A 54,990-nucleotide genomic window follows, 5' to 3' on the forward strand; every position below is an offset into this window, starting at 1 on the left:
CAACGGCCCGCTGCCGCCGTACAGCTTCGTCGAACCCGGCCCCGCCGAGCCCGCGAGCACCACGGCAGGAGCCGACGCGGGAACGGAGTGACGTCCCCGGCGACACCGGGCTCAAGAAAGGAAGGGAGCATGGCCGCGGAGGACACGCTGGCGGAGTACCGCCGGAGACGGAACTTCCACGCGACACGGGAGCCGAGGGGTGACGACCGGTCCGCGTCCGGCTCTGAGCCCCGGTTCGTGGTGCAGATCCACGACGCCAGCACCATGCACTTCGACTTCCGGCTCGAGGTCGACGGGGTTCTCAAGTCCTGGTCGGTCCCCAAGGGGCCGTCCGGTGACCCGCACGACAAGCGGCTCGCGATGCCCACCGAGGACCACCCGTTGGAATACCGGGACTTCGAGGGTGTCATCGCCGAGGGTGAGTACGGCGCCGGTACGGTGATCATTTGGGACGAGGGCACCTTCCGCAACCGCAGCACCGACAAGCGCGGTCGTGAGATCCCGTTCGCCGAGGCGCTGGAGCGCGGCCACGCGTCGTTCCGGCTGGACGGCAGCAAGCTGCACGGCGACTGGGCGCTCACTCGGTTCCGCCGGGGCGGCGGAGGCGAACGCGAGGCGTGGCTGCTGGTCAAGTCCCGCGAAACCGACGCTGCCCAGCAGCGCACTCCCGATCCCCGCCGAGCCCGTTCGGTTCGCTCCGGGCACACCCTGAGACAGGTCGCCGCGATGGAGGGCGAGAAGGTTTGAACAGGACCCATGAGCGAGGTGCACCATGACCACGGCCGAGATCCGCACGGGCAACCGCACCGTCGAGATCAAGCGGGCCGACAAGGACATGTTCCCGGACGACGGCATCACCAAGGCCGATCTGGCCGGCTACTACCGGCACGTCAGCCGACGCATCCTGCCGCACCTGCGCGGCCGCCCCCTGATGCTCGAGCGGTACCCGGACGGGATCGGCGACGGCCGGTTCATGCAGAAGGACACCCCCGAGTACTTCCCCGACTGGGTCCACCGCTGCGAACTGCCCAAGGAGGACGGCACCGTCACCTACCCGGTCTGCGACGACCTGGCGAGCCTGCTCTACCTCGTCGACCAGGCGTGCATCACCCCGCACCGCTGGCTGTCCAAGGCCGACCGCCCCGACCACCCCGACCGCCTGGTCTTCGACCTCGACCCGCCCGCCGGGGACTTCGCACCCGTGCGGGAGGCCGCCGCCCTCCTGCACGAACTGCTCGACGAACTCGGGCTGCCCTCCGGCCTGATGACCACCGGCTCTCGCGGACTGCACGTGCTGGTCCCGCTGGACCGCCGCGCCGGGTTCGACGAGGTGCGCGCATTCGCCCGCGGCGTCGCCGACCTGCTCGCCGACCGGCACCCCGGTCAACTCACCACCGCGCCCCGCAAGCAAGCCCGCAAAGGCCGGCTCTACCTGGACGTCCAGCGCAACGCCTACGGCCAGACCAGCGTCACCCCGTACGCCGTCCGCGCGCTGCCCGGCGCCCCCGTCGCCACGCCCCTGAGCTGGGCGGAACTGGACGACCCGGACCTCGGCCCGCAACGCTGGACGCTGACCACCATCGACGCCCGCCTGAAGGACGACGATCCCTGGCAGCCGGCACTGCGTCGCGGCCATGCGCTGGGTCCGGCCCGCCGGAAGCTCGAAGGAATCTGATCAGACCCCCGACCTCGGCACCGCAGACGGCGATCACCGCCGCGGCAAGCCCCTCATGGCTGACCGGCGGTGCCTCCGGCCACTAGGTCCAGCAGTACGGGCGGCCGCCGCCACGGACGGCGGCGCGCTGCCGGACCGCTCCCGTGCCGCCGTCCAGCAACCGGTGCAGGCCCTCGGCGACCCGGTCGTGGTCGCCGAACCGGCGCAGTGCGGGAGCGACATGTACAGCCTCTCCCCGACCTGTCCGGCCGGCGCGGGTCTGCCGCTGCGCGGATCGACCGCCGGCCTACGTACGACCCGGTCACGCCGAATCCTCGCGCTCAGATCTCTCGCTTCTCGAGCCGGTGCACGGCGGGGCCCTGGAGGACCCGGCCGTCCGGCGCGAAGCGGGAACCGTGGCACGGGCATTCCCACGCCTGCTCCGCACTGTTGAAGGACACGATGCAGCCGAGGTGGGTACAGCGGGCGGAGACCGCCCGGAGCTGACCCTGTTCGTCGCGGTGGACAGCGCACTGCCGTCCGTTCACGCGTACCACAGCGCCTTTGCCCGCGGGGATGTCCTCCGGCGCCGGTTCCGTCATGGACGGCATCCGGTCGCCGATGAAGTGCTTGGCCACGTGGGCCTGATGCTTCAGGAACGAGGCTCCTTCGCGGACCACTAAGGCCAGGCGGCGAGGATCGTAGAGGCCGCCCCACTCGACCGCGCGGCCGTTGACGAGCTCGCTGAGCGGCGGCCCGCCGTGATGCCGCCGCTCAGACCCCAGCCGCCGAACCCGGTGGCCACCCAGGTGTGACGGCTGCCGGGACGGAGCGGTCCGACGAGGGGGACCGAGTCGGTGGAGTCGTTGTCCTGAGTTGCCCACCGGTGGGTGAACGTGCGCCCGGGGAAGCGGTCGCCGGCCCACGCGGACAGTCGGGTGAACCGCTCCTCGACGTCGGCGGCCCCTGGGGTGAAGTGCTCGCCGGTGACGATCAGCAGGCGTTGGCCGTCACCGTACGGTGCGGTGCGGACGGACCTCGTGTTCTGCTCGGGCGTGATGTACATGTCGCGTGGGGCCCGGTCCTCCGCGATGGGCGCGGCGACGACCAGCTCACGGCGGGGAGAGAGCCGGGTGAAGAGAAGCGCGCGGTCGAAGACGGGGTAGTGCGTGGCGATCACCACTTCGTCGGCGCGGACCGACACGCCCGCGTCCGTCGACAGGACACAGGGCTCGTCCTCGGTGAGGCCCACGACGCGTGTTCCCTCGTACACGGCGCCTCCGCGCCGGCGCAGGTCGTCCGCGAGCGCCAGCAGGTACTTGCGAGGGTGGAACTGCGCCTGGTCGGCCACCGGACGGCACCGGCGACCGCGAAGGGCGCGCGCCGCGTCCCTGGCGGGCGGGGCGGGTACGCCGTTGCCCGTAGGCGGGCCGCGTTGCCCGCGGGTGTACCGCCTTGCCCGCGGGCGGTCCGGCTCCCGCACGGGTGTACCGCGTTGCAGGCCCGTTTCCGCGACGAACTCGGCAGGCAGGCCCGCCTCGCGCGCCGCGTCCGCCTCCGTCCGCAGCTTCTCCGCGTGCCGGGGGCTCTCGGCGTACGTGAAGGCGGCGGCCTCTTCCCACTCGCACTCGATACCGAGTTCGCCGACGATGTCGGCGGCGTGCCGTATGGCTTCGGTCTGTGAGCGCGCGTACAGCCTCGCGCCCTCGGGGCCGCGGGTACGGCGGAGGTGGTCGTAGATCAGGGTGTGCAGCGCGGTCGGTTTGGCCGTCGTGCAGCCGGTGACCCCTGCGGCGATGCGGTCCGCCTCCAGGACGGCCACCTCGCGTTCCTCCCGTACCAGCTCCCAGGCCGTGCTGAGCCCGGCGATTCCACCGCCGACCACGGCGACCTCGACGGCGATGCCACCGGACGGAGGCGGGGCCGGATCGCCTGGGGGCGCGGTCTCGAGCCAGTGGGATCCCCGGATTCCTGCCTCGTCGTTCATGGCCCGCCGAGTTCTGCCGCGAAGCCGTGCGGAACTGCGTCAGGACATCTCTTCACCGGCGGGTTTCCGGCCGCCGCACTCGTGAAACCCGCACTACGTTCCCCCGGACCGCACCCGGGCTTCGCCGACGTTGCGAGGCGTCATGAGCACCACGACCAGGAAGAACTCCCGCGACCGCACCGAGAAGGCGGTCGTGCGGGCGCTGCTCGACCGGCAGGGTTCCACCTACCTGGCCCAGGCAGGGGTCAGATTGCGCAACACCCCCGGCCCGCTCTACCAGACACTCGTCCTGGCCATCCTGCTCAGCGCCCGGATCAGGGCGGACATCGCGGTGGCCGCCGCACGGGCGCTCTTCGAGGCGGGCCTGCGCAACGCGCGCTCGATGGCGCAGGCGTCGTGGCAGCAGCGCGTGGACGCGCTCGGCGAGGGCGGATACCGGCGGTACGACGAGCGGACCGCCACCATGCTGGGCGAGGGCGCGGAACTGCTGCTGGAGCGGTACGGCGGCGATCTGCGCAAGCTCCGCGAGGAAGACGACCCGAAGAAGGCGCTACAGGACATACCAGGGCTCGGGCCCACCGGCGTCGACATCTTCCTGCGTACCGTCCAGACGATCTGGCCGGAGTTCGCGCCCTATGTCGACCGCAAGGCGCAGGACGGTGCCAAACGGCTCGGTCTGCCCACCTCCCCCGAGTACCTCGCGCACCTGGTGAGCAAGCGCGAACTGGCCCGGTTCACCGACGGACTGGTCCACGCCGCTCTGGACAAACCGCTCGCCGACGACGTCCTCGCCCGGGCGAAGGCCGCATAGCGGAGCTGTTCCGCGTGCCCCCCCATGGACGCGCGTGCCCCCACAGACGAAGGACTGAGGTCATGAACGCGAAGCATGCATACCGGGCCGGTGGTCCGAACGCCGACCGCCGGGATCCGCCGTCGCCCGGGGCGACACCGGAAGGGCCGCGCCGGCCGGGACCGGAAAACGGCGGGGCGCCCGAGGACCAGGGCCGCCCGGTGGAGGGCCTGGCCGTACCGGAGGACACCGCGATGGCCCCCGGTGCCACGCCTCCCGCCGAGTCCGGCGTGTCCGGGCTCGGTGCCCCGGAGCGCGAGGCACTGAGCAAAGGATGGGCGGTCGCGCCCCTCACAGTGATCTGGATCGTCGTCGCACTCGTCGCCATCGGTCTGCTGGCGATGGCGGTCGTACTGGCGACCAGCTGACGATCAGGACGGGCGGCCGTCACCGCCCGCGGAACGGGCGCGCTCGCTCGGCGTTGAGGGTGAGTCCCAGGCCGGGCGCTCCGTTACGGCCGACAGTGAGCGCACCTCCCGCGGGGTCCAGCACGCCGTCGAAGAGGAGCCGCTCGATACGGACGTGGTCGTGGAACCACTCCAGGTGCCGCAGGTTGGGGACAGCGGCGGCGACGTGGGCGTGGGCGTGCGGTGCGCAGTGGCCGGAGATGTCCAGGCCGTGTGCCTGGGCGAGGGCGGCGACGCGCAGCCAGACGGTGACACCGCCGCATCGGGTGACGTCCGCCTGGAGGCAATCGACAGCACCGGCGGCCAGCATGCGAGCGAAGTACGGGAGCGCGTAGCCGTACTCCCCGGCCGCGAGGTCAGGGGTGATCCGAGCGCGTATCGCGGCGAGCGTGTCGAGGTGATCGGAGGAGACGGGTTCCTCGAACCACGTCACGCCCTCGTCGGCGAGCGCGGCGGCCACCCTCACCGCTTGCTTGGCGCTGTAGCCGCCGTTGGCATCCACGTACAGGTCGGCCGCTTCGCCGATGCAGGCGCGGGCCTGCGCCACCCGCCGCAGGTCGCGCCTTTCGCGCTGCCCCCAGGACTCCCCGATCTTGATCTTGACGCGGGGGATGCCCTCCTCCTCGACCCAGCCCCGTAGTTGCCGGTCCTGCTGATGGTCGTCATAGGTGGTGAAGCCTCCGCTGCCGTACACGGGCACGTCGTCGCGCGCCGCGCCGATGAGCCGGACGAGGGGGAGGCCGAGCAGACGGGCCTTGGCGTCCCACAGGGCGATGTCGACGGCGGAGATGGCCTGTGCCGCGATGCCGGGCAGACCGGCGTTGCGTACGGCGCGTCGCATGGTCTCGTTCAGGTACGGCACGTCGAGGACGCTGGTGCCGGTGACCACGTCGGCGAGCAGGTCGTCGATGACGCGCGCCGTCGCCGCGGGGGCGTAGGTGTAACCGAGCCCGCTGACGTCGCCGCAGCGGACGCCGGCGAGGACGAGGGTGGTGCTGTCCCAGGCGAGCGTCCCGTCCGCTTCGGGCCCGTCGGTCGGAACCGTGTAGACGGCGCTGTCCAGCCGCTCCACGGCCTGTTTCCCGGTCACCGATGCTCCTCGCCGTCGCACCTGTCGGCTTACCCGGTCACCGAGTACCCGGGCCTTGCGGGGCGAACAGGGCACCAAGACTGCGATGCCACCCGTGCGCCCCCTCCGGTCTCGAGGGCGACCGAAGGGGAACGGTGGGAATCGACTCTCAGGACGTCACCGGCTGTTCCCGGCCCCGGGGGTGCCAGGTCCGACTGGTCGGCGTCCAGGCCCAGGTCGGGGGTCGGGCGTCGGAATCCCCGGGCGAACCCGGGTCTACGCCCGGCTGCGGCGGGGCGAGTACCCGGTCACCCACGCCCATATCGACGCGGTCAGCAGCGTCGACCAGGAGGCGGTGTACGACGCCGCGGTCGAAGCGGTCCTCTCCGCGGCCGCCCGTTCATCCGGAAATACTTGGGTTCATCGCCTACAGTCGGGCTTGTGGTACTGCATGAGGGAACATACGGATTCGGGTCGCCGACCGGCCGTCTGCTGATCAGGACCAGCCGCGCGGGGCTCGGACGGAAGGCGGGGCACGACCTCACGCTCGAGGCCACCCGGTGGTCCGGGGAGGCGGTGGTCGTCACGAGTGATCCCGGGAAGTCGTCGGTGACTGTGACGGTCGAGACGGGATCGTTGACGGTCCGGGAGGGGACGGGAGGGATCAAGCCCCTCACCGACGCCGACAAGGTGGAGATCAAACGCCTGCTGGCGGGCGAGGGCCTGCTGCACACCGCACAGCACCCCGTCATCGCCTTCCGCTCCACGAGCGTCACGGGAACTCCCGAGTCCTTCGAGATCACAGGGGACCTCACCATCAGGGGCCGGAGCCACCCGGTGACCGTTCACGGGGGCAGCGACGGGGACGGAATGGTGTGCGGCTGGGCGACCGTCACCCAGTCCAGCTGGGCGATCAAGCCGTACAGCGCGTTCCTGGGCGCGCTGAAACTGGCCGACGACGTCCGGATCGAGTACGCGGTGACCGAACTCGAACCGCTCCCCGGTCCCGGGCAGACCCCCGAAGGGCCGTGACGGACGACGAGCGCGCTCTCAGTGTCACCGGGCCCTACATGTGCTTGCCGTGGGCGACCGAGACGATGAACAAGACCACGATGCACAGCACGACGGCCGCGAAGACGGGCCAGCCGCGTCCCCGGTCCTCGTCCTCGCCGGGCCGCACGCCCGCTCCCACGGCGGCCGGTGCGGGGGAAGAGGCCACATGGCGCCAGCCGTGGCAGGCGGCGCAGGGCCGGGACGGGAAGGGAACCCGGACGTTCCGGCTGCTCAGCCCCGTGGTGGGGAAGGTGGCCCGGACGCCCGGCGAGGTGGGCGTCAGTCCGTGGAGGTAGACGGCGGTGCGCTGCGGATCGAGGATCGCCGAGCGGTCGTCGTCGGGGTGTGCCAGCGCGGTCACGACCTGGGCCGTGGCCAGGGCGACGAGTTGGATGTCCACCCGGGCACCGCGGGCCGCCTGGGTGTCGGCGGTCCCCTGCCGGAAGGCCACCGCGCACTCGTAGCAGGGTGTACGCCTGCCGGGGAGCACCCACAGGATCTCGCCGACCTCGGCGTCACGGATCCTCGGGTCCACCCAGACCGCCGGATAGACCGCGGGCCTGCCCACGGCGAGGGCCACGTGGTTGACGTGGCGCTGGCACACGGCCGAGTCGGTCGCCGCCACCACCACGTCCGCACCACCCACCAGCGACCGCTGCTGGTCCTCGGTCAGCTCGAGAAAGTCCGCGTGATGGCCGGTGGCGTCGCACGAGGGGAAGTCGCGACGGATCTTCCCGGCCAGTGCCAGAGCCTTGGGCTGTCCCAGGGCCGGGGCACCGAGTGGGTGGCGGATCAGATTCTCCACCGCGAGCGTGTCGGGGTCCACCAGCCGGAGCGGGCTGAATCCGATCCGCGCGAGCTCCTCGGCGAGAAATCCGCCGACCGCTCCCGCGCCGACGATCAGCACGGCTCCCGTACGCCGGTGGTGGCGCGCCCAGACCCGGTCCTCGGGCGGAGCGGTCAATCGAAGGTCCAGCGAGCCACGCGGACCGGGCCCGGCCCGGTCTGCTCGTCGCGGTCGGAATTCTCCTCCGGCTTCAACTCCCCGGTGTCGGCATCGAGGAACCACTGACGCTCACTGGCGCGTTGCTGCTCCTCCGTCAGTTCGGCCTTCTGCAGGGTCTCCGGTGCTGCGCCCACGAGAATCCCTCCCGCCTGGTCTCTCTGTTTTCCTGCTTCGCCGTTTCCTACGTAGCCCTTTCCACGCTACCCGCCGGTACGGGCGGCGCATCCCGAGCGCCGGGCCTGGCACGGGAGGCGGATCAGGGCGTCCTGGTGCCCGGGTCCTCGGGCGGCCTGGCGGCGGTGCGGTTGCTGCGCGTGGGGACCCGCCTGCTGTGGATGTACGGGCGGCGCCGGCGCCCGCCGCCAAGGGCAGCGGGGGGCCGCGCCGGTCCGCCCGGGCGGTCCCTCACGGGGTGCGTGGCGGGGTGGTCCCCGTGGAGGTGGAGGTGGGAGCGGTGGGCGCGGCGCTGGTGGGAGAGGTCGGGGACTCCTCGGGCCGCAGCACGCACAGGGCCCAGATGATGAACCCGGAGAACGCGATCATCACGACCGCCCAGACCGGGTAGTACGGCAGCGACAGGAAGTTGGCGAAGATGATCAGCCCGGCGATCGTCACACCGGCCACGCGCGCCCACATCGCCGTCTGGAACAGGCCTACGCTGATGATCACGGCGAGCACCCCGAGGACGAGGTGGATCCAGCCCCAGCCGGTGAGGTCGTACTGGAAGACGTAGTTGCGCGTGGTGACGAAGACGTCGTCCTGGGCGATGCCCATGATCCCGCGGAAGATGTCGAGCACTCCGGCGATCATCAGCATGACGGCGGCGAAGGCCATCAGGCCGGTGGCCCATGCCTGCTTCGCCGGATGCGGCCGTGCGGTGTGGGTCGCGGTCATCTTCTCCCTCGTTTCGTCTCGTCCGGCGTGCTCATCGACGGCCGGGAGTGGAGCTGACAGAGCTGTCGGGGCCCTCGGGGGTGGAGGTCACGGAGGTGGCGCGGCCCTCGGGGACGCCGCCGGTCAGGATCATGTCCTTGGCCCGGGCGAACTCCTCGTCGGTGATGTCTCCGCGGGCACGCAGGTCGGACAGCCGGGCGAGTTCGTCGACCTTGGACCCGCCCCCGCTCCCGGCCGCGGTCTGCCGGATGTAGGCGTTGAAGGCCTCCTGCTGCTCCCGCGCCTGTGCGATCTCCCGGCGGCCCATGCTCTTGCCGCGGGCGATGACGTAGACGAGGACGCCGAGGAACGGCAGCACGATGCAGAACACCAGCCACCCGGCCTTGGCCCAGCCGTTCAGGCCGTCGTCGCGGAAGATGTCGAGGACGACCCGGAAGAGCAGGACGAACCACATGATCCACAGGAAGAACCACAGCATCGTCCAGAAGGCGCTCAGCAGCGGGTAGTCGTACGCGAGGTTCATCTGCGTGCTCATTTCTCTTCTTCGTTCCGGGCCTGGGCCCGGCTGCGCTGTCTGCCCTCTGTCAGCGTGCGTACGGCAAGGCCCGGGCGCCTCACCCGATGCGGGTGACCGTGGGACGACACCCGCCGCGCGGACCCCGGGGGTCGAGGGCTCAGGACGTCGCGGGGTGTGCGCGGTCGGGTGGCGCGGACTCGGCGGGACCCGTGGCGGAGGCGAGCACGGCCAGGAGGATCAGGACGGCGAGGGCCACGCACAGGACGAGTGCGACGACCGCGGCCGTGGGACGGTTCCAGAGCACCAGGGCGAGCGCGCCGGCCGCGATGACGACGCCGGTGGTCCACTTCCGGTGCGCGTCCAGCCAGCGTCCGGCCGTGCCGGTGTGCACTCCTGCGCGACCGAGCGCCTCACCCGCGGCGGTGGTGCTGCGCCGGGACAGCGTCCGCGCCACGCGAGCCACGCGACCGGGACCGTACAGGTAGGCGGCCAGCGCCGTGATCACGGCGACGACCAACAGGGTGCGCGCGCTGTCGCGGAGGAACCGCACAAGGGTGTCGTAGATGACCGCGGCGGCGTCCGGAGGCAGTGTGGCCGGCGGGACGGAACCGAGGTAGACCCGGCGGGCCACGGCCAGGGCGATGAGCAGGACGATCATCATCACACCCACGCCGATGGCCGTGACCTGCAACATCAACCGGTGCGACGGAGCCGTCCACACGGTCAGCGCGGCGAGCACGATGGTGACGACGGGCAGCCAGACGCCGACGATGTCGAGCAGCCGCATGGCGTCCTGGGCCTTGCTCAGCTTCTCGGCCTTGAACAGCGTGATCGTACGGTCGGGTGCGGGGATGACGGACGCCTTCTTGAAGCCGGCTTCCTCCAGCCTCTTCTTGACCTGGTCGACGACGACCCCGATGTCCAGCTGCACGGCGTCGCCCTGGGCCCGCACGGCGCCCGTCTGGTTTCCGGTGAGGACGTTCATCAGGGCCGTCTGCGCCCGCCGGTTGGCGGTCACCCAGACCTCTTCGAAGGCGTCGCTGGTGACGACCCGCTTGACGACGCGGTGCACCACGTCGGTGATGGCGCTGCGCAGCGGGCCGGTCAGCGCGCTGGAGCCGTCCACGACGCGCGGCGGCGCCCCGGACTTCCTGAGGGCGTCGGTCAGCGACGCCGTCACCGCGTTCACGTCGATGTTGTCCACGACTCGCTTGGTCAGCCGGTCGGTCACGGCGTTCTGCACGGCCGGTTCGTGGGCCAGTGGGGTGACGGTCTGGACGTAGCGGTCGGTGTCGCCGACCGTCTCGTGCACCCAGGCCGCGACGACGGCCAGGGGGGCGAACACCAGCGTCACCACCAGCAGGACCGTGGCGCCCGCCCGGCGCAGCCTCCGGTGCTTGACCGCGGCCGCCCGGCGGAGCCGTTCGTACTCGGCGAACTCCGCGGAGGTCAGGGAGCGCCGGGGCTCCCCGGCGCCGCCCGGGGCCGGGGGGAGGGGGGCGTCGGCGGGGGCCATGGATTCTCCTTGGTCGTCGCGTGCGGGGCGGCGCGCCACACGGCGTGAGCCGCTTCGACGGGGGCTGGTCGACGCAGCCGGCCGGCGGGACGGCGGCGCGCGGCCCCGGACCGGCACGGCCGGCGGCGTACGAGGCTCAAACCGTGACCGCGGGCCCTGTCGGGGTCCCCGTGGCGGCCCCGCGCAGCGTCGACCGCCAGGCGAAGGCGACGCCCAGCTCGACCAGGCCGAGCAGCACGAGCCACAGGCCGAGCAGCCGGGTCAGCACCAGGGCCGACTGCGTGGGAAGCGCCAGCACCACGACGCCCGCGACGATGGCGAGCGCCGCCGCGCCGAGGAGGATGCCGCGGTGGGGCAGGCTCCTGAGGGCGAGCGCCGTGTAGGCGGTGAGCATGCCGGACAGCAGCCAGACGATCCCGACGATCAGCGAGAGCGCGGCGATGGTCTGCAACGGGTGCCTCAGGCACAGCACCCCGGCGAGCACGAACAGCACCGCGACCAGCAGCCGCGGCAGGCGCTCGCCGTGCTCCTCCCGGGAGAAGGCGGCGACGAAGCGGAACGCGCCGGTCACGAGCAGGTACAGCCCGATCACGATCGCCAGGACGTGCAGGGTCTCGTTCGGCCAGGCAAGCACGATGATCCCCGGCACCAGCGTCGCCAGCGCCGAGGCCAGCAGCCAGGACCAGGAACTGCCGAGTCCCGCCAGCACGTCGGCGGGGTCGCCGCCCGGGTGGGGGCCCGTCCCGCCGGGCCTGTGCTCCGCTCCGGCACGCGGTGCCGAACCACGCGACACGGTCATGGCTCCTCCTCGCGGGGATCGGTTGAAGGTCGCTGCCGGACCGCCGACGGGACGGTGTGTGAGGACCCGTACGCCAGCGTCCCGCGGGGCGGTGGCGTACGGGTCACCCATGAGGGGTGATCCGTCTCCCGCGCTGCCGCGTTGGTCTGGATGCGGACCGCGCGCGTTTCCCGGACAGCGGAACCGAAGGGACACGGGATGAGCGACTCGGCAGCTCCTCGCACCCCGGACAACGCGGGGAGGCGCCCGCCGCGGCGGGACCGGGAGCGGCATGTGCTCCGGTCGGCGGCCGTCATGGTGCTCGCTCGCTCGGTGCTCGTCACGACCGGTCTGGTGACCGCGTACTACCTGCTGCCTCTGGACGGCCGGGTGACGGCCACGACGGCGCTCCTGCTCGGGCTGGGGCTGGTCGGTGTCGCGCTGTTCTTCGCGGGGGAGGTGTGGGCCATCGCTCGCTCCCCGTACCCCCGGCTGAAGGCGGTGGAGGCGCTGGCGATCACGCTTCCGCTCTTCCTGCTGCTGTTCGCCGGCGCCTACTACCTCCTGGACCACTCCGACCCGAGCTCCTTCACCGAGCCGCTGACCAGGACGGACGCCTTGTACTTCGCGCTGACGACGTTCACCACCGTCGGGTACGGCGACATCGCGGCGCGATCGCAGACGGGGCGGGTGCTGACCATGCTCCAGATGACCGGCGGGCAAGCTCACGGCGCCCGTTGGAGTCACTCCGGGATGCGGCGCATCTCCAGGACCCGCAGGCCCAGTGACTGGCAGCGGGCCAGCAGCCCGTACAGATGCGCCTCGTCCACCACGGGGCCGAACAGGACGGTCTGACCGGACATCACCACGTGGTCCAGCTCCGGGAATGCCTTGGTCAGCGTCTCCGACATGTGCCCGTCGACGCGGATCTCGTAGCGCATCAGCCGCTCCCACGGTGACCTGGGACGGGCGTACCACGCCCCCTGTCCGAGGGTCCGCCCGGCCGGGCCGCCGGGCCTCACCCGGCGCAGGTGATACGGCGGGCGGTGAGGGCCCGCGTCAGTGGGTGAAGACGATCTTGAACGCGAGGATCAGCAGACCGATCACCAGGTTGACCGCCGCCGTCCCGGCCACCAGGCCCCAGGAGGCGCCGGCCCGGCGCGCCGCGGCCGCCGACCAGCCCACCTGTCCGGCCACGGCCACGGCGAGCGCCAGCCACAGACTGCCCGACAGGTCCAGGCCTAACAGCGGGCTGACGGCCAGCGCGAGGGCCGGCGGCAGGGCCGCCTCGACGATCGGCCACTCGTCGCGGCACACGTGCAGGACGGTGCCGCGGTCCGGGCGGCGCTGGGCCAGGCGGGCGCCGAACAGCTGGGCGTGTACGTGCCCGAGCCAGAACACCACACCGGTGAGCAGCAGCAACAGCGCCAGTCGCATCCGCGGGAAGGATTCCGGCGTGCCGGCGCCGACCACCACGGAGGCGGCGAGCATGGACCCGTACACCCCGCCGGTGTAGTCGGTGTCGGCCCGTCGCAGGCGGTTCACAGCAGGTGCAGTTCGCGGGCCCGGTGCACCGCTTCGTTGCGCCGGTTGACGCCGAGCTTGCGGTACACGCTCTTGAGGTGGGTCTTGACCGTGTTGACCGACACGAACAGGTCCGCGGCGATCTCCTCGGTCGTCATCATCAGCGCGAGCCGCTGGAGCACGTCCCGCTCACGGCCGCTGAGCTCGTCGACGACCAGGGCCGGCGGGCGGCCCGTCTCCGGCACGGTCCCGGGCCGGAGGCCCGGGCGGGCCGGCAGCCGGGGGAAGGCGTCCGTGTCCAGCAGACGGCGCAACCACGGTCCGGTCTCGTGGAAGGGGCGCCGCAGCCGCTCGTTGCGGGCGTCCAGCAGCGCGCGGGCCGCCAGCCGGCGCGCGGTGGTGTGGTCGCCCTGCCGGCCGGTGGCCTCGGCACGCACCAGCAGGGCCCGGACCGTGACGGCGGGACCGCTGCGCTGCCCGGCGGGAAGAGCGTCGAGCAGGTCCAGGGCGGTGCCCGGGTCACCCGCGGCGAGGTGGGCGCGGGCGGCCGCCACCGTGCAGGCGGCGTCCTGGCCCACGCCGTCCTCCAGCACCTTCACGGCCATCTCGGGGCGGCCCTCGGCGAGGTGGGCGGCGGAGACGACGAGCGCGGTGTGGGCCTCGGCCCAGGGCGAGGCCACGGCGGCGGGGACGGCCGACTCGGCGGTCTCCAGGGCGGCCCGGACCTCTCCGCGGGCCAGCTGGAGGCGTGCCCGCGCGATGACCAGACCGGCGGCCGTCACGGGATCCCACGGCACCGGCTGCGGGGCCGTCGCCCGGTCCAGCAGGGCCTGGGCCTCCCCCAGTTCGTCACGGTCGACGGCCACCGCGGCCAGGACCATGTGGCCGAGTCCGGAGCCGGTCGGCTCGGCCAGGCTGAACCGCTCCGCGTCGGTGAGCGCCGCCAGGACCCTGCGTTCCGCCCGCGTGGGCCAGCCGGTCAGGTAGTCGATGAGCGCGAGCTGGCTGAGGGACTCCTCCCGGGGCAGCGCCGTGGCCCCGTCGGACCCGGCGGCCGCGGCGGACAGTACGGCCCTGGCGTCCTCGAACCGTCCCGCCCACAGGCGGGCGGCGCCCAGGTGGGTCTGCAGCAGGGCGGCGAGTTCGGGGTGCTTGTCCAGGAGGTCGGCGGGGAGGTCCTGCTGCAGCTGCCGCGCCGTGCGGGCGGCGTGTTCGGCCCGGCCCGGGGAACCGGTCAGCCGGGCGGCGAGGGTGTCCAGGAGGGCGAAACTGAGCCGGGCCGCCACCCTGTCGGATCCGGCGCGGGCCAGCTCTCGACGGGCGTGCTCCAGGTGCGGGCGGGCGTGGCCGAGGTCGCCGTCGGACAGCTCGCGCGCCGCGCGGACGAGGTCGGCCTCGGGGCCGGTGGTCTCGGGGGTCATCCGTGAGAACAGCTCGCCCAGGTCACCGGAGCGCAGGCCGGTGAAGAACTGCCCGATCGCGAGGTCGTCCACCAGGATGCGGGCGGTGAACCTCCAGTCGCCGGCCTCGGCACCGTGGGCGAGCGTCTCGGGCAGCGGCCCGGTGTGCCGCAGCCACTCGGCGGCCCTGCGGTGCAGTTCGGTCTCCAGGCTGGGGAACCGCACCCGCAGGTGCGCCGCGAGGATCTCCGCGAAGAGCGGGTGGAGGCGGTACCAGGAGTGGCCGAGGTGCTCCACGAACGCGTTCGCCCGGTGCAGCTCGGTCAGGATGGGTTCGGCGTCCCGGCGCCCGGCGAGCGCGTTGGCCAGGTCCGGGCAGAACCGGTCCAGGACGCTGACCCGCAGCAGCAGGTCCTGGGTCGGGGCCGGCTGTCTCTTGAGCACCTCGGCCAGCAGGAAGTCGGCGATCGTGCTCTGTCCGGCCTCGAACTCCTTGAGGTAGGTCTCCGGGTCGCTGCTCTGCTGCGCGGCCAGGGCGCACAGCCGCAGGCCCGCCGCCCAGCCCCGGGTGCGCTCGACGAGCGCGCGGGCCGCGTCGTCGCCCAGCCGCAGCCCGTGCAGCTCCAGCAGAACCGCCGCCTCTTCGGGGGTGAAGGCCAGTTCCGCGTCCCTGATCTCGGTCAGGGTGCCGTCCGCGCGGTAGCGGTGCAGGGGCAGCGTCGGTTCGGTGCGGGTGACGAGGACCAGGTGCATGCCCCGTCCGGCGTGGTGCAGTACGAAACCGAGCTGATCGGCGATCTCCGGGGCGGTCACCCGGTCGTACTCGTCGAGGACGACGATCACGGGCCGGTCGCGGCCGTTCAGCTGCGCGGCGAGCCGGGCGAGCAGGCCGTGGTCCACCACGCCGGCCTCGGCCGGGCAGCCGACGTCGCGGGCCTCGTGCGCCCCGCAGGCGCGCAGGGCCTCCAGCAGGTAGGCCCAGAAGACGCCGGGTGCCTGCTCGGTGGCGCCCGCGGTGAGCCAGGCCACCGACCGGTCCAGGTGGGCGGCCCAGTCGGCGACCAGCAGCGTCTTGCCCGCACCCGCGCCGCCATTGACCATGGTCAGCGGTGTGGCCAGCGCCTGGTCCAGATGCTCGAGCAGGCGCTGCCGGCGCAGGAACGTGGTCGGCGGCACCGGCACGGCGAAACGGGTGCGCAGGAACGGGTCCCCCAGAGGATCCACGCCCGCGGCCGTCGGCCCGGGACCGTTGTCGCCGCATTCGGACACCGCGCTCACCACCACCGGTCATGTCATGGGCAGCGCTTCTCCCGCTCAGGATCTCAGTGATCGCCCGTACGCGCGCGCCGCGACGGGGCACGGCGGCGCGACCGCGCACGGCAGGCCCCGGGAACGCGTGCCGTGCAACCTTGTCGCAACCTCCGTGCTGCTTGTCTGGGTCCGGCTTCTTCTTCCGGAGCGGCGAAGGACGGCGACGATGTACGAGGAGATCCCGCGTGTGGAGCTCACCCCCGCGGCGGCCGACCTGGTGCGGCGGCTGAGCGAGGCGCACGGGCCGCTGATGTTCCCCAGTCGGGCGGCTGCTGCGACGGAAGCGCGCCGATGTGCTACCCGGAGGGCGAGTTCCGTACCGGCGGCTCGGACGTGCTGCTCGCGGAGCTGGAGGTCGAGGGGGTGGACCGGCCGGTTCCGTTCTGGATGTCGCGCAGCCAGTACGAGGTGTGGAGCCACACCCGGCTCGTCGTCGACGTGGTGCCCGGACGGGGCAGCGGTTTCTCCCTGGAGGCGCCCGAGGGAGTGCGTTTCCTCATCCGCTCCCGCGTCGTCGAGGCCTGAGCCCCGTACCGGGCATCACGTTCCGGAACCCGGGGCGCGGTTCCGGGACGATGGCAGAACCACACGTTCGGAGGACACGTCCAGCGCACGAGCTGACCTCCCGCTACGCCACACTTGCGGCCGAAAGCCGCGAAGTGGGCGTGGCGGAGGAGGACGACGATGGCCATTTCCATCTCTGTGGTGCTGCTGCTCCTGGTCCTTGCGGTGATCTTCGTGCGCAACTGCGCGCTGAAGTTCTCGCACGCCCTGGTCTGCGTCCTGCTCGGCTTCTTCCTGGCGGGTACGAGCATGGCGCCCACCATCCACGAGGGTCTGATGGCCACGGCGCAGATCGTCGGCAGCCTGCGCCCCTGACGCCCGGCCCGGGGGTCAGGGCGCCTCGAGGCCGACCAGTCGGGCCAGCGCCTCGCGGTGGGCGCCCGCGGTGCCGTACGCGATCGAGTCCGCCTTGGCCCGCTTCAGGTAGAGGTGGACCGGATGCTCCCAGGTCATGCCGATGCCGCCGTGCAGTTGCAGCGCCTGCTCGGCGGCGCGGACGGCGACGGGCGCCGCGTAGGCCTGGGCGACGGCGACCGCCACGTCGGCGTCCTCCTCCCTGGCGAGCGCGTCGGCCGCGGACCGGGCGGCGGCGCGGAGTCCGGCGGCCTCCAGCCACAGCTGGGCGAGCCGGTGTTTGAGCGCCTGGAATCCGCCGACGGGCCGGTTGAACTGCGTACGCTCCTTGAGGTAGCGCACGGTCTCGGCCAGCGTCCAGTCGGCGAGGCCGAGTTGTTCGGAGGCCAGCAGCCCGGCGCCGGCGCGCAGTGCCCGGTGCACGGCGGGCCCGGCGTCGCCCAGCCGGCGGCCCCGTACGGCGTCGAAGGAGACGGTCGCGAGCGGCCGGGTCAGATCCAGCGACAGCTGCGGGGTGATGGTGACGTCGTCCGCGTCGACGGCGTGGAGAGCGCCGTCCCCCGCCGGCACGAGCAGCACATCGGCGACCGCCGCGTCCGCGATGCCGGTCAACTCCCCATGCAGCAGACCGGATTCCAGTCGTACGGTCCTGAAGGCGCCCGGCGCGGTGTGCAGCCCGACCGCAAGGGCGCCGATCGCACGACCGGACGCCAGATGGGACAGCAGCCCGGTGGCGGCATCGCCCGTGCAGGCCAGCAGTGCCTCGGTGGCGACCACGGCGCTGGTGAGGTACGGGACGGGTGCCACCGCTCGTCCCAACTCCTCAAGGACGACGGCCGCTTCGCGGTGTGTGGCGCCGTGGCCGCCGTGTTCCTCGGGCACCAGCAGACCGGCCAGGCCCATGCCGTCGGCGAGCGTCTTCCACAGCGCGAGGTCGTGCGGGGCGTCCGACTCGGCGCGCGCGATCACGTCCGCCGGGGCGCAGTGGTCGGTGAGCAGGTCCCGGACGGCGGCGCGCAGCGCCTCTTCCTCCTCCGAGTACAGCAGGTCGGATTCGGCGCTCGTCGTACTCATCGGGCGAGGTCCTTCCAGGCGACGTCCTTGTCGGTGCGCGGTTCGGCGGGCAGGCCGAGGACGTGCTCGGCGACGATGTTCAGCAGGACCTCGCTGGTCCCGCCCTCGATGCTGTTGCCCTTGGCGCGCAGGTAGCGGTAGCCGGAGTCGCGGCCGGTGAAGTCGACCAGTTCGGGACGGCGCATGCTCCAGTCGTCGTACAGCAGCCCCTCTTCTCCGCGGAGTTCGACCTCCAGGCCGCTGATCTCCTGGTTGAGGCGGGCGAAGGCGAGCTTCATGCCGGAGCCCTCGGGGCCGGGCCGGCCCGCGGCCAGCTGCTGGCGCAGCCGCTCGCCGGCCAGGCGGGCGACCTCGGCCTCCACCCACAGCTTGAGCAGCCGCTGGTGCAGGTCGTGGGTGCGCAGCTCCGGACGCTCGCGCCAGGTCCTCGCGACCGGGCCGATCATGCCGCCCTCGCGGGGCAGCCGCATACCGCCGATGGACACGCGCTCGTTCATGAGCGTGGTCCGGGCGACCCGCCAGCCGTCGCCGACCTCGCCGAGGCGGTGGGAGTCGGGGATGCGCACGCCCGTCAGGAAGACCTCGTTGAACTCGGCCTCCCCGGTGATCTGGCGCAGCGGCCGCACCTCGACCCCGGGGTCGGTCATGTCGCAGAGGAAGTAGGTGATGCCCTGGTGCTTGGGCAGGTTGGGGTCGGTGCGGGCGATGAGGATGGCCCAGTGGGCGAGGTGGGCGCTGGAGGTCCACACCTTCTGGCCGCCGACCACCCACGTGTCGCCCTCACGGACCGCCCGGGTGCCGAGGGCGGCCAGGTCGGATCCGGCGCCCGGTTCGCTGAACAGCTGGCACCAGACCTCCTCCCCGGTCCACAGCGGCCTGAGGAAGCGCCGCTTCTGCTCCTCGGTGCCGTGGCGCAGGATGGTCGGCGCGGCCATGCCGAGGCCGATGCCGATGCGGCGCGGGTCGTTGTCCGGGGCGCCCGCCGCTGCCAACTCGGCGTCCACGACGGCCTGGAGGGAGCGGGCGGCGCCGAGCCCGCCGAGGCCCCGCGGGTAGTGCACCCAGGCGAGCCCGGCGTCGAAACGGGCTCTGAGGAAGTCGAGCCTGCCGGTGGTGGCCGGCGGGTGCGCGGCCAGCAACTCGCTGGTGCGGCGGCGCAGTTCCTCGGCGCCGGTCATGCGGCGGCTCCGTTCTTCAGGGCGGGCACCACGGCGACGCGGCCGGTGGTGGCTCCGTCGGCGACCCGCTGGACGGCGGCCGCGGCCCCGACCAGTGGCACCCGCTCGCTCACCAGCGGCTTGATCGCGCCCCGGGCGGCCAGGTCGGTGAGCTGCTCGTGGCAGTGCCGGACCAGCCCGGGGTTCTTGGTGTTGTACAGGCCCCAGTGCAGGCCGACGATCGAGTAGTTCTTGACGAGCACGTGGTTCAGCGCCGGGCTGGGGATGGTGCCGCCGGCGAAACCGACGACGAGGATCCGGCCCTCGAAGGCGACGGCCTTGGCGGACTGGGCGTAGGCCGCGCCGCCGACCGGGTCGTAGACCACGTCCGCGCCCCGACCGCCGGTGGCCTCCTTCACGGCGGCGACGACGTCCTCGGTGTGCCGGTCGATCACCACGTCGCAGCCCAGCTCGCGGGCCACGGCGGCCTTTGCGGCACCGCCGGCGACTCCGATGACCCGGGCGCCGGCCGCCTTGCCGAGCTGCACGGCCGCGCTGCCGACCCCTCCGGCTGCGGCGTGGACGAGCAGGGTCTCGCCGGCCTCCAGGCGCGCCCGGCGGTGCAGGCCGAACCAGCCCGTCTGGTAGCCGATGTGCAGGGCGGCCGCCTCGGCGTCGTCCAGCGCGTCGGGGGCGGGCAGCAGGGCGTCGCTGCCGGCGACGGCGTACTCGGCGAAACCGCCGTGCGGCAGCACCGGATTGGCGATCACCCGGCGGCCGTCCTCCGTCTCGCCGCAGATCTCCACGCCCGGGGTGAAGGGCAGCGGCGGTCGGACCTGGTACTGGCCACGGCACAGCAGCGCATCCGGGAAGTTGACGTTGGCGGCACACACCTTGAGCAGGATCTGGCCCTCGCCCGGGGTGGGCGGCTCGGTCTCCTCCAGCCGCATCACCTCGCCCGGTTCACCGTTGTCGTGCACTCGCCATGCCTGCATGCGCCGCCTCCAGGGGGACCGCGTCGTCGCGTCGTCTGACCGGGGTCGGTCGCATACTAAGCAGTCGCTTGCCCATCGGGGAACACCCGTGCTCAGCCGTCCTCGCCACTGCGCGCCGGCCGCGCCCGTACGTGCATGCGCTCCCCCTGCGGCCCGAACAGGCTCAGGAACTCCACCGGCCCCTCCCCCGTCGACCCGAACCAGTGCGGCACGCGGGTGTCGAACTCCGCCGCCTCCCCGGCCGTGAGCACCACGTCGTGCCCGCCGAGCACGAGCCGCAGCCTGCCGGACAGCACGTACAGCCACTCGTAGCCCTCGTGGGTCCGCGGGTCCGGTTCGAGCCTGCGCCGCGGTTCCAGCACCTTGAACGCCTGGAGGCCGCCGGGCTGCCGGGTCAGCGGCCAGTGGGTGCGGCCGCCGCGCACGATCGGCTCGGCCCGTACCCGCGGATCGCGCACCGGAGGGACTCCGACCAGTTCGTCCAGCGGCATCCGATGGGCCTGCGCGATCGGCAGCAGCAGTTCCAGACTGGGTTTGCGCAGGCCCGACTCCAGGCGCGAGAGGGTGCTGACGGAGATCCCGGTCGCCTCCGCGAGGGCGGCGAGGGTGACCTCCCGTTCCTTGCGTATCCGGCGAAGCCGGGGGCCCACGTCGGCCAGAACGTCCTCGATGCTCATGCCTCGATACTCCCGCCTCGATTGCCGAACCGGCAAATCCATTTGTCATTCCGGCACCGGACGGACGACCTTCTCGGTGGAGGTGGTCACCATGACCGAGAAGAGCGAGAAGTACGAGGTCGTCGTCGTCGGAGGCGGCGCGGCGGGGCTGTCCGCCGCGCTGGTCCTCGGCCGGGCCCGGCGGCGCACGCTGGTCGTCGACGCGGGCGAGCCGCGCAACGCGCCGTCCGCGCACATGCAGGGCTTCCTGTCCCGGGACGGCGTGTCCCCGGCGCGGTTCCTCGCCGCCGGCCGCGAGGAGATCGAGCGGTACGGGGTCGGACTTGTCCGGGACCGGGCGGTGGAAGCGGTCCGGGACGCCCACGGGGAGTTCGACGTGACGCTGGCTGGAGGGCGCACGGTCCACGCCCGGCAGATGGTCGTCGCCACCGGACTGAAGGACGAGCTCCCGGCGGTCCCGGGACTCGCCGAACGCTTCGGCCGTGATGTCCTGCACTGCCCGTACTGCCACGGCTGGGAGGTGCGCGACCAGGCCTTCGGTGTGCTCGCCACGACACCGCTGAGCGTCCACCAGGCGCTGATGGTGACCCAGTGGTCCAAGGACGTGACGCTCTTCCTGCACCGGGTCGGCGAGAACGAGCTGAACGACGGCGACCTGCGCAGGCTGGCCGCGGCCGGCGTCCACGTGGTGCCCGGCGAGGTGGCCGGCGTCGTCGTCGAGGCGGACCGTCTGACCGGGGTCCGGCTCGCGGACGGGACGACGCACGCCCGCGAGGCACTGTTCGTCGCGCCACGCGCGCTGCCGCGGACCGATCTCCTCCAGCAACTGGGCGCCGAGCTGCGCGAGACGCCGTTCGGCGCGTTCCCGGTGATCGACGAGCGCGGCCTGACCACCGTCCCCGGCCTGTGGGCGGCCGGCAACGCCAGTGGCTTCGCCGAGCAGGTCATCAACGCCGCCAGCCGCGGCTACCGCGCCGGCGCGGCGATCAATGGCGAACTGCTGTTCGCAGACCTCGACGCGGCCGTGGCGACGGGGAGCGCCGCCCCGGTGTAGGGCGGCGGCCCGCGCCCGAGTGCAGGGCAGCACCCAGGAGTAGACCGCCGCCCGAGTGCAGAGGAGCGCCCAGGAGTAGAGCGCCGCCCGCGTGCAGGCAGCGCCGAGCACAGGCAGCGCCCGGGTGCAGGGCGACTCCCGGGTGCAGGGCAGCGCCCAGGTGCAGAGGGTGGCGCCCGGGTGCACGGCAGCGCCCAGGTGCAGAGGGTGGCGCCCGGGTGCAGGGCAGCGCCCAGGTGCAGGGCGACTCCCGGGTGCAGGGCAGCGCCCAGGTGCAGGGCGACTCCCGGGTGCAGGGCAGCGTCCAGGTGCAGAGGGTGGCGCCCGGGTGCACGGCGGCGCCCGGGCGCAGGACCGTACCCACGCGCGGACCGGCGTCCGAGTGCAGGGCGGCGCCCGGGAGTAGACCGCCGCCCGCATGCAGGGCAGCGCCCCAGCGCAGGGAGCGCCCAGGCGCAGCGCAGGGCGACGGCAACGGCCACATGCCCGGCCACTCCCGGATACAGGTACGCGCCCGCGCACACGGCGACACCCGCGTACAGGACGACGCCCACATGCCCGGCCACTCCCGGATGCAGGTCCGTTCGCCCGCGCACACGGCGACACCCGCGTACAGGACGACGCCCACATGCCCGGCCACTCCCGGATGCAGGTCCGTTCACCCGCGCACACGGCGACACCCGCATACAGGACGACGCCCACATGCCCGGCCACTCCCGGATGCAGGTCCGTTCACCCGCGCACACGGCGACACCCGCGTACAGGACGACGCCCACATGCCCGGCCACTCCCGGATGCAGGTCCGTTCACCCGCGTACACGGCGACACCCGCGTACAGGACGACGCCCACGTACACGGCAACGCCCACGTCGGGCCGCGCCCGAGTGTGGGGCCGCGCCCGCGTACACGGCTGCGCCCAGTGCACGGCGGCGCCCGCCTACAGTCCGGTGCCCGTGGGCACGGCCACGCCCTCGTGCGGGCCCGCGCCCACGTACCGGGCCACGCCCACTTGCACGGCGGTGCCCACTTGCACGGCGGTGCCCGGGTGCACAGCGGTGCCCGGGTGCACAGCGGTGCCCGGATGTAGGCCGCCGACCATGTACAGGGCGACACCCGCGCACCGGCCGCCGCCCAGCGCACGGCGGCGCCCAGGTGTAGAGCGGCGCCCGGCGTTGCACCATGGCTGCATGTTGCTCGCCCGGTTGGCTCAGGTGTCGCGGGAGGTTGCTGCTGCCTCGGCGCGGTCCCGGAAGACCGCTCTGCTCGCGGAGCTGTTCCGGGAGGCGCGGGCGGAGGACGTGCCGGTCGTCATTCCGTATCTGGCGGGCCGGCTGCCGCAGGGGCGGCTCGGGGTGGGCTGGAAGGTGCTCGGCCGCCGGGTCGCTCCGGCCGCCGAGGCGTCTCTCACCGTGCGCGAGGTGGATGCCCGGCTGAGCGAGCTCGGCAAGGTCTCCGGCCCCGGGTCGCAGGCGGAACGCTCCCGGATCGTCGGCGAGTTGATGGGCGCGGCGACCGAGGACGAGCAGCGGTTCCTGCTGGGACTGCTCACCGGGGAGGTCCGGCAGGGCGCGCTGGACGCCATCGCCGTCGAGGCGCTGGCCGGGGCGACGGGCGCGCCGCCGGCGGACGTGCGGCGGGCGGTGATGCTGGCGGGATCGTTGCAGACGGTGGCGCAGGCCCTGCTCGCGGACGGCCCGCCGGCGCTGGAGCGCTTCCGGCTCACCGTCGGCCGCCCGGTCCTGCCGATGCTGGCGCACAGCGCCTCCTCGGTGGCCGAGGCCGTCGAGAAGCTCGGCGCGTGCGCCGTCGAGGAGAAACTCGACGGCATCCGGGTCCAGGTCCACCGGGACGGCGACACCGTACGGGTGCACACCCGCACCCTGGACGACATCACCGACCGGCTTCCGGAACTGACGGCGGTCGCACGGGAGTTGCGCGGCGAGCGGTTCATCCTGGACGGCGAGGTCATCTCCTTCGGGGCGGACGGGCGGCCGCGCTCGTTCCAGGAGACCGCCGGGCGCGTGGGCTCGCGCGTCGACGTGGCCACCGCCGCCGAGGCGGTCCCCGTGTCCCCCGTCTTCTTCGACGCGCTGTCGGTCGGCGACCGCGATCTGCTCGATCTGCCGCTGACCGAGCGCCACGCCGAACTGGCCCGTCTGGTACCGGAGCCGATGCGGGTCAGGCGCACCCTGGTGTCGGGACCGGACGACGTGGGCGAGGCCGAACGGTTTCTGGCCGAGACGCTGCGGCGCGGCCACGAGGGTGTGGTCGTCAAGGCCCTCGACGCCGCATACAGCGCGGGCCGGCGAGGCGCGTCCTGGCTCAAGGTGAAGCCCGTTCACACCCTGGACTTGGTGGTCCTGGCCGCCGAGTGGGGTCACGGACGCCGCACCGGCAAACTGTCCAACCTGCACCTGGGCGCACGCACCGCCGACGGCGGCTTCGCGATGCTGGGCAAGACGTTCAAGGGCATGACGGACGCGATGCTGGCCTGGCAGACCGAGCGGCTGCGCCGGCTCGCCGTCGAGGACGACGGCTGGGTGGTGACCGTACGCCCCGAACTCGTCGTCGAGATCGCCTACGACGGTCTGCAACGGTCCCCCCGCTACCCCACGGGCGTGACCCTCCGCTTCGCCCGGGTGGTGCGCTACCGCGAGGACAAGCGCCCCGAGGACGCCGACACCGTCACGACACTGCTGGCCGCGCACCCGGAGATCGCGCCATGAGCCCCCGGCGGGGACGGCGCAGTGCCGGTCTGCTGCTGTTCCGGCGCTCCGGCGACGGCCTGGAGGTACTCCTCGGACACATGGGCGGCCCCTTCTTCGCCCGGCGGGACGCGGGTGCGTGGACGGTGCCGAAGGGCGAGTACGACCCGGAGGAACCCGCGTGGGAGGCGGCCCGCCGCGAGTTCCAGGAGGAGCTCGGGCTGCCGCCGCCGGACGGGGAGGCCGTGCCGCTGGGCGAGGTCCGGCAGACGAACGGCAAGACCGTCACGGCCTGGGCCGTCGAGGGCGACCTCGACCCGGCGACGGTCGTCCCCGGCACGTTCCTCATGGAATGGCCGCCGCGGTCCGGGCGCACCCAGGAGTTCCCCGAGCTGGACCGCGTGGCCTGGCTCGGTCTGGACCGGGCCCGCGAGGTGATCGTCACGGCCCAGACCGCGTTTCTCGACCGCCTGGCCGAGCACTCGCTCTGACGAGGACCTCACGCGTTGCGTTCGGCACCGCGGCGCGGGAAGGTCGAAGCACAGCCCGCTCCCAGGGGAGGTCAGCCATGTCCATCGCCACGGTGAATCCGGCCAACGGCGAGACGCTCAAGACGTACGAGGCCATGGGCGAGGAGGAGATCGAGCGCCGGCTCCAGCTCGCGCAGGCCACGTTCCGTACGTACCGGACGACGGCCTTCGCGGAGCGGGCCCGCCTGATGAACAGGGCCGCCGCTCTCCTCGACGAGGATCAGGAGGAGATCGCTCGTGTCATGACCACGGAGATGGGCAAGCCGGTCAAGCAGGCCCGCGCGGAGGCCGCGAAGTGCGCCAAGGCCATGCGCTGGTACGCCGAGCACGCCGAGGAGCTGCTCGCCGACGAGCGGCCCGCAGAGTCCGACGTGAAGGACTCCGGGGCCTCCCGCGCCCTGGTCCGCTACCGGCCGCTCGGCCCGGTGCTGGCCGTCATGCCCTGGAACTTCCCCCTGTGGCAGGTCGTCCGCTTCGCCGCGCCCGCGCTGATGGCCGGCAACGTCGGCCTGCTCAAGCACGCCTCCAACGTGCCGCAGACGGCCCTGTACCTGGAGGACCTGTTCCACCGGGCGGGCTTCGCCGAGGGCTGCTTCCAGACCCTGCTCATCGGGTCCGGAGCGGTCGACGACATCCTGCGCGACGAGCGCGTGAAGGCGGCCACCCTGACCGGCAGCGAGCCGGCCGGGCGGGCGGTGGCGTCCACCGCCGGGGAGATGATCAAGAAGACGGTGCTGGAGCTGGGCGGCAGCGACCCGTTCATCGTGATGCCGTCCGCCGACATCGACCGGGCCGCCGAGGTCGCGGTGACCGCGCGTGTGCAGAACAACGGCCAGTCCTGCATCGCCGCCAAGCGGTTCATCGTGCACACGGACGTCTACGACGCCTTCGCCGAGCGTTTCGTGGCCGGCATGAGGGCGCTGAGGATCGGCGACCCGATGCAGGAGGACACCGAGATCGGGCCGCTGTCCAGCGAGCGGGGCCGGGCGGATCTGGAGGAGCTCGTCGACGACGCCCGGCGCGGCGGGGCCACTGTGCTGTGCGGTGGCGAACGACCCGACGGCCCCGGCTGGTACTACCCGCCGACCGTGCTGGCCGGCATCATCCGCGAGATGCGCATCCACCGCGAGGAGGCGTTCGGTCCGGTGGCCACGCTGTACCGCGCGACCGACCTCGACGAGGCGGTGCTCATCGCCAACGACTCCCTCTTCGGCCTGAGTTCCAACGTCTGGACCGAGGACGAGAGCGAGGTGGACCGGTTCGTGCGGGACCTGGAGGCGGGCGGGGTGTACGTCAACGGGATGACCGCCTCGCACCCGGCGTTCCCGTTCGGCGGAGTGAAGCGGTCGGGGTACGGACGTGAGCTGTCCGGGCACGGAATCCGCGAGTTCTGCAACATCACCACCGTGTGGCACGGGGCATGAGGCTTCCGCGGCTACGATCCCCTTTGTGAACCGCGAAGTGACTCTGCCTCTGATCGTCGACGACCGCGGTACCTTGCAGGTGGCCGCGGCCGACGTGAGCAAGCTGCTGCGCACGGTCGGCGGGCGGTGGCTGCGTCTGGTGGAGGCCGGGCAGGAGGGGCTCGACGAGGACACGGTGGCCGCGCTGACCATCGAGCTGGCCAAGCTGGCCGACCGCATCGACGTGGCCTGCATCGCCCACAGCAGCGGAACCGTCTCCGGCTGACCGGCGGACCGGGCCGAGGGGACCCGAGGGGGTCGCCGCTGCACGGGGCCGTCGGCTGCCGTGGCCCGGCGGGTGCTTCGGCGCGCCGCCACGCCCTCCCCTGCCCCGCCGCACCCCGAGACACGGAGCCCGGCCACGTGCGTGCGTGTCGCCCGCGGCGCCGGGACGACATGGGCGGTGGCTGCCCCCGCGCCGGTCGGCACTGTGCCCCGGAAGGCGGATACCGACGCTCGCCCTCGGCGGCCCAGGAGGCGCGGTCCGGATCTTCGTGTGGTGGGGGGCGGGTGGCGCGGGCCGGCAGCCGCTGGCGACCTTCGGCCATCATGGCTGTGAGCAGGCGTTCTCCGCCTGCGAGACCGGGCTTCCCACCCTCCAGGGCCAAGCTGCGCGAGCCCGGCGGGCCTTGTCCGCCGTCGCCGGATTGGAGTAGTTCCGCGAGCAGATCGTCGCTCTCCTGGGCGATCGTGGATGGACCACCTTTCTGGGTGCACCACCCTCTGACCGGGGGGCAACCGGCCTTCCGGAAGGCGAAAGCAGGCACGGCTCATGGCGACTTTGTGCAGACCCTCGGTGTCCGTTCCAGAGCACGTGATCACGATGGAGGAGACGCTGGAGCTCGCGCGCTCCCGCCACGCGGACCACCCGCAACTCCCGCTGGCCCTCCGGCTGATTGAGAACACCGGTGTGCAGACCCGGCACATCGTGCAGCCCATCGAGGAGACCCTCAAGCACCCCGGCTTCGAGGAGCGCAACAAGCTCTACGAGCAGGAGGCGAAGGCCCGGGTCCCCGCCGTCGTCCAGCGCGCGCTCGACGACGCCGAGCTCCTGGCCAGGGACATCGATGTCATCATCTACGTCTCGTGCACGGGCTTCATGATGCCCTCGCTCACCGCGTGGCTGATCAACACGATGGAGTTCGACTCGACCACCCGTCAGATACCCATAGCCCAGCTCGGCTGTGCGGCCGGGGGCGCGGCGATCAACCGGGCCCACGACTTCTGCACGGCCTACCCGGACGCCAACGCGCTCGTCGTGGCCTGCGAGTTCTGCTCGCTGTGCTACCAGCCCACCGACCTCGGCGTCGGCTCCCTGCTCTCCAACGGCCTGTTCGGCGACGGCATCGCCGCCGCCGTGGTCCGCGGCACCGGTGGCACGGGCGTCCGGCTGGAGCGCAACGGCTCGTACCTGATCCCCAAGACCGAGGAGTGGATCGCCTACGACGTCCGGGAGACCGGCTTCCACTTCCTGCTGGACAAGCGGGTGCCCACCACGATGGAGCCGCTCGCCCCGGCCTTGAAGGAGCTGGCAGGAGTGCACGGCTGGGACGCGTCCGACCTGGACTTCTACGTCATCCACGCGGGCGGCCCGCGCATCCTGGACGACCTCAGCAAGTTCCTGAAGGTCGAGCCGCACGCGTTCCGGTTCAGCCGGGCCACGCTCACCGAGTACGGCAACATCGCGAGCGCCGTCGTCCTGGACGCGCTGCGCCGGCTGTTCGACGAGGGCAGCCCCAATGACCGGGCGCGCGGACTGCTCGCCGGGTTCGGTCCCGGCATCACCGCCGAGATGTCGCTCGGCTGCTGGCAGACCGGGGGCGGGGCATGACCGAGGAGATGCTCGTCGAGCAGGCGCGCACCGGGACGGTGCCGCCGGTCCGGCACTGGCCGGCGCTCGACCTGCCGGGCGTGGCCTTCGACCCGGTGCTCTCCGAGCTGATGGAGGAGGGCCCGGTCACCCGCATCGAACTGCCCAACGGCGAGGGCTGGGCGTGGCTGGTGACCCGCATGGACGACGTGCGGGCGGTCACCGACGACCCCCGGTTCAGCCGCGAGGCGGTCATCGACCGGCAGGTCACCCGGCTGGCCCCGCACTTCGTCCCGGCCCGCGGCGCGGTCGGCTCCCTGGACCCGCCCGACCACACCCGGCTGCGCCGCTCGGTCGTCCCCGCCCTCACCGCGCGCGGTGTCGAGCGGGTGCGGGACAGCGCCCGCCGGATGCTGGACGAACTGGTCGACGACCTGCTCGCGAACGGGCCGCCCGCCGACCTGACCGCCGAGGTGCTCGGCCCGTTCCCGATCGCGGTGATCTGCGAGCTGATGGGTGTGCCGGTCGCGGACCGGCAGGGTATGCACGCCTGGACCCGGATGATCCTGTCCTCCGCGCACGACGCCGCCGTCAGCGAGCAGGCCAGGGAGGAGATGGGCACGTACTTCGCCGAGCTCCTCGACGCCCGCGCGGACAGCGCCGGGGAGGACATCGCCTCGCTGCTCGGGGCCGCGGTGGCACGCCGTGAGATCACCCTGGAGGAGGCGGTGGGACTCGCGGTTCTGCTCCAGATCGGCTGCGAGGCGGTCACCAGCAGCAGCGGGCAGATGTTCTGCACCCTGCTGACCCGCCCCGAGCTGGCCGACCGGCTGCGCGCGGACCGGCGGATCCGGCCGCGGGCCATCGACGAACTGCTGCGCCACATCCCGCATCGCAACGCGGTCGGACTGTCCCGGATCGCCCTGGAGGACGTGGAGATCAAGGGGGTGCGGATCCGGGAGGGCGACGCGGTCTACGTGTCGTACCTGGCCGCCAACCGCGACCCGGACGTCTTCGCCGACCCCGGGACGATCGACCTCTCGCGCAGTCCGAACCCGCACGTGGCGTTCGGTTTCGGCCCGCACTCCTGCCCGGGCGGCGGGCTGGCCCGGCTGGAGTCGGAGCTGCTGGTCGACGCCCTGCTGGACCGGGTGCCGAATCTGCGGCTCGCGGTGCCTCCGGAGCGAGTGCCCTTCAAGAAGGGCGCGTTGATCCGCGGGCCCGAGGCCCTGCCGGTGGCGTGGTGATCCCGCGATGACCACGGAAGGGCTGCTCGTACCGCCGGGCCAGGGCCGCGTCGTCGAGGCGCCGGCCCAGCGCGTGACGTTCAAGGTGACCGGCTCACACTCGCGGACGGCATCCACCTTCGAGGTGGAGGTCCCGCCGGGCTTCGACGTCGGCGCCCATGTGCACACACGCAGCGAGGAGTTGTTCTACGTGCTCGAGGGCGAGCTGGACGTCCTCGCCTTCGAGCCGCGGATCCGGACCCCCGACCACTGGCAGCGGTGGGAGTCCCGCTCCGGCAACCGCGTGGTGCGGGCGACCCCGGGCACGGTCATCGTCGTCCCGCCGGGCTGCCCGCACGCCTTCGCCAACCCCACCGACACCCCGGCGAAGATGTTCTTCCAGGCGTCTCCGCCGCCGGATCACGAGCGGTACTTCGAGGAGCTGCTGGAGATCCTGGGGACCGGGGGCCCGCCGGACCACGCGGCGATCGAGGCACTCAGGAAGCGCTACGACATCGAGCAACTGACGCCGCTGCGGCACCGTTAGCGGACGGGCACGCCCGAGATCGTGCGGGCGATCACCAGCCGCTGGATCTCGCTGGTCCCTTCGAAGATGGTGTAAATGGCCGCGTCGCGGTGCATCCGCTCCACCGGGTACTCCCGGGTGTAACCGTTGCCGCCGAGGATCTGGATGGCCCGGGCCGTGACCTTCTTCGCGGTCTCGCTGGCGAACAGCTTGGACATCGAGCCCTCGGCGGCCTCGAAGGGCCTGCCGTTGACCGCCATCCACGAGGCCCGCCAGACCAGCAGCCGCGCGGCGTCGATCTGCGTGCGCATGTCGGCGAGCTGGAATGCGACGCCCTGGTTGTCGATGATCGGCCGGCCGAACTGCTCCCGCGTCCTGGCGTAGTCGAGGGCGACCTCGTAGGCGGCCCGGGCGGTGCCGACCGCCATGGCACCGACGGCGGGGCGGGACGCCTCGAACGTGGCCATCGCCGCGTTCTTCACCCTCTCACCGCCCTTGCGGGCCTTCTCCCGGGCGCGGGCGAGCCGCTCGTCCAGCTTCTCCTTGCCGCCGAGCAGGCAGGACCCGGGGACGCGTACGCCGTCCAGGACCACCTCGGCGGTGTGCGAGGCGCGGATGCCGTGCTTCTTGAACTTCTGGCCCTGTGTCAGTCCCGGTGTGCCGGGCGGGACGATGAAGGAGGCGTGGCCCTTGGAGCCGAGTTCGGGGTCGACGGAGGCGACGACCACGTGCACGTTGGCGATGCCACCGTTGGTCGCCCAGGTCTTGGTGCCGTTGATCACCCACTCGTCCTTGGCCTCGTCGTACACCGCGCGGGTGCGCATCGAGGCCACGTCGGAGCCGGCGTCGGGCTCGGAGGAGCAGAAGGCGGCGACCTTCACGTCGCTCGGGTCGCCGTACATCTGCGGGATCCACGTCCCGATCTGCTCCTCGGTGCCGTTGGCGAGGACGCCCACGGCGGCGAGGCCGGTGCCGACGATGGACAGGGCGATTCCGGCGTCGCCCCAGAACAGCTCCTCCATGGCCATCGGGATGCCGAGGCCGGTGGCGTCGAAGTACTGCTGGGCGTAGAAGTCGAGGGAGTAGATGCCGACCTTGGCGGCCTCCTGGATGACCGGCCAGGGGGTCTCCTCGCGCTCGTCCCATTCGGCGGCGGCGGGGCGGATCACATCGGCCGCGAAGCCGTGCAGCCAGTCCCGGACCTCCTTCTGTTCGTCGTTGAGCTCCATGGTGAACTCGGCCATGTCCCCTCCAGCGGCGCACCTGCGTGTTACTTGCGGTAACCGTACTATGTTACCTGCTGGTAGAAAAAGTCAACTCCCGATCATTCCTCGGCAGCCCGTTCGAGGTATCCGGCCCCGTCAGTGTTACTTTGCGCAGGCGTCACCGAACCAGTACGGGTGGGGAGATCTCATGGACACCACGCAGCGGACCGATCAGCAGCGGTCCGCCGACCGCCGACGGCGCGAGCTGCTGGAGGCCGCCGACCGGGTGGTGCTGCGCGACGGCCCGCACGCGTCGATGAACGCCATCGCCGCCGAGGCCGGCATCACCAAGCCGATCCTCTACCGCCACTTCGGCGACAAGGGAGGGCTGTACGCCGCCCTCGCCCAGCGGCACACCGACGCCCTGCTCGACTCCCTGCGGGCCGCGCTGGACGCACCCGCCGACCGGCGGGAGCGCGTGGAGTCGACGCTGGACACCTACCTCGCGGCCATCGAGGCCCGCCCGCAGGTCTACCGCTTCCTGATGCACCCGGCGGAGGGCGGCCAGGGCACCGACCAGGGCTTCGACGTCGGCAAGCACTCCGCCCCGCTGCTGCGCCGCATGGGTGAGGAGCTGGCCCGGGTCATCGAGGAGCGGCTCGACCTGGGGCCGGCCGGGCAGCAACTGGCCCGTGTGTGGGGCCACGGCATCGTCGGCATGATGCACGCGGCCGGCGACTGGTGGCTGGGCGAGCGGCCCTGCTCGCGGGCGGAACTGGTACGCAGCCTGGCGGACCTGCTGTGGGGACGGCTGGCGGCGGTGGGCGACAAGGTGGGCGGCCCCGGGTTCTGAGCCGCGGGCGCCGGCGCGGCGCGCATCACCGTGCGCACGGCCGCCGAAGGCCCGCGGCCGTACGAAGGCTCACCGCCCCCACGGTGCCCGCGCGGCCCGCCTCAGCAGCCGGCCGCGCCGCCATCCCGAGAGGCGGTCGGCGTACACCCGGCCGTCGAGATGGTCGCACTCGTGCTGGAGGCAGCGCGCGAAGAATCCCGTCCCGTGCACGGTGACCGGCTGCCCGGTCACCGTGAAGCCCTCGACGACCGCGTGGTCGTAGCGCTCCGTCCCCGCCTCCAGGCCCGGCAGCGACAGACAGCCCTCCGGCCCGCGGATCACCACGCCGTCCGCCTCCACCAGCCGCGGGTTGACCACGTGGCCGAGATGGCGCACGTCCTCGTCGTCCGGACAGTCGTACACGAAGACGCGCAGCGGCAGTCCGATCTGGTTCGCGGCGAGGCCCACGCCGCACGCCGCGTACATCGTCGCGAACAAGTCCTCCACCACCCGGAACAGTTCGGGACCGAAGTCGGTGACCTCCTCGCAGGGGGCGTGCAGAACGGGGCTGCCGAGCAGGGAAAGGGGCCGGACGCGCCCGCGGGCGCCCGGGATCGAGCCGTGTCGCATGGCGGCAAGGGTACGGTTCCATCTGCCCCTGCCTGTCGCGCCGGCATGGGCCGGGATTCGGGAGCGTCAACGGATCTCGATAGGCTGAGGTCCACACCACGTTGCCGGATGGCTCAGGGCGCGGCGCGTACGCAAGGAGGATCGAGAACTGATGGCAGGCAACTCGGACCCGCTCACGCCGCGGGCCAAGCTGGCCGTGACCGCGGGCAAGGCGGTCGCTGCGGCATCGCGTGCCGCGGGACGCGGCAGCGGTTCGGTGATCGGCGGTCGGGTGGCCCTCAAGCTCGACCCCGATCTGCTCGCCCGGCTCGCCCAGCACCTGGACGTGATCCTGGTCTCGGCGACCAACGGCAAGACCACAACCACCCGGCTCATCGCCGAGGCCCTGCGGGCCGCGGGCCCGGTCGTCTCCAACGCGCTCGGCGCGAACATGCCCGCGGGCATCACCTCCGCGCTCGCCGGCGGCTCGGACGCGAAGTTCGGCGTGATAGAGGTCGACGAGAAGTACCTCGCGGGCGTGGCCCGGGACACCGACCCCAAGTGCATCGCGCTGCTCAACCTCTCCCGCGACCAGCTCGACCGGGCCGGCGAGACCCGGATGCTCGCCGAGAACTGGCGCGAGGCGCTCACCGGGTCCAAGGCCGTGCTCGTCGCCAACTGCGACGACCCGCTGGTGGTGTGGGCCGCGTCCTCGTCCCCCAACGTGATCTGGGTGGCCGCCGGGCAGATGTGGAAGGACGACGCCTGGTCCTGCCCCTCCTGCGGCGGAGTGATGCAGCGCCCGGGCGACGACTGGTACTGCGGCGAGTGCGGCTTCCGCCGGCCCACCCCCAGCTGGGCCCTGTCCGGCGACCACGTCCTCGACCCGCACGGCTCCGCCTGGCCGATCCACCTTCAGCTGCCGGGCCGCGCCAACAAGGCCAACGCCGCCTCCTCCGCGGCCGTCGCCGCCGTCTTCGGGGTGCCGCCGCAGGTCGCCCTGGAGCGGATGTACCAGGTGCAGGCGGTCGCCGGCCGCTACGACGTCGTGCAGTTCCAGGGCCGCGACCTGCGCCTGCTGCTGGCGAAGAACCCGGCCGGCTGGCTGGAGACGTTCTCGCTGATCGACCCGCCGCCCGCCCCGGTCGTCCTGTCGGTCAACGCGCGCAGCGCCGACGGCACCGACACCTCCTGGCTGTGGGACGTCGACTACACGCGCCTGACCGGTCACCCGCTCTTCGTGCTCGGGGACCGGAAGCTGGACCTCGCGGTGCGCCTGGAGGTCGCGGGCCAGCAGTTCCAGGTATGCGACAGCCTGGACCAGGCCGTGCAGCAGGCCCCGCCCGGCCGGATCGAGGTCATCGCCAACTACACCGCGTTCCAGGACCTGCGCCGCCGCGTCGGCAACTGACCACAAAGGACGACCACTTCATGAGTGACAACCAACTGCGGCTGGTGTGGATCTACCCGGACCTGCTGAGCACCTACGGCGACCAGGGCAACGTCCTCGTGGTGGAGCGCCGGGCCCGCCAGCGCGGCCTGGACGTGGCCCGTCTCGACGTGCGCAGCGACCAGCCGATCCCGACCTCCGGCGACATCTACCTCATCGGCGGCGGCGAGGACCGGCCGCAGCGGCTGGCGGCGGAGCGGCTGCGCCGCGACGGCGGTCTGCACAAGGCTGTGGAGAACGGCGCGATCGTCTTCTCCGTCTGCGCCGGATACCAGATCCTCGGCCACGAGTTCGTCAACGACCTCGGACAGCGCGAGCCGGGGCTCGGCCTGCTCGACGTCGTGTCGGTGCGCGGTGAGGGCGAGCGGTGCGTCGGCGACGTGCTGGGCGACGTCGACCCGCGGCTCGGCCTGCCCCAGCTGACCGGGTTCGAGAACCACCAGGGCGTCACCCACCTCGGCCCCACCGCCCGCCCGTTCGCCCAGGTCCGCCTGGGCCGGGGCAACGGCACGGGCGACGGCACGGAGGGCGCGTACAACGAAACCGTCTTCGGCACGTACATGCACGGGCCGGTGCTGGCCCGCAACCCGCTGATCGCGGACCTGATGCTGAAGCTGGCCCTCGACGTCAACGCGCTGCCGCCGATCGACGACCACTGGTACGAGGCGCTGCGCAACGAGCGCATCGCGGCTGCGCAGCAGCCCGCGTAGGACCAGCCGCGCAGGACCAGCCGCGCGGCGGCCCGCGTGGACGGCCTCGGCGGGAGCCCGTCTGACAGGGTGTCCGCACAGGTGAGCAGGCCGGTCCAGCAGGCGGACGCACGGTTCGGCCCCACCGTCCGGTGCCGCTAGGGTGGCGGGGACCGACTGGACAACGTGGTCCGGTCCCCGCGCCCACGTTGAGAAGGTTATTCGGGCTATGCGCATTGGCGTCCTCACCTCCGGCGGCGACTGTCCCGGCCTGAACGCCGTCATCCGGTCCGTCGTGCACCGTGCCGTCGTCGACCACGGCGACGAGGTCATCGGCTTCCGCGACGGCTGGAAGGGCCTCCTGGAGTGCGACTACCTCAAGCTCGACCTCGACGCGGTGAGCGGCATCCTCGCCCGCGGCGGGACCATCCTCGGCTCCTCCCGGGTCCGTCCCGAGCACCTGCGGGACGGCGTGCAGCGGGCCAAGGGCCATGTCGAGGAGCTGGGGCTCGACGCGATCATCCCGATCGGCGGCGAAGGCACGCTCAAGGCGGCCCGGCTGCTGTCGGACAACGGCCTGCCGATCGTCGGTGTGCCCAAGACCATCGACAACGACATCGCGGTCACGGACGTCACCTTCGGCTTCGACACCGCCGTGACCGTCGCCACCGAGGCCCTGGACCGGCTGAAGACCACCGCCGAGTCCCACCAGCGGGTGCTGATCGTGGAGGTCATGGGCCGTCACACCGGCTGGATCGCGCTCCACTCCGGCATGGCGGCCGGCGCCCACGCCATCGTCGTCCCCGAACGCCCCTTCGACATCGAGGAGTTGACGGCGAAGGTCGGCGAGCGGTTCGCGGCGGGCAAACGGTTCGCGATCGTCGTGGCCGCGGAGGGCGCCAAGCCCAGGGCGGGCACCATGGACTTCGACGAGGGCGGCAAGGACGTCTACGGCCACGAGCGGTTCGCCGGCGTCGCCCGGCAGCTCTCCCTCGAACTGGAGCAGCGGCTCGGCAAGGAGGCCCGGCCGGTGATCCTCGGGCACGTCCAGCGCGGCGGCACGCCGACGGCGTACGACCGGGTGCTGGCCACCCGGTTCGGCTGGCACGCCGTGGAGGCGGTGCACCGCGGGGAGTTCGGCCGGATGACGGCGCTGCACGGCACGGACATCGTGATGGTGTCCCTGGCCGAGGCGGTGGCGACCCTCAAGACGGTCCCCGCGGAGCGGTACGCCGAGGCGGAGTGCGTGCTGTAGAACACGCCGCACCTCCCCACCGCCCCCGGTCGCAGACGCGGCCGGGGGCGGCTCTACTCTGGGTGCGGACAGACAGCTGTGGACAGACAGCGCACAATCCCCATGAATCAGGAGCCGGCGGATGGATCACAGCGGGCACGGCATGATGACGGATCTGCCGCCGTTCACGCTGGGACGCGGTCTCGAATGGTCCGCGGACCCGTTCTTCCTCGTCGCCTGCCTGCTGGGGCTCGGCCTGTACGGCTGGGGTGTGGTGCGACTGCGGCGGCGCGGCGACGCCTGGCCGGTGGGCCGGACGGTGGCGTACGTCATCGGTGTGCTGACCGTGGCCCTGGTGATGTGCACCAAGCTGAACGACTACGGCATGGTCATGTTCAGCGTGCACATGGTCCAGCACATGATCATCAGCATGCTGTCGCCGATCCTGATCCTGCTCGGCGGCCCGATCACGCTGGCGCTGCGCGCGCTGCCGGTGGCCGGGAGAGGCCGCAAGGGGCCGCGTGAGCTGCTGCTGGCCCTGCTGCACAGCCGGTACCTGCGGGTCGTCACGCACCCCGCCTTCACCATCCCGATGTTCGTCGCGAGCCTGTACGCCCTGTACTTCACGCCGCTCTTCGACTTCCTGATGGGCTCGAGGACCGGGCACATCGCGATGATGGTGCACTTCCTCGCGGTGGGCCTGGTGTTCTTCTGGCCGATCATGGGCGTCGACCCGGGTCCGAACCGGCCGGGTCACCTCATGCGGATGCTGGAGCTGTTCGCGGGCATGCCGTTCCACGCGTTCTTCGGCATCGCGCTGATGATGGCGACCACGCCCATGGTCGACACCTTCAAGAACCCGCCCGCCTCGCTCGGCATCGACGCCCTGACCGACCAGAACGCGGCCGGCGGCATCGCCTGGGCGTTCAGCGAGATCCCCTCGGTCCTGGTGCTGCTCGCTCTGCTCTTCCAGTGGTACAGCTCCGAGCAGCGCCAGGCCCGCCGCAAGGACCGCGCCGCGGACCGGGACGGCGACAAGGAACTCGAGGCGTACAACGCGTACCTGGCCTCCCTGAACGCACGGGGCAGCTGAGCCCAGCAGCATCCGGACGGTCCGGGGGCGCGGCAGCGATGCCGCGCCCCCGGACCGTTCACGTCCACGCGGCCCCGCGGTCGCGGCCCCGGCCGCCGTCGGCGAACGTCCTTCAATCCGGCCCGCCGGGCCTGCGCCCGCGCCCGCATCCGAACGTGGCCGGACCATCCCGGCCCGCCGCAGCCCGGCGCGCGGGCCATCACCGGTGAGATCACTGCCCCGCCGCGGTCTCGCCGATCGTCTCCCCCACACAGAACGACCGGGCCACCGGAGAGCCTCACGCACCTCCCAGGGCTGCGGCTCCTCACCGTCGCCCACGGCGGTCCCCGCCGGACCCGTCACCCGACCGGCAAACCGGCTTCGTCTCCCGGCGGCCCCGCCACCGCCCCACACCCGATCGCCCCACACCCGATCGCCCTCCGGGCGTCAGGCCGGACGTCGCCGGGCCAGGGGAGCGGGCGGGGGGCTTCCGGTGGGGGTGGGGGCGAACAGGCCTGTTGTGGGGGATGCCAATGGGCCGAACCGGGGCACCATGGAGGTCACGGACCATGAGGAGGGTGCCGCGATGCACGGTTCCACGGACGGTTCCACGAAGGCGATGGGGGTGCTCACCGTCGGCGCGCTGGTCGCGGTGACGGCCTACACGGTGGCGCTCGGCGGCAACGGCTGGCTGTGGTTGGGCTGGGTCGTGCTGGGCCTGGTCACGCTGGGCATGGTCGTCACCCGCGGCACCTGAGGAGGCTCACTCCCCGGTGAGCCGCGTCGCCGAATGGACGCCCGGCTGGTACTTCGGCAGCCGGGCGCTGATCTTCATGCCCGCACCCTGCGCGGTCTCGATGACCAGTCCGTGGTCGTCGCCGTAGACCTGACGGAGCCGGTCGTCGACGTTGGACAGGCCGATGCCGCCGGAGGGGCTGTCCTCACCCGCCAGGATGCGGCGCAGCAGATCGGGGTCCATGCCGGCGCCGTCGTCCTCGATGACGACCACCGCCTCGGCGCCCTCGTCCCGCGCGGTGATCCTGATGTGGCAGGTACCGGTCTTGCCCTCGAGGCCGTGCTTGACGGCGTTCTCCACCAGCGGTTGCAGGCACAGGAACGGCAGGGCGATGGGGAGCACCTCGGGCGCGATCTGGAGGGTGACCGAGAGGCGGTCGCCGAAGCGGGCCCGTACGAGGGCCAGGTAGTGCTCGATGGCGTGGAGTTCGTCGGCGAGCGTGGTGAAGTCGCCGTGCCTGCGGAACGAGTAGCGCGTGAAGTCGGCGAACTCCAGCAGCAGGTCCCGCGCCCGCTCGGGGTCGGTGCGGACGAACGAGGCGATCACCGCGAGCGAGTTGAAGATGAAGTGCGGGGAGATCTGCGCGCGCAGGGCCTTGATCTCGGCCTCGATGAGCCGGGTGCGGGACCGGTCGAGGTCCGCGAGCTCCAGTTGCACGGAGACCCAGCGGGCGACCTCGGCCGCCGCGCGGGCCAGCACGGCCGACTCGCGGGGCGCGCAGGCCACGAGGGCGCCGTGGACGCGGTCGTCGACGGCGAGCGGGGTGACGACGGCCCAGCGCACCGGGCAGTCCGGAGTCCGGCAGGTGAGCCGGAAGGCCTCGCCTCGGCCGGTCTCCAGGGGCCCGGTGAGGCGTTCCATGATCTCGGTGCGGTGGTGGCCGCCCACGCCGTCCCAGGCGAGGACCCGCTCGTCGTCCGTGAGGCACAGGGCGTCGGTGCCGAGCAGGGAGCGCAGCCGGCGGGCCGACTTGCGGGCGGTCTCCTCCGTCAGCCCGGCCCGCAGCGGGGGTGCGGCGAGCGAGGCGGCGTGCAGGGTCTGGAAGGTGGCGTGCTCGACGGGCGTGCCGAGCCCGCCGAGGGTCTGCGGGCGGGCGGTGCGCCGGCCGAGCCAGTATCCGGCGGCGAGCAGCGGCAGCGCCGCCACGCACAGCCCGGCGAGGAAGCCGCTCATCCCTTCACCTCCGCCCGCAGCTGTTCGGGCAGGTGGAACCGGGCCAGGACGGCCGCGGTGCCGGCCGGCACCCGGCCGGGTGTGGCCAGGGACACCAGCATCATCGTGAGGAAGCCCAGCGGCACCGACCACAGGGCGGGCCAGGCGAGCAGCGCGTGCAGCGGCCCGGTGCCGGGGAAGCCGGCCATGGTCACGGCGACGGCGACGAGCGCGGCGCCGCCGCCCGCCAGCATCCCGGCGGCCGCGCCGGGCGGCGTGAGCCGCCGCCACCAGATGCCGAGGACGAGTAGCGGGCAGAAGGAGGAGGCGGACACCGCGAAGGCGAGCCCGACGGCGTCGGCGACGGGCAGCCCGCCGACCAGGACGCTCGCGGCGAGGGGTACGGCCATGGCGAGCACCGTGCCGAGCCGGAAGTGGCGTACGCCGCGCGAGGGCAGCACGTCCTGGGTCAGCACCCCTGCCACCGCCATGGTCAGGCCGGATGCGGTCGACAGGAACGCGGCGAACGCGCCGCCCGCGACCAGCGCGCCCAGCAGGTCCCCGCCGAGGCCGCCGATCACCCGGTCGGGCAACAGCAGTACGGCGGCGTCCGCGCTCCCGGTGAGGGTGAGTTCGGGGGCGTAGACGCGGCCGAGGGCGCCGTACACCGGAGGCAGCAGGTAGAAGCCGCCGATCAGGCCGAGCACGGCCACCGTGGTGCGGCGGGCGGCCACGCCGTGCGGGCTGGTGTAGAAGCGGACGACGACGTGCGGCAGGCCCATGGTGCCGAGGAAGGTGGCGAGGATCAGCCCGTAGGTGGCGTACAGCGGGCGTTCCTCACGGCCTGAGGCCAGTGCGGTGGACATGCCGCCGCTGCCGCCGCGGGCGGCCACCGGGACTCCGGCGCCCCGGGCGAAGGTGAGCCGGGTGCCGCCCTCGACGCGGTGCGTTCCGGCCGGCAGGCTCACCTGCCGCTCGCGGTGGGCGCGGCCGTCGACGGTGCCGGTCACGGTGACGGTGAGCGGGCGCTCCAGCCTGAGGTCGAGGGTTTCCACGACGCGCACGGTGCGCTGCTCGCGGAAGGCGGCCGGCTCGTCGTAGGCGCGGCGTGGCGCCCCCTCGCCCTGCCAGGCGAGGACGAGGAAGAGGGCCGGGACGAGCAGTGCGGTCAGTTTCAGCCAGTACTGGAAGGCCTGGACGAAGGTGATGCTGCGCATCCCGCCCGCGGCGACGATGGCCACCACGACGACGGCGACGATCACTCCGCCTAGCGCGGCGGGCGCCCCGGTCAGGACCGCCAGGGTGAGTCCGGCTCCCTGGAGCTGCGGCAGCAGGTACAGCCAGCCGACGCCGACGACGAAGGCGCCCGCGAGTCGCCGCACGCCCTCGGAGGCGAGCCGGGCCTCGGCGAAGTCGGGCAGCGTGTAGGCCCCGGACCGGCGCAGCGGGGCGGCGACGAACAGGAGCAGGACCAGATAGCCGGCCGTGTAGCCGACCGGGTACCACAGCATGTCGGCGCCCTGGACGAGGACCAGTCCGGCTATGCCCAGGAACGAGGCCGCGGAGAGGTACTCCCCGCTGATGGCGGCCGCGTTCAGGCGCGGGCCCACGGTGCGGGAGGCGACGTAGAAGTCGGAGGTGGTGCGGGAGATGCGCAGACCGAAGGCGCCGACGAGGATCGTGGCCACCACGACGAGGGCGACGGCGGGGACGGTGTAGGCGGAGTTCACGGCGTTCAGCGGTCTCCGACGAGCTGTACGAAGTCGCGTTCGTTGCGCTCGGCGCGGCGCACGTACCAGCGGGCGAGCAGCACCAGCGGGGCGTAGAGGCCGAAGCCGAGGACCGCCCACTTCAGCCGGCGGGCGTCGGGGGCCGCGGCGAACACCAGCGGCAGCGGGCCGACGAGGAGGACGAGCACCGCGAACACCGTGAGGCCGGCCCGCAGCTGGCTGCGCATCAGGGAGCGGACGTAGGTGTGGCCGAGGGTGGTCTGCTCGTCGATCTCCGTGCGCGGACGGTAGTGGACCGGGGCCCGGCGGGTGCGGGGGGGCGGCCCGGTGACGACGACACGGCGCTCGGTCGGGTCCTGCGGCATGACGTACGGCTCCCTAGCGCGCGGTCCGGCGTATCAGCAGCTCGCGCAGTTCCCGCGCGTGCCGGCGGCTGACCTGGAGTTCCTCGGTGCCGACCAGGACGCTCACCGTGCCCGCGTCCAGGCGGAGTTCACCGATGTGGCGCAGGGCCACCAGGTACCGGCGGTGGATGCGGACGAAGCCGCGGGAGCGCCAGCGCTCCTCCAGGGTGGACAGCGGGATGCGCACGAGGTGGCTGCCCTTGCCGGTGTGCAGCCGGGCGTAGTCGCCCTGCGCCTCGACGTGGGTGATGTCCTCGACGGCCACGAAGCGGGTCACCCCGCCGAGTTCGACGGGCAGGTGGTCGGGATCGGGCTCGCTGACGGGTATCCGCGGGGCGGCGCCGCGCAGTTGGGCGGCGCGGCGGACGGCCTCGGCGAGGCGTTCCTTGCGGACGGGCTTGAGCACGTAGTCGACGGCCTTGAGGTCGAAGGCCTGCACGGCGAAGCCCTCGTGGGCGGTGACGAACACGATCAGCGGCGGCTGGGCGAACCCGTTCAGCAGCCGGGCCAGGTCGAGGCCGTCGAGGCCCGGCATGTGGATGTCGAGGAAGACGACGTCGATCGCGTCGGGTCCGTCCGGGCCGGACTCCAGCGCCCGGTTGATCCGGCGCAGCGCCTCGGTCGCGTCGCCGGCGCCCTCCACGCCGGCGATCCGGGGATCGGCGCTCAGCAGGTACAGCAGTTCCTCGAGGGAGGGGCGTTCGTCGTCGACGGCGAGGGCGCGCAGCATGAACGTGGAGTGTAGGGGCGAAAAGCACGGTGTGACATGTGCCGGGCACCGACGTCCGCGCTGGATACAGTGCCGCCATGAACAGCAGGCCGGCATCGTTCGACGAACTCGACCGGAAGATCCTCACCGCCCTGATGGCGAACGCCCGCAGCAGTTTCGCCGAGATCGGCGCCGCCATCGGTCTGTCCGCGACGGCCGTCAAGCGGCGCGTGGACCGGCTGCGCGAGACCGGTGTGATCACCGGGTTCACGGCCACGGTGAAGCCTGCGGCGCTGGGCTGGCGCACGGAGGCGTACGTCGAGGTGTACTGCGAGGGCGCGGCCCCGCCGAGGCGGCTGGCCGAGGTGGTGCGCCACCATCCGGAGATCACGGCGGCGATGACGGTGACCGGCGGCGCGGACGCGCTGCTGCACGTGCGGGCGCGGGACGTGGGGCACTTCGAGGAGGTGCTGGAACGCATCCGTACCGAGCCGTTCATCCGCAAGACGATCAGCGTGATGGTGCTGTCCCACCTGCTGCCGGACAGTCCTGAGGCGGGCGCCAGCCAGCCTGCCCCTCCACAGGGCGCAGCAGACGTGCGCCGAGCCCCGTGAACACGCAGCATCGCTGCTCGTACGCGCAGCTTTTGTTTCTTGTCGTCCGTCTTCGCCACTTCCTACCTTTGTGCCAACCCCAGTCGACACCCAGGAAGCGGAGGGACCCCTCTGTGCCCGAATCCCGTGTGCCGCGCCGGCGGCGCTTCCTCGTCTGCGAACCCAGACACTTCGCCGTGCAGTACGCGATCAACCCCTGGATGCGTCCCGACGTCCCCGTGGACGTGTCCCTGGCCCAAGAACAGTGGCACGAGCTGATGCGCGTCTACCGCGCCCACGGCCACAGCGTCGACACCGTGGAGCCCGTGCCCGGCCTGCCCGACATGGTCTTCGCCGCCAACGCGGCGGTGGTCGTGGACGGCCGGGTCTTCGGCTCCCTCTTCCGGGCGCCCGAGCGCCGTCCGGAGTCCCTTCCCTACGACACGTGGTTCAAGTCGGCCGGCTTCGACGTCTACCGTCCCGAGTCGGTGTGCGAGGGCGAGGGCGACTTCGTGCCGGCCGGCCGCTGGATCCTCGCCGGCACCGGCTTCCGCACCACCCGTGAGGCCCATCGCGAGGCGCAGGAGTTCCTCGGCGTCCCGGTGATCGGCCTGACCATGGTGGACCCGTACTTCTACCACCTGGACACGGCGCTGTTCGTCCTCGACGACGAGGGCGAGGGGAACGTCGCGTACTACCCGGACGCGTTCTCGCCGGGCAGCCGCGAGGTGCTCGCCAGGCTGTACCCGGACGCGCTGATCGCCACCCGCGAGGACGCCATGTCCTTCGGCCTGAACTCCGTCTCGGACGGCCACCACGTCTTCATCTCGCCCGGGGCCACGGCCCTGGCCGAACAGCTCGCCGACCGCGGCTACGTCCCCGTCCCCGTCGACCTGTCCGAGTTCCACAAGGCCGGCGGCGGCATCAAGTGCTGCACCCAGGAGATCCGCTCATGACCGCACCTGCCCGTACCCGTACCTCCGCGGAGCTGATCGAGGCCGAGGAGCCGGTCCTCGCGCACAACTACCATCCGCTGCCCGTGGTCGTGGCCCGCGCCGAGGGCACCTGGGTGGAGGACGTCGAGGGACGCCGCTACCTCGACATGCTGGCCGGTTACTCGGCGCTCAACTTCGGGCACCGCCACCCCGCGCTGACCGAGGCGGCCCACCGCCAGCTCGACCGGCTCACCCTCACCTCGCGGGCGTTCCACAACGACCGCCTCGCCGAGTTCGCCGAGCGGCTGGCGGCGCTGACGGGGCAGGACATGGTGCTGCCGATGAACACCGGCGCCGAGGCGGTGGAGAGCGGCATCAAGGTCGCCCGCAAGTGGGCGTACGAGGTCAAGGGCGTCCCGGCCGACCGGGCGACGATCGTGGTCGCGGCGGACAACTTCCACGGCCGTACGACGACGATCGTCAGCTTCTCGACGGACGAGACGGCACGGTCGGGCTTCGGACCGTTCACGCCGGGCTTCAGGATCGTCCCGTACAACGATCTGTCGGCCCTGGAGGCGGCGATCGACGAGACGACGGCGGCGGTGCTGATCGAGCCGATCCAGGGCGAGGCCGGCGTGCTCATCCCCGACGACGGCTACCTCGCCGGGGTGCGGGAGCTGACCCGCCGCGCGGGCTGCCTGTTCGTCGCGGACGAGATCCAGTCGGGCCTCGGCCGCACCGGACGCACGCTCGCCGTCGAGCACGAGGACGTCGTCCCGGACGTCCTGCTGCTGGGCAAGGCCCTCGGCGGCGGTATCGTGCCGGTGTCCGCGGTCGTCGGGTCCCGGGAGGTGCTCGGGGTGCTGCGGCCGGGTGAGCACGGGTCGACGTTCGGCGGAAACCCGCTGGCCGCGGCGGTCGGCACGGCGGTGGTCGGGCTCCTGGAGACGGGCGAGTTCCAGCTCCGGGCGGCGGCGCTGGGCAAGCTGCTGCGCGAGGGGCTCGTCCAGCTGGTCGGCCGGGGTGTGGTCGGCTTCCGCTCGCGGGGGCTGTGGGCGGGCGTGGACGTGGATCCGGCGATCGGCACCGGACGGGAGATCGGCGAGCGCCTGATGCGGGAGGGCGTCCTGGTCAAGGACACCCACGGCTCCACGATCCGGCTGGCGCCGCCGCTGACCATCACCGAGGACGAGCTGCGCTCGGCGCTCGCCTCCCTGGAGAAGGTGCTGGCCGCCTGAGACGGACACCGCCGTCGGACGCACGCACACCGCCGGGGACTTTCCGGCGGTGTGCGACGTCCCGGTTCGGGCGCCGTCACACCCGAGGAGGCCGGCCGGGTCGCCTGGCCGGTGGTGGGCCGGTGGTGGGCCGGCCGGTGGTGGGCTGGTCAGTGGCGGGCTGGTCAGTGGCGGGCTGGGTACCCGTTTCGATGAGTGACTCATTGAGGAGATGACTCCCATGCTGCTCATCGGCCTGCTCCTCCTCGCGGCGACGGCCGCCTTCACCGGCCTGGCCATCGCCGGCAACCTGTCCGGCGGCCCGCAGTACCCGGTGTCGGTGCTCGGCAACCACATCGCCACCATGAACACGCTCGAGGTCTTCAGCGCCGGTCTCGCTCTCGCCCTGCTCTTCTGCCTGGGCGCGAGCCTCATGGCCGGCGCCGCGACGCACCACCGGCACGTGCACCGGTCCCCGCGCCGCTACGGCGGTCGGCGGGACACCGGCCCTCTGAACGAGCCCATGGGCCGGGACGGCCCCTGACGCCCACGGCCGGTGCCGGTGGTGGGCGTGCGCGCCCGCGGGGGAGGCGTGCGCCTACGGGGCAGCGGGTGCCCCGTGGGCGGCGCGGTGGCGCCGTCAGTCCTCGCGTCGCCTGCGCCGCAGCAGGTGCCGCACGACCAGCGCGACGACAAGGACCCCGAGAGCGATGAGCACGTACACCTCGTAGCGGCGGATCTCGTCGTAGACGGTGCCGATGTGCGTGCCGACCGCGTAGGCGAGGCTCACCCACAGCCCGACCCACAGCGCCGCGCCGAGCGCGTTGAAGGCGAGGAAGCGGAGCCAGTGCATGCCCGTGGTCCCGGCGATGATGCCGTTGGCCTGGCGCAGGCCCTCGATGAACCGGGCCACCACGACGATCTTGCCGCCGTGCCGGCCGAAGAACCGCTCGGCCGCCGCGAACCGTTCCGGCGTCAGGAAGATGTACCGGCCCCAGCGGTGCACGAAGGGACGTCCGCCGAGGTGGCCGACGAGGTAGCCGATGTTGTCGCCGACGACGGCCGCGGCGAACGCGATCAGGGCCACGGCCACGACGTCGAGCTGCCCGGCACCGGCATACACCCCGGCCGCGATCAGGATCGTCTCGCCCGGGGCGGGGACGCCGAAGTCCTCCACGAGGACCACGGCGCCGACGGCCCAGTAGCCGTAGTGGCTGAGCAGCGGTGCCAGGTGCGCCAGCGGACCCGGAAGCGGAGGGGCCATGCCCACACCGTACGACGGCGAGTGAAGGGTCACCGGCAGGCGCGGCAACGCGCCGCCGCGTACTTCCGGAAATCGGACGGCGCCCCGCGACCTCGTCACGGCACGATCGGCCAGCCGGTCACGGTCTTGGGCCTCGGCCGTGCGTAGCTGCGCACCTTGCTGGTGCTGAGGCCGAGCCGGACGAGCCCTTCGGCGAGGGTGACCGCGGCGGCGACGCCGTCGACGACGGGGACGCCCGTGTCGGCACTGATCTTCTGGTCGAGTCCGGCCATACCGCCGCAGCCCAGGCAGATCACCTCCGCCCGGTCCTCGACGACGGCCCTGCGGGCCTCCGCCACGATCGCGTCGGCCGCACGGGCGGGATCCGCCTCCAGCTCCAGCACCGGCAGCCCGGAGGCCCGCACCGAGGCGCACCGCTCGTTCAGCCCGGCGAGCAGCAGTCGGTCCTGGATCTGCGGCACGGCCCGGTCCAGGGTGGTGACGACCGAGTACGTGCGGCCGAGCAGCATCGCCACCTGCGCCGCCGCCTCGGTGATGTCCACGACCGGGACGTCGAGCAGTTCCTGGAGGCCCTCCCGGCCGTGCTCGCCGTACCCGGCCTGGATCACCGCGTCGTACGGCTCGTCGTAGCGGACGATCCGGTCCATCACGGCGACGGCGGCCAGGTAGCTCTCGAAGTTGCCCTCCACCGACTCCGGCCCGAAGAAGGGGGTGAGTCCCACGATCTCGACACCGGGCGAGGCACAGGCCGCGGCCTGCGCACGGATCGTCTCGGTCATGGAGGCGGTGGTGTTCACATTGGCGATCAGTATGCGCACCTTGGTCCTTTCTCTTTTCGGCTCGCCGGGGTGGCGAGCGCGGCGCCGGACGGCCCGTCGGTCAGTGGGGCCGGCCGGCTCGCGTGGGTGGGTTTTCGCGGGACCCCGAGCAGGTCAGGACAGGTGTACTTCGGTACCGATGCCGTGGCGTCGGGCGGCGTCGACGACGAGCCGGGCGGCTGCCACGTCCTGGATTCCGACGCCGACCGAGTTGTAGAGCGTGATGTCGTCCTCGGCGCGTCGTCCGGGGGCCTTGCCGGTGATGACGTCGCCGAGTTCGGTGCGGAAGTGCTCCGGGGTGATCGCCCCTTCCCGCATCGGGATCAGCACCTCGCCGGACTCGTGGGAGGACACCGAGAAACTGTCCACCACGACCCGGGCGCGGACGATGCCCGCGGTGTCGATCTCCCGGTGGTCCGGCCGCGGCGGCGCACCGACCGCGTTGACGTGCAGGCCCGGACCGAACCACTCCCCCCGCACCACCGGCATCCGCGACGGGGTCAGCGTGCACAGCACCTCCGCCGCGCGCACCACCTGTTCCGGATCGTCGGCGACCTTGACCGCACATCCCTGGCCGCGGGCGTGCTCCGCGAACGCCTCGACGGTGGCGCGGGTGCGGCTCCACACCAGCACCTGCTCGATGTCCATCACCCGCGCCATTGCCGCCAGATGGGCGCGGGCCTGGGCGCCGGCGCCGATCAGGCCGAGGGTGCCCGCGCCCGGACGGGCCAGGTGCCGGGTGGCGACGGCCGACGCCGCCGCGGTGCGCAGCAGCGTGATGGGCGCGCCGTTGAGGACCGCCTCGCAGGTGCCGGTGTCGGGGTCGATGAGGGTGATCACCGACTGCTGCACCGGCAGTCCCCGCCCGGCGTTGGGCGGGGTGTCGGTGAGGAGCTTGACGCCGGCGCCGGCCAGCGGGTCGACCGCGGCGACCATCGGCACCAGCAGTCCGGCCCCGCCGGGCAGCTCCATGGCCGACCGGTCGGGCTGACGCGCCGTGCCCATGGACAGGGCCGCATGGGCCTGCTGGACGACCTGCATCACCTCCCCCAGGTCCAGCAGACTCGCGACCTGTGCCCGGTCCAGCACCAGCAGAGGCGCCCGGCCGGTACGCGTCCGCTCCGTCACGCGGTCACCTCGGCAGCGGCCTGGGCGGCGGGGCGGGCGTCGACCAGGTCCGCGTACGGGACGGGGGCATCGAGCAGGCCGTCCTCGGCGAGGATGCGCAGCCACTCGGCGTAGCCGTCCTCGCTGATGCGGATGTCGTCCCAGATGCCACTGGCGCGCAGGTCGTCGACGACCTGCACCAGGACCTCGGTGTCCAGGCCCGGCCACTCGCGGGCCAGCAGGCCCGCCAGTTCCTCGGCGTTGTGCGTCTTGAGCCAGTCGATGGAGCGCTGGAGCGCCCGGCAGAACCAGAAGGCGAGTTCGTCGTCGCGGTCGAGGACCGCCTGGGTGGTGTAGTAGACGCTGTTGGGCATCAGGCCACCCGCCCGGTCGTAGCGGACCGCGGTGTGGGCCAGGCCGCGGTGCTGGAGGAAGGCGGCGTTGACGGCGTCGGTGACCAGCGCGTCCCCCATGCCGCCCAGGAACAGCTCGGTGAGCATCGGCCCGGACAGGTCCCGCACGAACCGCACCCGGGACATGTCCACACCGGCCCTGCGCATCAGTCCCGCGGTGTGCACATACGGCGCGGTGCCGCCCGCACCGGGGGCGAGGACGATCTTGCCCTCCAGGTCCGTCCACTCGAAGTCCGTCACCGGCTCCCGCACCACCAGCGCCTTCGGGTTGCGGTGGTTGAGCTGAGCGAACGCCCGGTACTCACGGCCACGCCCGTGGTACATCGCCGGCACCCACAGCCCCCCGAGAACAACCTGCGCCTGTCCCTCCTCGAGATCGGCCAGCACCCGCGTCCAGTCGTCCGGCGCGCTCCGGGAGAAGTCGATCCCCTCCTCCTCGTAGAAACCGAACTCCCGGGCGACGTACTCGGGCAGGTAGTTGGGCCAGTGCGAGGTGGCCGAGACATGCAGACGGTCCATCATCTCTCCTTGACAGTTCTGACGGTGGTTCACGTCAGGGTTGGTCGGTATGGGGGTGCCGGACCGGCCGGACGGGACGTACCGCACGGCCGGCAGGCGAGTCAGGCGGGGGCCGCGGAGGGGGCTTCGACGTTGATGTCCTCGAGTGAGCGGCCGTGGGTTTCGGGGGCGAAGCGGACGGCGACGGCCATCACCCCGTACATGGCAGCGGTCAGGACGAACACCGCGACCACGCCCGCGTGGTCCAGGAGCAGTCCTGCGCCGATGGGGACGAAGGCGCCGGCCACGTTGCCCTGTACGGCGATCATCGAGGTGCCGAAGGCGCGTACCCGGGTCGGGTACAGTTCCGGCGCCCACGCGAACACGGTGCTGTTCAGCAGCAGGACGAAGAACTGGAACGTGCCCCCGAGCAGCAGCACCAGCGCCGAGGTGCCGGCGAGGAAGCCGAACGCGAGCGCGGCCAGGCAGGCGGCCACGGCGCCGCCGGTCATCACCAGCCGGCGCGGCCAGTGCAGCGCCGCATACGTCGCGGCCGCCGCGCCCAGGAGGCTGCCGACGTTCATCACCATGGTGAAGGTCAGGCTCTCGGTGATCGTGTAGCCCTGGTCGACAAGGATGGTCGGCATCAGCACCAGGACGGTGATCTGCGCACCGAACGTCATCCAGGACACCACCGCCAGCGCGGCGGTGCGCCGCAGCAACTCGCCGCGGAAGACCTCCCCAAGCCGCACCTTCTCCGCCCTGCCCGTCCCGGCCGCCGACTGCGTCAGGTACGGGACGGTGGGCAGGTCACGGCCCTTGAGCCGGCCCGCCGCCAGGACATCCTCGCCGCCGGCCTGGCCGCCGCACGCCGCACCCAGCGGGACATCGCCGCCCTCAACGACGCGCTCGCCCGGCGGGCCGCGGCCGGAACCACAGGCGACGAAGCCGCCTTCGTCGCAGCCGACGTCGACTTCCACCTCCGCGTCGCCCGGGCATCCCACAACGAACTCCTCGTCGAGCTCTACTCGACCTTCACCAGGGCACTGGCCGACAGCATCCGCGACGACCGCTGCCTGAAGGTCTTCACCCAGGGACAGGACGCCTGGCACCACACCCTCGCCGCGGCCATCGCCGAAGGCGACGCCGACAAGGCCACCAGCGCCTCACTGGCCCTGCTGGAGAGCGGCCCGGCGGGGACTCACGGTCCCTGATGCCGCGTCACATCGGAATCACAGAGGCGTACATGAGCTGATCCGGGCCCGGGTTGACCGCCTGTTCGGCCCAGATGGTCTTCCCCCGCTGGCTGTAACGGCTGCCCCAGCGGGTGCTGAGCTGGGCCACGAGGAACAGGCCCCGGCCCCCTTCGTCGGTGGTGCGGGCCCGGCGTAGGCGGGGCTGGGTGTTGCTCGGGTCGCTGACCTCGCAGACCAGGACGTCCTCGTGGATCAGCCGCAACCCGATGGGGCCCCCGGCGTAGCGGATGGCGTTGGTGACCAGTTCGCTGACCATGAGCTCGGTGCTGAAGGCGAGGTCGTCGAGCCCCCACGCGGCCAGCTGGCGAGTGGTGACCTCCCGGGCATCGGCCACGCTGGCGGGGTCCGCGGGGAACTCCCAGCTGGCGACGGATTCCACGGGGACCGCGCGGGTGCGGACGAGCAGCAGCGCGATGTCGTCCCTGGGCGGACGGTCGTCGAGGTCGGCGAGGAGCGCTCGGCCGATCTCGTCCAGCGGCCGGCCGGGACGGCAGTGGGCGGCGAGGCGGTCGGTCAGCCGTCGCAGGCCGGCGTCGGTGTCGCCGTCGTCGCCCTTGATCAGTCCGTCGGTGTACAGGGCGAGGACGCTGCCGGGTGCCAGATCGACCGTGACGGTCTCGAAGGGCATGCCACCGACGCCCAGGGGCGGGCCGGGAGACAGGCCCACGGGTCGGGCCCCGCCGTCGCAGGGGACGACGACGGGCACCGGATGCCCGGCGCTGGCGAGGGTGCAGCGGCGGGCGACCGGATCGTAGAGGGCGTACAGACAGGTGGCGCCGACGGTGTCCCGGTTCTCGGGGGCGGCCTCGCCCGCGAGTCGCTGCACCAGGTCGTCGAGGTGGGTGAGCAGGTCGTCGCAGTCGAGTTCCAGGTCGGCCAGGGTCTGCACGGCGGTGCGCAGCCGGCCCATGGTGGCGGTGGCGTGCAGGCCGTGCCCGAAGACGTCGCCGACGACGAACGCGGCCCGCAGCGAGGGCAGCGAGAGGACGTCGAACCAGTCGCCGCTGATCTCCGCCCCGCCGCCCGCGGGCCGGTAGACGCCGATGGTCTCGGCGGCCGGGGTCTCGGTGGTCGCGCGTGGCAGGAGGCGCTTTTGGAGCGCGACGGCCGCACGACGCTCCCGCGTGTAGCGGCGGGCGTTGTCCACGCTGAGCGCGGCCCTGGACGCGATCTTCTTCAGCAGGTCCGCCTCGTCCTCGTCGAAGGGCTCCCCGTGCTCGGTACGGCAGATTCCGACGACGCCGAGCACCGTGCCGCGCGCGGCAAGCGGTGCCACGGCGAGCCAACGCGCGTTCTCCGGCACCAGCAGCTCGATCAGGCGCGGCTCGCCGAACATGGCGCTGATCGTCTCACTGTCGGCGACGATGACCTCGCCGCGCTGGACAGCGAGCAGGGTGGGCATGTCCGGTTGCGGGGGCGCCGCCGCGCCCTTCTGGAGCAGACGGGAGGGCCACGGCCCGTCGGCCGAGGCGACCGCGACCCGTCGCCAGTGCAGCCTGGAGCCGCCGAGCACATTGCCGGGCTCGTCCCCCTCGATGACGGAGTCCGCGAGCTCCACCCAGGCGAGGTCCCCGAGAGCGGGTACGAGGACGTCGACCAGGTCCTGCGCGGTGCGCCCGACGTCCAGTGAGCCACCGATGCGGGTGGAGGCGTCGCGCAGCAGGTCCAGGTGGTGGCGGGTCCGCTGCTGCTCGGAGATGTCGGTGACCAGCGTGACGACGCCCGCGGGCTCCCCCTGCGCGTCCTCCAGCCGGAAGGCGGACAGGGAGAGCGTCCGGTGCCGCCCGGGGAGGAGCGGTGAGTGCACGTCCTGTGCCTCCCCGATCAGCGGTGTGCCCGTCTCCAGGACCCGGCGCAGCGCCGCCTCCGCGGCTTCGGCGTCCCTGGCGTTGGCCACCTCCCTCATCTGCACGTCGGCAGCGCCGGGAGGTCCGCCGAGCGTCTCGAGGGTGATGTTGGTCCGTACGAGGGCCAGGTCCGTGTCGCGGAGGGTGACCCCCATCCGGGCCTGGGAGAAGAGTGCGCGCAGCACCGACAGGCCCTGTTCCCGCTCGTTCGCTTCGGCCGCGGGGGCGGCCAGGGCCAGCAGCTCGGACGAACCCTCCAGGCGCTCGATCCGGAAGGCGACCTCCAGGGCACGGCCGGAGCGGTGCCGCAACCGCGTCCGGCCGACGGCCGGAAACCCGTCCGCCGCGAAGGCGCAGCGGTGCGGCTCGTCGGGCGCGTCGGCGAGCAGTTCCCCGACCGGGCGGCCACAGACACGATCGGCCGTTCGCCCCAGCAGGTCGGCGGCCGCGCCGGACCACCGCACAACGGTCCCGGCTTCGTCGAGCACGGCGGCTGCCACGGCGCCGAGGGCAAGGGCGCCGGCGGGGTCGAACCCGTTCATCTCGCTCCTCGCTGGCGGCCGAGCCGCCCGACAGGCTCGTCCCCATTATCGGCGATTCCGGGCAGCCCGCGCCTCCGTCCCCCGCGGGTGCGCCCGGCGGCGCTGGTCCGGAACGCGGTCGGCGGCCCTCGACGCCCTGGACACGGCGTGGGCCGGGCCGGCAGGGTGCACCCCCTGTCCTCCCCGGCCGTCGCCGTCGCGGGCCGTCCTCAGATCCCCACCGCGGCGCTCACGCGTCCCCTTCGGCGCCGCCTTCGAGGATCGCCAGCGCCGCGCTGGTCGCGGCGACCGGGTCGCCGGCGCGCACCGCCTCGAACAGAGCGCCGTGGAACGGGTCGTCGCCGGCCTCGTCCATGCACCGGCCGGCCTTGACGGTCTCCCGCAGGGCGTCGCTCATGTTCCGGTACAGGTCCCGGAGCAGCGGGTTGTGCGCGGCCTCCGCGACACACAGGTGGAAGTCGACGTCGGCGTCGGTGAACGCGTCCAGATCGGCGGCCCGCCCCGCGGCGGTGCGCCGTTCCATGGCCTGGCGGAGCGCCGTGAGGTCGTCCTCGGTGCGCGCGGTGGCCGCCAGCCGGGCCGCGACGATGTCCAGGCCGCGCCGTACGTCGAGGATGTCGTCGGCCGTCACGCGGCCGAGGTGGCGGCGGAGCGCGACCTGGCCCTCGTCGGTGGCGGTCACATACGTGCCGGCGCCCTGGCGGGTGCTCAGCAGTCCGGAGTGCACCAGCACGCGGACGGCTTCGCGCACCGAGAGCCGGCTCACGCCGAGAGACTCGGCGAGCTGGCCCTCCGGAGGGATCCGCTCGCCGACCCGCCAAGCGCCCCGGGCGATCTCCGCGCGTAGCTCACTGATCACGGTATCGACGATCGATACGCGCCCCACCGTTTCCATCCGGCCCTCTTCTCGATCATCTGACGACCTCAAACCCTAGGAAGCCCTAGGGCCCAGGTCCAGCCTTCCGTCCCGCCCGGGGATCTTCCGGCCACCCATATGTCTCCCGGCCCGGGGCCGGACCGCCGTAGCCCCCGCCGGTCGGCTCCCGAGGACGTGCTACCGCGGCGACTGCCGGCGGTGGGTCGCGGCCACGTCACGGCTGGTGGCCAGGTGCTTCATGACCAGCTCCTCGACCCTCGGCACATCCCGGTCCTCGATCGCCTCGTAGAGCGCCTCGTGCTCCTTCGCGACGGTCAGCAGGTCGTCGTGCTGGGCCAGCAGCCAGCGCATACGGCTGCGGAGCGTGGTTCCCAGTTCGTTCAGAAGCTCGTTGGCGGCCATCGCCGTCACGGTCTCGTGGAAGTCGGCCGCGGCACGCCGGGCCACGACGGCGTCTCCCCGGCGTGCCGCTTCGAGCTCCAGGTCCAGGTCCGCGCGCAGCTTCTCGAGGCCGTCGCGGTTGCGCCGTTGAGCCGCCAGCCGGAACGTCAGCGTCTCCAGGGCGCAGCGGACCTCGTCGAGGTCGGAGATGTCCGTGGAGGTGAACTCGCGCACGACGGCCCAGGTACGCGGGCGCGGCGTGACGAGTCCCTCCGCCACCAGCGCCTTCAGAGCCTCGCGGACCGGGAGCCTGCTCACCCCGAGCTCCGCGGCGAGCTCCCGTTCGACGAGTCTGCTGCCGGGCCGGCGGTCACCGTCGAGGATCTGGTCGCGCAACTGTCGCGTGACGCGTTCGGACTCTGACTCAAAACCCTCGGACCCTGCCATGGCCCTCATTCTCGCAGGTCCCCGCCGCCTGTCCGCCGCCTGCCACCACGTCCGTCCGGTACGGGGACGCGAGGTCAGCATGAGCGCGGCCGAAGGCGGTTACAGATGACTACTGACGCACGTGGGCCAATTCCGGGATCCTGCCCTTCACCTGGCAAAACACCGGTTTGAAGCCGAGCTGGTCGGAGTGAGGGGCGAACCGTGTTCTACTACCTGCTCAAATACGTTCTGCTGGGACCGCTGCTCAGAATGGTCTTCCGGCCCCGTATCGAAGGGCTGGAGCACGTGCCGGCCTCGGGAGCTGCCATCGTCGCGGGCAACCACCTGTCGTTCTCGGACCACTTCCTGATGCCCGCGATCCTCAAACGGCGGATCACCTTCCTGGCCAAGGCCGAGTACTTCACGGGCCCGGGCGTCAAGGGCCGGCTCACCGCCGCCTTCTTCCGCAGCGCGGGCCAGATCCCGGTCGACCGGTCGGGCAAGGAGGCCGGGCAGGCCGCCATCCGGGAGGGGCTGGGAGTGCTGCGCAAGGGAGAGCTGCTCGGCATCTACCCGGAGGGCACCCGGTCGCACGACGGCCGCCTGTACAAGGGCAAGGTCGGCGTCGCGGTCATGGCGCTCAAGGCCGGGGTGCCGGTCGTCCCGTGCGCGATGATCGGCACCTTCGAGGCCCAGCCGCCCGGGAAGGTGATCCCGCGCCCGCACCCGATCGTGATCCGCTTCGGCGAGCCGCTGGACTTCTCACGCTACGCCGGCATGGAGAACGAGAAGGCGATCCTGCGCGCCGCCACCGACGAGATCATGTACGCGAT

Annotated in this window: 53 protein-coding genes and 5 pseudogenes (1 of these 58 only partly in view); 29 read left to right on the forward strand and 29 right to left on the reverse strand. The window is 72.5% G+C overall.

Features of this window, described 5'->3' with window-relative positions:
* The 3 genes and pseudogenes from ACFY4A_RS20675 to ligD all read left to right on the forward strand — a co-directional run.
* A pseudogene (locus ACFY4A_RS20675) lies at window positions 1-91 on the forward strand (gas vesicle protein); the annotation flags it as partial.
* A 38-nt stretch (window positions 92-129) separates the two neighbouring features.
* On the forward strand, window positions 130-747 hold the full coding sequence (locus ACFY4A_RS20680; protein WP_390830828.1) for a DNA polymerase ligase N-terminal domain-containing protein: 618 nt from the start codon (window positions 130-132) through the stop codon (window positions 745-747).
* A gap of 25 nt (window positions 748-772) precedes the next feature.
* Complete coding sequence (ligD, locus tag ACFY4A_RS20685) at window positions 773-1,675, forward strand: non-homologous end-joining DNA ligase (RefSeq protein WP_390830829.1); 903 nt, start codon at window positions 773-775, stop codon at window positions 1,673-1,675.
* A gap of 320 nt (window positions 1,676-1,995) precedes the next feature.
* On the opposite strand, the pseudogene ACFY4A_RS20690 reads toward ligD, so the two are convergent.
* Window positions 1,996-3,641, reverse strand: a pseudogene (locus ACFY4A_RS20690) (FAD-dependent oxidoreductase).
* Window positions 3,642-3,783: 142 nt separating this feature from the next.
* Here ACFY4A_RS20690 and ACFY4A_RS20695 point away from each other — a divergent pair.
* On the forward strand, window positions 3,784-4,452 hold the full coding sequence (locus tag ACFY4A_RS20695; RefSeq protein ID WP_390830830.1) for an endonuclease: 669 nt from the start codon (window positions 3,784-3,786) through the stop codon (window positions 4,450-4,452).
* A gap of 62 nt (window positions 4,453-4,514) precedes the next feature.
* Window positions 4,515-4,859, forward strand: coding sequence for a DUF6480 family protein (locus tag ACFY4A_RS20700; protein WP_390830831.1), 345 nt, complete (start codon window positions 4,515-4,517; stop codon window positions 4,857-4,859).
* 19 nt (window positions 4,860-4,878) lie between these two features.
* Here ACFY4A_RS20700 and ACFY4A_RS20705 read toward each other — a convergent pair whose 3' ends face one another.
* Window positions 4,879-5,988 carry an enolase C-terminal domain-like protein gene (locus ACFY4A_RS20705; protein ID WP_390830832.1) on the reverse strand — a complete coding sequence of 370 codons (1,110 nt, stop codon included), beginning with the start codon at window positions 5,986-5,988 and terminating at the stop codon, window positions 4,879-4,881.
* A gap of 420 nt (window positions 5,989-6,408) precedes the next feature.
* Between ACFY4A_RS20705 and ACFY4A_RS20710 the strand changes: the two genes are divergently transcribed.
* Window positions 6,409-6,999, forward strand: coding sequence for a YceI family protein (locus ACFY4A_RS20710; RefSeq protein WP_390830833.1), 591 nt, complete (start codon window positions 6,409-6,411; stop codon window positions 6,997-6,999).
* Between the two features lie 34 nt (window positions 7,000-7,033).
* On the opposite strand, the gene ACFY4A_RS20715 is transcribed toward ACFY4A_RS20710, so the two are convergent.
* The 6 genes from ACFY4A_RS20715 to ACFY4A_RS20740 form a co-directional block, all read right to left on the reverse strand.
* Window positions 7,034-7,984, reverse strand: a complete 951-nt coding sequence (locus ACFY4A_RS20715) for a HesA/MoeB/ThiF family protein (RefSeq protein WP_390830834.1) — start codon at window positions 7,982-7,984, stop codon at window positions 7,034-7,036.
* Entirely contained in the window at window positions 7,981-8,160 is a 180-nt protein-coding gene (locus ACFY4A_RS20720) for a hypothetical protein (protein WP_390830835.1), read from the reverse strand. The genes ACFY4A_RS20715 and ACFY4A_RS20720 overlap by 4 nt, the downstream gene beginning before the upstream one ends.
* Before the next feature lie 271 nt (window positions 8,161-8,431).
* Complete coding sequence (locus ACFY4A_RS20725; RefSeq protein ID WP_390830836.1) at window positions 8,432-8,920, reverse strand: hypothetical protein; 489 nt, start codon at window positions 8,918-8,920, stop codon at window positions 8,432-8,434.
* A 31-nt stretch (window positions 8,921-8,951) separates the two neighbouring features.
* Window positions 8,952-9,455, reverse strand: coding sequence for an SHOCT domain-containing protein (locus tag ACFY4A_RS20730; RefSeq protein ID WP_390830837.1), 504 nt, complete (start codon window positions 9,453-9,455; stop codon window positions 8,952-8,954).
* Window positions 9,456-9,594: 139 nt separating this feature from the next.
* Entirely contained in the window at window positions 9,595-10,953 is a 1,359-nt protein-coding gene (locus ACFY4A_RS20735) for a hypothetical protein (RefSeq protein ID WP_390830838.1), read from the reverse strand.
* Window positions 10,954-11,089: 136 nt separating this feature from the next.
* Window positions 11,090-11,752 carry an HdeD family acid-resistance protein gene (locus ACFY4A_RS20740; RefSeq protein WP_390830839.1) on the reverse strand — a complete coding sequence of 221 codons (663 nt, stop codon included), beginning with the start codon at window positions 11,750-11,752 and terminating at the stop codon, window positions 11,090-11,092.
* Between the two features lie 198 nt (window positions 11,753-11,950).
* Between ACFY4A_RS20740 and ACFY4A_RS20745 the strand changes: the two are divergent.
* A pseudogene (locus tag ACFY4A_RS20745) lies at window positions 11,951-12,451 on the forward strand (potassium channel family protein); the annotation flags it as partial.
* 23 nt (window positions 12,452-12,474) lie between these two features.
* On the opposite strand, the gene ACFY4A_RS20750 reads toward ACFY4A_RS20745, so the two are convergent.
* From ACFY4A_RS20750 to ACFY4A_RS20760, 3 genes are all read right to left on the reverse strand, one after another.
* Window positions 12,475-12,672 carry a hypothetical protein gene (locus tag ACFY4A_RS20750; RefSeq protein ID WP_358731557.1) on the reverse strand — a complete coding sequence of 66 codons (198 nt, stop codon included), beginning with the start codon at window positions 12,670-12,672 and terminating at the stop codon, window positions 12,475-12,477.
* Window positions 12,673-12,790: 118 nt separating this feature from the next.
* A complete protein-coding gene (locus tag ACFY4A_RS20755) occupies window positions 12,791-13,222 on the reverse strand; it encodes a hypothetical protein (RefSeq protein WP_390830958.1) in 432 nt (143 codons plus the stop codon).
* A 50-nt stretch (window positions 13,223-13,272) separates the two neighbouring features.
* On the reverse strand, window positions 13,273-15,939 hold the full coding sequence (locus ACFY4A_RS20760) for a LuxR C-terminal-related transcriptional regulator (protein ID WP_390830840.1): 2,667 nt from the start codon (window positions 15,937-15,939) through the stop codon (window positions 13,273-13,275).
* 193 nt (window positions 15,940-16,132) lie between these two features.
* On the opposite strand from ACFY4A_RS20760, the pseudogene ACFY4A_RS20765 reads away from it, so the two are divergent.
* Window positions 16,133-16,491: pseudogene (locus tag ACFY4A_RS20765) on the forward strand (DUF779 domain-containing protein).
* Window positions 16,492-16,650: 159 nt separating this feature from the next.
* The gene (locus tag ACFY4A_RS20770; RefSeq protein ID WP_390830841.1) at window positions 16,651-16,845 is read left to right on the forward strand and encodes a hypothetical protein; all 195 of its coding nucleotides are present in this window, start codon (window positions 16,651-16,653) and stop codon (window positions 16,843-16,845) included.
* Window positions 16,846-16,860: 15 nt separating this feature from the next.
* Here ACFY4A_RS20770 and ACFY4A_RS20775 read toward each other — a convergent pair whose 3' ends face one another.
* The 4 genes from ACFY4A_RS20775 to ACFY4A_RS20790 form a co-directional block, all read right to left on the reverse strand.
* Window positions 16,861-17,958: an acyl-CoA dehydrogenase family protein gene (locus tag ACFY4A_RS20775; RefSeq protein ID WP_390830842.1), complete on the reverse strand. Its 1,098-nt coding sequence runs from the start codon at window positions 17,956-17,958 to the stop codon at window positions 16,861-16,863.
* Complete coding sequence (locus tag ACFY4A_RS20780) at window positions 17,955-19,136, reverse strand: acyl-CoA dehydrogenase family protein (protein ID WP_390830843.1); 1,182 nt, start codon at window positions 19,134-19,136, stop codon at window positions 17,955-17,957. The genes ACFY4A_RS20775 and ACFY4A_RS20780 overlap by 4 nt, the downstream gene beginning before the upstream one ends.
* Window positions 19,133-20,110 carry an NADPH:quinone oxidoreductase family protein gene (locus ACFY4A_RS20785; protein WP_390830844.1) on the reverse strand — a complete coding sequence of 326 codons (978 nt, stop codon included), beginning with the start codon at window positions 20,108-20,110 and terminating at the stop codon, window positions 19,133-19,135. Before ACFY4A_RS20785 ends, ACFY4A_RS20780 begins: the two co-directional genes overlap by 4 nt.
* A 92-nt stretch (window positions 20,111-20,202) precedes the next feature.
* Window positions 20,203-20,787, reverse strand: a complete 585-nt coding sequence (locus ACFY4A_RS20790) for a helix-turn-helix domain-containing protein (protein WP_390830845.1) — start codon at window positions 20,785-20,787, stop codon at window positions 20,203-20,205.
* A gap of 91 nt (window positions 20,788-20,878) precedes the next feature.
* Between ACFY4A_RS20790 and ACFY4A_RS20795 the strand changes: the two genes are divergently transcribed.
* The 8 genes and pseudogenes from ACFY4A_RS20795 to ACFY4A_RS20830 all read left to right on the forward strand — a co-directional run bounded on the left by ACFY4A_RS20795 (window position 20,879) and on the right by ACFY4A_RS20830 (window position 30,122).
* On the forward strand, window positions 20,879-21,841 hold the full coding sequence (locus ACFY4A_RS20795) for an NAD(P)/FAD-dependent oxidoreductase (RefSeq protein ID WP_390830846.1): 963 nt from the start codon (window positions 20,879-20,881) through the stop codon (window positions 21,839-21,841).
* 1,187 nt (window positions 21,842-23,028) lie between these two features.
* Window positions 23,029-24,567, forward strand: coding sequence for an ATP-dependent DNA ligase (locus ACFY4A_RS20800; RefSeq protein ID WP_390830847.1), 1,539 nt, complete (start codon window positions 23,029-23,031; stop codon window positions 24,565-24,567).
* Window positions 24,564-25,037: an NUDIX domain-containing protein gene (locus ACFY4A_RS20805; RefSeq protein WP_390830848.1), complete on the forward strand. Its 474-nt coding sequence runs from the start codon at window positions 24,564-24,566 to the stop codon at window positions 25,035-25,037. Before ACFY4A_RS20800 ends, ACFY4A_RS20805 begins: the two co-directional genes overlap by 4 nt.
* A gap of 77 nt (window positions 25,038-25,114) precedes the next feature.
* Window positions 25,115-26,500: an NADP-dependent succinic semialdehyde dehydrogenase gene (locus ACFY4A_RS20810; protein ID WP_390830849.1), complete on the forward strand. Its 1,386-nt coding sequence runs from the start codon at window positions 25,115-25,117 to the stop codon at window positions 26,498-26,500.
* A 25-nt stretch (window positions 26,501-26,525) separates the two neighbouring features.
* On the forward strand, window positions 26,526-26,765 hold the full coding sequence (locus ACFY4A_RS20815; RefSeq protein ID WP_390830850.1) for a DUF6213 family protein: 240 nt from the start codon (window positions 26,526-26,528) through the stop codon (window positions 26,763-26,765).
* Between the two features lie 537 nt (window positions 26,766-27,302).
* Window positions 27,303-28,370 (forward strand): annotated as a pseudogene (locus ACFY4A_RS20820) (type III polyketide synthase); the annotation flags it as partial.
* On the forward strand, window positions 28,367-29,596 hold the full coding sequence (locus ACFY4A_RS20825; protein WP_390830851.1) for a cytochrome P450: 1,230 nt from the start codon (window positions 28,367-28,369) through the stop codon (window positions 29,594-29,596). The pseudogene ACFY4A_RS20820 and the gene ACFY4A_RS20825, both read left to right, overlap by 4 nt.
* Before the next feature lie 7 nt (window positions 29,597-29,603).
* A complete protein-coding gene (locus ACFY4A_RS20830) occupies window positions 29,604-30,122 on the forward strand; it encodes a cupin domain-containing protein (RefSeq protein WP_390830852.1) in 519 nt (172 codons plus the stop codon).
* Here the strand turns inward: ACFY4A_RS20830 and ACFY4A_RS20835 are convergent.
* Window positions 30,119-31,345 (reverse strand): acyl-CoA dehydrogenase family protein, encoded by a 1,227-nt coding sequence (locus ACFY4A_RS20835; protein ID WP_390830853.1) that lies wholly within the window; start codon window positions 31,343-31,345, stop codon window positions 30,119-30,121. The genes ACFY4A_RS20830 and ACFY4A_RS20835 overlap by 4 nt on opposite strands.
* Before the next feature lie 169 nt (window positions 31,346-31,514).
* On the opposite strand from ACFY4A_RS20835, the gene ACFY4A_RS20840 reads away from it, so the two are divergent.
* The gene (locus ACFY4A_RS20840) at window positions 31,515-32,159 is read left to right on the forward strand and encodes a TetR family transcriptional regulator (protein WP_390830854.1); all 645 of its coding nucleotides are present in this window, start codon (window positions 31,515-31,517) and stop codon (window positions 32,157-32,159) included.
* Window positions 32,160-32,228: 69 nt separating this feature from the next.
* Here the strand turns inward: ACFY4A_RS20840 and def are convergent, their stop codons facing one another.
* Window positions 32,229-32,768: a peptide deformylase gene (gene def / locus ACFY4A_RS20845; protein ID WP_390830855.1), complete on the reverse strand. Its 540-nt coding sequence runs from the start codon at window positions 32,766-32,768 to the stop codon at window positions 32,229-32,231.
* Window positions 32,769-32,919: 151 nt separating this feature from the next.
* Here def and ACFY4A_RS20850 point away from each other — a divergent pair, with 151 nt between their 5' ends.
* The 5 genes from ACFY4A_RS20850 to ACFY4A_RS20870 all read left to right on the forward strand — a co-directional run bounded on the left by ACFY4A_RS20850 (window position 32,920) and on the right by ACFY4A_RS20870 (window position 37,949).
* Window positions 32,920-34,158, forward strand: coding sequence for a MurT ligase domain-containing protein (locus ACFY4A_RS20850; protein ID WP_390830856.1), 1,239 nt, complete (start codon window positions 32,920-32,922; stop codon window positions 34,156-34,158).
* A 20-nt stretch (window positions 34,159-34,178) separates the two neighbouring features.
* A complete protein-coding gene (locus ACFY4A_RS20855; protein ID WP_390830857.1) occupies window positions 34,179-34,907 on the forward strand; it encodes a type 1 glutamine amidotransferase in 729 nt (242 codons plus the stop codon).
* 208 nt (window positions 34,908-35,115) lie between these two features.
* The gene (locus ACFY4A_RS20860; protein ID WP_390830858.1) at window positions 35,116-36,141 is read left to right on the forward strand and encodes a 6-phosphofructokinase; all 1,026 of its coding nucleotides are present in this window, start codon (window positions 35,116-35,118) and stop codon (window positions 36,139-36,141) included.
* A gap of 121 nt (window positions 36,142-36,262) precedes the next feature.
* Window positions 36,263-37,213 carry a cytochrome c oxidase assembly protein gene (locus ACFY4A_RS20865; protein ID WP_390830859.1) on the forward strand — a complete coding sequence of 317 codons (951 nt, stop codon included), beginning with the start codon at window positions 36,263-36,265 and terminating at the stop codon, window positions 37,211-37,213.
* A 565-nt stretch (window positions 37,214-37,778) separates the two neighbouring features.
* Window positions 37,779-37,949: a hypothetical protein gene (locus ACFY4A_RS20870; RefSeq protein ID WP_390830860.1), complete on the forward strand. Its 171-nt coding sequence runs from the start codon at window positions 37,779-37,781 to the stop codon at window positions 37,947-37,949.
* Between the two features lie 6 nt (window positions 37,950-37,955).
* Here ACFY4A_RS20870 and ACFY4A_RS20875 read toward each other — a convergent pair whose 3' ends face one another.
* From ACFY4A_RS20875 to ACFY4A_RS20890, 4 genes are read right to left on the reverse strand one after another with little or no spacing between them, the layout of a single operon-like run.
* A complete protein-coding gene (locus tag ACFY4A_RS20875) occupies window positions 37,956-39,161 on the reverse strand; it encodes a sensor histidine kinase (protein ID WP_390830861.1) in 1,206 nt (401 codons plus the stop codon).
* Window positions 39,158-40,870, reverse strand: coding sequence for a cation acetate symporter (locus ACFY4A_RS20880; RefSeq protein ID WP_390830862.1), 1,713 nt, complete (start codon window positions 40,868-40,870; stop codon window positions 39,158-39,160). The genes ACFY4A_RS20875 and ACFY4A_RS20880 overlap by 4 nt, the downstream gene beginning before the upstream one ends.
* A gap of 5 nt (window positions 40,871-40,875) precedes the next feature.
* Window positions 40,876-41,235 carry a hypothetical protein gene (locus ACFY4A_RS20885; protein WP_390830863.1) on the reverse strand — a complete coding sequence of 120 codons (360 nt, stop codon included), beginning with the start codon at window positions 41,233-41,235 and terminating at the stop codon, window positions 40,876-40,878.
* A 13-nt stretch (window positions 41,236-41,248) separates the two neighbouring features.
* Window positions 41,249-42,004: a LytR/AlgR family response regulator transcription factor gene (locus ACFY4A_RS20890; RefSeq protein ID WP_390830864.1), complete on the reverse strand. Its 756-nt coding sequence runs from the start codon at window positions 42,002-42,004 to the stop codon at window positions 41,249-41,251.
* Window positions 42,005-42,081: 77 nt separating this feature from the next.
* Here ACFY4A_RS20890 and ACFY4A_RS20895 point away from each other — a divergent pair, with 77 nt between their 5' ends.
* From ACFY4A_RS20895 to ACFY4A_RS20910, 4 genes are all read left to right on the forward strand, one after another.
* On the forward strand, window positions 42,082-42,597 hold the full coding sequence (locus ACFY4A_RS20895; protein WP_390830865.1) for an Lrp/AsnC family transcriptional regulator: 516 nt from the start codon (window positions 42,082-42,084) through the stop codon (window positions 42,595-42,597).
* A 113-nt stretch (window positions 42,598-42,710) separates the two neighbouring features.
* On the forward strand, window positions 42,711-43,532 hold the full coding sequence (gene ddaH / locus ACFY4A_RS20900) for a dimethylargininase (protein ID WP_390830866.1): 822 nt from the start codon (window positions 42,711-42,713) through the stop codon (window positions 43,530-43,532).
* On the forward strand, window positions 43,529-44,749 hold the full coding sequence (gene rocD, locus ACFY4A_RS20905; RefSeq protein ID WP_390830867.1) for an ornithine--oxo-acid transaminase: 1,221 nt from the start codon (window positions 43,529-43,531) through the stop codon (window positions 44,747-44,749). The genes ddaH and rocD overlap by 4 nt, the downstream gene beginning before the upstream one ends.
* A 220-nt stretch (window positions 44,750-44,969) precedes the next feature.
* Window positions 44,970-45,272, forward strand: a complete 303-nt coding sequence (locus ACFY4A_RS20910; RefSeq protein ID WP_390830868.1) for a hypothetical protein — start codon at window positions 44,970-44,972, stop codon at window positions 45,270-45,272.
* Between the two features lie 96 nt (window positions 45,273-45,368).
* Here ACFY4A_RS20910 and ACFY4A_RS20915 read toward each other — a convergent pair whose 3' ends face one another.
* The 5 genes from ACFY4A_RS20915 to ACFY4A_RS20935 all read right to left on the reverse strand — a co-directional run bounded on the left by ACFY4A_RS20915 (window position 45,369) and on the right by ACFY4A_RS20935 (window position 49,832).
* Window positions 45,369-45,992, reverse strand: coding sequence for a DedA family protein (locus ACFY4A_RS20915; RefSeq protein WP_390830869.1), 624 nt, complete (start codon window positions 45,990-45,992; stop codon window positions 45,369-45,371).
* Between the two features lie 95 nt (window positions 45,993-46,087).
* Window positions 46,088-46,810, reverse strand: coding sequence for an aspartate/glutamate racemase family protein (locus ACFY4A_RS20920; RefSeq protein ID WP_390830870.1), 723 nt, complete (start codon window positions 46,808-46,810; stop codon window positions 46,088-46,090).
* A gap of 114 nt (window positions 46,811-46,924) precedes the next feature.
* Window positions 46,925-47,938 carry an ornithine cyclodeaminase family protein gene (locus ACFY4A_RS20925; RefSeq protein WP_390830871.1) on the reverse strand — a complete coding sequence of 338 codons (1,014 nt, stop codon included), beginning with the start codon at window positions 47,936-47,938 and terminating at the stop codon, window positions 46,925-46,927.
* Complete coding sequence (locus ACFY4A_RS20930) at window positions 47,935-48,849, reverse strand: ABC transporter substrate-binding protein (RefSeq protein WP_390830872.1); 915 nt, start codon at window positions 48,847-48,849, stop codon at window positions 47,935-47,937. Before ACFY4A_RS20930 ends, ACFY4A_RS20925 begins: the two co-directional genes overlap by 4 nt.
* A 101-nt stretch (window positions 48,850-48,950) precedes the next feature.
* Complete coding sequence (locus tag ACFY4A_RS20935; protein WP_390830873.1) at window positions 48,951-49,832, reverse strand: MFS transporter; 882 nt, start codon at window positions 49,830-49,832, stop codon at window positions 48,951-48,953.
* Between ACFY4A_RS20935 and ACFY4A_RS20940 the strand changes: the two genes are divergently transcribed.
* Window positions 49,716-50,042 (forward strand): FadR/GntR family transcriptional regulator, encoded by a 327-nt coding sequence (locus tag ACFY4A_RS20940; protein WP_390830959.1) that lies wholly within the window; start codon window positions 49,716-49,718, stop codon window positions 50,040-50,042. The two genes, ACFY4A_RS20935 and ACFY4A_RS20940, sit on opposite strands and share 117 nt — an antisense overlap.
* A 7-nt stretch (window positions 50,043-50,049) precedes the next feature.
* Here ACFY4A_RS20940 and ACFY4A_RS20945 read toward each other — a convergent pair whose 3' ends face one another.
* The 3 genes from ACFY4A_RS20945 to ACFY4A_RS20955 form a co-directional block, all read right to left on the reverse strand.
* On the reverse strand, window positions 50,050-52,473 hold the full coding sequence (locus ACFY4A_RS20945) for a SpoIIE family protein phosphatase (protein WP_390830874.1): 2,424 nt from the start codon (window positions 52,471-52,473) through the stop codon (window positions 50,050-50,052).
* Window positions 52,474-52,702: 229 nt separating this feature from the next.
* The gene (locus ACFY4A_RS20950) at window positions 52,703-53,332 is read right to left on the reverse strand and encodes a FadR/GntR family transcriptional regulator (RefSeq protein WP_390830875.1); all 630 of its coding nucleotides are present in this window, start codon (window positions 53,330-53,332) and stop codon (window positions 52,703-52,705) included.
* A gap of 195 nt (window positions 53,333-53,527) precedes the next feature.
* Window positions 53,528-54,178 (reverse strand): GntR family transcriptional regulator, encoded by a 651-nt coding sequence (locus tag ACFY4A_RS20955; RefSeq protein WP_390830876.1) that lies wholly within the window; start codon window positions 54,176-54,178, stop codon window positions 53,528-53,530.
* Window positions 54,179-54,379: 201 nt separating this feature from the next.
* Between ACFY4A_RS20955 and ACFY4A_RS20960 the strand changes: the two genes are divergently transcribed.
* Window positions 54,380-54,990, forward strand: partial view of a lysophospholipid acyltransferase family protein gene (locus ACFY4A_RS20960; protein WP_390830878.1) — the 5' portion only. Its footprint extends 112 nt past the window's final position; only the first 611 of its 723 coding nucleotides appear in the window; it begins with the start codon at window positions 54,380-54,382; its stop codon lies off the right edge, out of view.

The sequence above is a fragment of the Streptomyces sp. NPDC001292 genome (genome assembly GCF_042896465.1).
Taxonomy (GTDB): Bacteria; Actinomycetota; Actinomycetes; order Streptomycetales; family Streptomycetaceae; genus Streptomyces.

Coding starts and splice junctions, on each gene's coding strand:
- ACFY4A_RS20680 (WP_390830828.1), top strand. CDS start 130: ATGGCCGCGGAGGACACGCTGGCGGAGTACCGCCGGAGACGGAACTTC.
- ligD (WP_390830829.1), top strand. CDS start 773: ATGACCACGGCCGAGATCCGCACGGGCAACCGCACCGTCGAGATCAAG.
- ACFY4A_RS20695 (WP_390830830.1), top strand. CDS start 3,784: ATGAGCACCACGACCAGGAAGAACTCCCGCGACCGCACCGAGAAGGCG.
- ACFY4A_RS20700 (WP_390830831.1), top strand. CDS start 4,515: ATGAACGCGAAGCATGCATACCGGGCCGGTGGTCCGAACGCCGACCGC.
- ACFY4A_RS20725 (WP_390830836.1), bottom strand. CDS start 8,920: ATGACCGCGACCCACACCGCACGGCCGCATCCGGCGAAGCAGGCATGG.
- ACFY4A_RS20730 (WP_390830837.1), bottom strand. CDS start 9,455: ATGAGCACGCAGATGAACCTCGCGTACGACTACCCGCTGCTGAGCGCC.
- ACFY4A_RS20735 (WP_390830838.1), bottom strand. CDS start 10,953: ATGGCCCCCGCCGACGCCCCCCTCCCCCCGGCCCCGGGCGGCGCCGGG.
- ACFY4A_RS20740 (WP_390830839.1), bottom strand. CDS start 11,752: ATGACCGTGTCGCGTGGTTCGGCACCGCGTGCCGGAGCGGAGCACAGG.
- ACFY4A_RS20750 (WP_358731557.1), bottom strand. CDS start 12,672: ATGCGCTACGAGATCCGCGTCGACGGGCACATGTCGGAGACGCTGACC.
- ACFY4A_RS20755 (WP_390830958.1), bottom strand. CDS start 13,222: ATGCTCGCCGCCTCCGTGGTGGTCGGCGCCGGCACGCCGGAATCCTTC.
- ACFY4A_RS20770 (WP_390830841.1), top strand. CDS start 16,651: ATGGCCATTTCCATCTCTGTGGTGCTGCTGCTCCTGGTCCTTGCGGTG.
- ACFY4A_RS20775 (WP_390830842.1), bottom strand. CDS start 17,958: ATGAGTACGACGAGCGCCGAATCCGACCTGCTGTACTCGGAGGAGGAA.
- ACFY4A_RS20780 (WP_390830843.1), bottom strand. CDS start 19,136: ATGACCGGCGCCGAGGAACTGCGCCGCCGCACCAGCGAGTTGCTGGCC.
- ACFY4A_RS20785 (WP_390830844.1), bottom strand. CDS start 20,110: ATGCAGGCATGGCGAGTGCACGACAACGGTGAACCGGGCGAGGTGATG.
- ACFY4A_RS20790 (WP_390830845.1), bottom strand. CDS start 20,787: ATGAGCATCGAGGACGTTCTGGCCGACGTGGGCCCCCGGCTTCGCCGG.
- ACFY4A_RS20795 (WP_390830846.1), top strand. CDS start 20,879: ATGACCGAGAAGAGCGAGAAGTACGAGGTCGTCGTCGTCGGAGGCGGC.
- ACFY4A_RS20800 (WP_390830847.1), top strand. CDS start 23,029: ATGTTGCTCGCCCGGTTGGCTCAGGTGTCGCGGGAGGTTGCTGCTGCC.
- ACFY4A_RS20805 (WP_390830848.1), top strand. CDS start 24,564: ATGAGCCCCCGGCGGGGACGGCGCAGTGCCGGTCTGCTGCTGTTCCGG.
- ACFY4A_RS20810 (WP_390830849.1), top strand. CDS start 25,115: ATGTCCATCGCCACGGTGAATCCGGCCAACGGCGAGACGCTCAAGACG.
- ACFY4A_RS20825 (WP_390830851.1), top strand. CDS start 28,367: ATGACCGAGGAGATGCTCGTCGAGCAGGCGCGCACCGGGACGGTGCCG.
- ACFY4A_RS20830 (WP_390830852.1), top strand. CDS start 29,604: ATGACCACGGAAGGGCTGCTCGTACCGCCGGGCCAGGGCCGCGTCGTC.
- ACFY4A_RS20835 (WP_390830853.1), bottom strand. CDS start 31,345: ATGGCCGAGTTCACCATGGAGCTCAACGACGAACAGAAGGAGGTCCGG.
- ACFY4A_RS20840 (WP_390830854.1), top strand. CDS start 31,515: ATGGACACCACGCAGCGGACCGATCAGCAGCGGTCCGCCGACCGCCGA.
- def (WP_390830855.1), bottom strand. CDS start 32,768: ATGCGACACGGCTCGATCCCGGGCGCCCGCGGGCGCGTCCGGCCCCTT.
- ACFY4A_RS20850 (WP_390830856.1), top strand. CDS start 32,920: ATGGCAGGCAACTCGGACCCGCTCACGCCGCGGGCCAAGCTGGCCGTG.
- ACFY4A_RS20855 (WP_390830857.1), top strand. CDS start 34,179: ATGAGTGACAACCAACTGCGGCTGGTGTGGATCTACCCGGACCTGCTG.
- ACFY4A_RS20860 (WP_390830858.1), top strand. CDS start 35,116: ATGCGCATTGGCGTCCTCACCTCCGGCGGCGACTGTCCCGGCCTGAAC.
- ACFY4A_RS20865 (WP_390830859.1), top strand. CDS start 36,263: ATGGATCACAGCGGGCACGGCATGATGACGGATCTGCCGCCGTTCACG.
- ACFY4A_RS20870 (WP_390830860.1), top strand. CDS start 37,779: ATGCACGGTTCCACGGACGGTTCCACGAAGGCGATGGGGGTGCTCACC.
- ACFY4A_RS20875 (WP_390830861.1), bottom strand. CDS start 39,161: ATGAGCGGCTTCCTCGCCGGGCTGTGCGTGGCGGCGCTGCCGCTGCTC.
- ACFY4A_RS20885 (WP_390830863.1), bottom strand. CDS start 41,235: ATGCCGCAGGACCCGACCGAGCGCCGTGTCGTCGTCACCGGGCCGCCC.
- ACFY4A_RS20890 (WP_390830864.1), bottom strand. CDS start 42,004: ATGCTGCGCGCCCTCGCCGTCGACGACGAACGCCCCTCCCTCGAGGAA.
- ACFY4A_RS20895 (WP_390830865.1), top strand. CDS start 42,082: ATGAACAGCAGGCCGGCATCGTTCGACGAACTCGACCGGAAGATCCTC.
- rocD (WP_390830867.1), top strand. CDS start 43,529: ATGACCGCACCTGCCCGTACCCGTACCTCCGCGGAGCTGATCGAGGCC.
- ACFY4A_RS20910 (WP_390830868.1), top strand. CDS start 44,970: ATGCTGCTCATCGGCCTGCTCCTCCTCGCGGCGACGGCCGCCTTCACC.
- ACFY4A_RS20915 (WP_390830869.1), bottom strand. CDS start 45,992: ATGGCCCCTCCGCTTCCGGGTCCGCTGGCGCACCTGGCACCGCTGCTC.
- ACFY4A_RS20930 (WP_390830872.1), bottom strand. CDS start 48,849: ATGGACCGTCTGCATGTCTCGGCCACCTCGCACTGGCCCAACTACCTG.
- ACFY4A_RS20945 (WP_390830874.1), bottom strand. CDS start 52,473: ATGAACGGGTTCGACCCCGCCGGCGCCCTTGCCCTCGGCGCCGTGGCA.
- ACFY4A_RS20955 (WP_390830876.1), bottom strand. CDS start 54,178: ATGGCAGGGTCCGAGGGTTTTGAGTCAGAGTCCGAACGCGTCACGCGA.